Annotated in this window: 64 protein-coding genes, 1 pseudogene and 1 riboswitch (1 of these 66 running past the window's edge); of the genes and pseudogenes, 32 read left to right on the forward strand and 33 right to left on the reverse strand. The window is 63.9% G+C overall.

Annotation, left to right across the window (positions count from 1 at the left end):
- Nucleotides 1–243 precede the first annotated feature (243 nt).
- The 8 genes from LB552_RS22710 (at nt 244) to LB552_RS22745 (ending at nt 7,795) form a co-directional block, all read left to right on the forward strand.
- Nucleotides 244–1,242 carry a L,D-transpeptidase gene (locus LB552_RS22710; RefSeq protein WP_224610404.1) on the forward strand — a complete coding sequence of 333 codons (999 nt, stop codon included), beginning with the start codon at nt 244–246 and terminating at the stop codon, nt 1,240–1,242.
- A 144-nt stretch (nt 1,243–1,386) separates the two neighbouring features.
- A complete protein-coding gene (locus tag LB552_RS22715; RefSeq protein ID WP_224610408.1) occupies nt 1,387–3,825 on the forward strand; it encodes an FAD-dependent oxidoreductase in 2,439 nt (812 codons plus the stop codon).
- Nucleotides 3,826–3,878: 53 nt separating this feature from the next.
- Nucleotides 3,879–4,988, forward strand: coding sequence for a mandelate racemase/muconate lactonizing enzyme family protein (locus tag LB552_RS22720; RefSeq protein ID WP_224610410.1), 1,110 nt, complete (start codon nt 3,879–3,881; stop codon nt 4,986–4,988).
- A 406-nt stretch (nt 4,989–5,394) separates the two neighbouring features.
- On the forward strand, nt 5,395–5,727 hold the full coding sequence (locus LB552_RS22725) for a DUF2934 domain-containing protein (protein WP_095770208.1): 333 nt from the start codon (nt 5,395–5,397) through the stop codon (nt 5,725–5,727).
- A gap of 432 nt (nt 5,728–6,159) precedes the next feature.
- Nucleotides 6,160–6,477 (forward strand): ArsR/SmtB family transcription factor, encoded by a 318-nt coding sequence (locus LB552_RS22730; RefSeq protein WP_224610413.1) that lies wholly within the window; start codon nt 6,160–6,162, stop codon nt 6,475–6,477.
- A complete protein-coding gene (locus LB552_RS22735) occupies nt 6,474–6,959 on the forward strand; it encodes an SRPBCC family protein (protein WP_224610415.1) in 486 nt (161 codons plus the stop codon). Before LB552_RS22730 ends, LB552_RS22735 begins: the two co-directional genes overlap by 4 nt.
- Before the next feature lie 56 nt (nt 6,960–7,015).
- On the forward strand, nt 7,016–7,429 hold the full coding sequence (locus tag LB552_RS22740; RefSeq protein ID WP_224610416.1) for an MAPEG family protein: 414 nt from the start codon (nt 7,016–7,018) through the stop codon (nt 7,427–7,429).
- Nucleotides 7,430–7,510: 81 nt separating this feature from the next.
- Nucleotides 7,511–7,795: a photosystem reaction center subunit H gene (locus LB552_RS22745; RefSeq protein WP_095770076.1), complete on the forward strand. Its 285-nt coding sequence runs from the start codon at nt 7,511–7,513 to the stop codon at nt 7,793–7,795.
- 212 nt (nt 7,796–8,007) lie between these two features.
- Here LB552_RS22745 and LB552_RS22750 read toward each other — a convergent pair whose 3' ends face one another.
- Genes LB552_RS22750 through LB552_RS22765 form a run of 4 tightly spaced genes read right to left on the reverse strand, consistent with a single transcriptional unit; the run spans nt 8,008 to nt 10,698 of the window.
- Nucleotides 8,008–9,195, reverse strand: a complete 1,188-nt coding sequence (locus LB552_RS22750; RefSeq protein ID WP_224610417.1) for an MFS transporter — start codon at nt 9,193–9,195, stop codon at nt 8,008–8,010.
- The gene (gene arsC, locus LB552_RS22755) at nt 9,196–9,609 is read right to left on the reverse strand and encodes an arsenate reductase (glutaredoxin) (RefSeq protein WP_140544977.1); all 414 of its coding nucleotides are present in this window, start codon (nt 9,607–9,609) and stop codon (nt 9,196–9,198) included.
- On the reverse strand, nt 9,606–10,298 hold the full coding sequence (locus LB552_RS22760) for an aquaporin (RefSeq protein WP_224610418.1): 693 nt from the start codon (nt 10,296–10,298) through the stop codon (nt 9,606–9,608). Before LB552_RS22760 ends, arsC begins: the two co-directional genes overlap by 4 nt.
- A gap of 49 nt (nt 10,299–10,347) precedes the next feature.
- Entirely contained in the window at nt 10,348–10,698 is a 351-nt protein-coding gene (locus LB552_RS22765) for an ArsR/SmtB family transcription factor (protein ID WP_224610420.1), read from the reverse strand.
- A 42-nt stretch (nt 10,699–10,740) separates the two neighbouring features.
- Here LB552_RS22765 and LB552_RS22770 point away from each other — a divergent pair, with 42 nt between their 5' ends.
- Together LB552_RS22770 and LB552_RS22775 are read left to right on the forward strand one after the other, a co-directional pair.
- Nucleotides 10,741–11,256 carry a DUF6428 family protein gene (locus LB552_RS22770; protein ID WP_224610423.1) on the forward strand — a complete coding sequence of 172 codons (516 nt, stop codon included), beginning with the start codon at nt 10,741–10,743 and terminating at the stop codon, nt 11,254–11,256.
- 280 nt (nt 11,257–11,536) lie between these two features.
- Entirely contained in the window at nt 11,537–12,004 is a 468-nt protein-coding gene (locus LB552_RS22775; protein ID WP_224610425.1) for a methyltransferase family protein, read from the forward strand.
- 3 nt (nt 12,005–12,007) lie between these two features.
- Here the strand turns inward: LB552_RS22775 and LB552_RS22780 are convergent, their stop codons facing one another.
- Nucleotides 12,008–12,280, reverse strand: coding sequence for a PilZ domain-containing protein (locus tag LB552_RS22780; RefSeq protein WP_224610427.1), 273 nt, complete (start codon nt 12,278–12,280; stop codon nt 12,008–12,010).
- Between the two features lie 151 nt (nt 12,281–12,431).
- Nucleotides 12,432–13,004, reverse strand: coding sequence for a histidine phosphatase family protein (locus tag LB552_RS22785; protein WP_224610428.1), 573 nt, complete (start codon nt 13,002–13,004; stop codon nt 12,432–12,434).
- An 83-nt stretch (nt 13,005–13,087) separates the two neighbouring features.
- A riboswitch (adenosylcobalamin (AdoCbl) riboswitch) is annotated at nt 13,088–13,237 on the forward strand.
- Between LB552_RS22785 and LB552_RS22790 the strand changes: the two genes are divergently transcribed.
- From LB552_RS22790 to LB552_RS22800, 3 genes are all read left to right on the forward strand, one after another.
- Nucleotides 13,229–13,438 (forward strand): CbtB domain-containing protein, encoded by a 210-nt coding sequence (locus LB552_RS22790; protein WP_224610430.1) that lies wholly within the window; start codon nt 13,229–13,231, stop codon nt 13,436–13,438. Its footprint overlaps the riboswitch before it by 9 nt.
- Nucleotides 13,439–13,599: 161 nt before the next feature.
- Nucleotides 13,600–14,340 (forward strand): CbtA family protein, encoded by a 741-nt coding sequence (locus LB552_RS22795; protein WP_224610432.1) that lies wholly within the window; start codon nt 13,600–13,602, stop codon nt 14,338–14,340.
- Nucleotides 14,341–14,592: 252 nt separating this feature from the next.
- A complete protein-coding gene (locus LB552_RS22800; RefSeq protein ID WP_224610433.1) occupies nt 14,593–15,072 on the forward strand; it encodes a hypothetical protein in 480 nt (159 codons plus the stop codon).
- A 14-nt stretch (nt 15,073–15,086) separates the two neighbouring features.
- Here LB552_RS22800 and LB552_RS22805 read toward each other — a convergent pair whose 3' ends face one another.
- From LB552_RS22805 to LB552_RS22815, 3 genes are all read right to left on the reverse strand, one after another.
- Complete coding sequence (locus tag LB552_RS22805; protein ID WP_224610435.1) at nt 15,087–15,734, reverse strand: dienelactone hydrolase family protein; 648 nt, start codon at nt 15,732–15,734, stop codon at nt 15,087–15,089.
- 74 nt (nt 15,735–15,808) lie between these two features.
- On the reverse strand, nt 15,809–17,116 hold the full coding sequence (locus tag LB552_RS22810; protein WP_224610437.1) for a cation diffusion facilitator family transporter: 1,308 nt from the start codon (nt 17,114–17,116) through the stop codon (nt 15,809–15,811).
- Nucleotides 17,117–17,123: 7 nt separating this feature from the next.
- Nucleotides 17,124–17,381: a metal-sensing transcriptional repressor gene (locus LB552_RS22815; RefSeq protein WP_040973109.1), complete on the reverse strand. Its 258-nt coding sequence runs from the start codon at nt 17,379–17,381 to the stop codon at nt 17,124–17,126.
- Nucleotides 17,382–17,698: 317 nt separating this feature from the next.
- Between LB552_RS22815 and LB552_RS22820 the strand changes: the two genes are divergently transcribed.
- Nucleotides 17,699–18,034: a hypothetical protein gene (locus LB552_RS22820; RefSeq protein ID WP_224610439.1), complete on the forward strand. Its 336-nt coding sequence runs from the start codon at nt 17,699–17,701 to the stop codon at nt 18,032–18,034.
- Nucleotides 18,035–18,082: 48 nt separating this feature from the next.
- Here the strand turns inward: LB552_RS22820 and LB552_RS22825 are convergent, their stop codons facing one another.
- Entirely contained in the window at nt 18,083–18,232 is a 150-nt protein-coding gene (locus LB552_RS22825; RefSeq protein ID WP_095770090.1) for a hypothetical protein, read from the reverse strand.
- 248 nt (nt 18,233–18,480) lie between these two features.
- On the opposite strand from LB552_RS22825, the gene LB552_RS22830 reads away from it, so the two are divergent.
- The 6 genes from LB552_RS22830 (at nt 18,481) to LB552_RS22855 (ending at nt 22,841) form a co-directional block, all read left to right on the forward strand.
- On the forward strand, nt 18,481–18,663 hold the full coding sequence (locus LB552_RS22830) for a hypothetical protein (RefSeq protein ID WP_036258067.1): 183 nt from the start codon (nt 18,481–18,483) through the stop codon (nt 18,661–18,663).
- A gap of 59 nt (nt 18,664–18,722) precedes the next feature.
- The gene (locus tag LB552_RS22835) at nt 18,723–19,103 is read left to right on the forward strand and encodes a YkvA family protein (protein WP_224610441.1); all 381 of its coding nucleotides are present in this window, start codon (nt 18,723–18,725) and stop codon (nt 19,101–19,103) included.
- A 119-nt stretch (nt 19,104–19,222) separates the two neighbouring features.
- Nucleotides 19,223–19,414, forward strand: a complete 192-nt coding sequence (locus tag LB552_RS22840) for a hypothetical protein (protein WP_224610443.1) — start codon at nt 19,223–19,225, stop codon at nt 19,412–19,414.
- Between the two features lie 550 nt (nt 19,415–19,964).
- Entirely contained in the window at nt 19,965–20,261 is a 297-nt protein-coding gene (locus LB552_RS22845; RefSeq protein ID WP_224610444.1) for a hypothetical protein, read from the forward strand.
- Between the two features lie 541 nt (nt 20,262–20,802).
- On the forward strand, nt 20,803–22,200 hold the full coding sequence (locus tag LB552_RS22850) for a sensor histidine kinase (RefSeq protein ID WP_224610445.1): 1,398 nt from the start codon (nt 20,803–20,805) through the stop codon (nt 22,198–22,200).
- Entirely contained in the window at nt 22,197–22,841 is a 645-nt protein-coding gene (locus LB552_RS22855) for a response regulator (protein WP_095770095.1), read from the forward strand. Before LB552_RS22850 ends, LB552_RS22855 begins: the two co-directional genes overlap by 4 nt.
- 77 nt (nt 22,842–22,918) lie before the next feature.
- On the opposite strand, the gene LB552_RS22860 is transcribed toward LB552_RS22855, so the two are convergent.
- The 6 genes from LB552_RS22860 to minC all read right to left on the reverse strand — a co-directional run bounded on the left by LB552_RS22860 (nt 22,919) and on the right by minC (nt 28,082).
- Nucleotides 22,919–23,452, reverse strand: a complete 534-nt coding sequence (locus LB552_RS22860) for a hypothetical protein (protein WP_224610446.1) — start codon at nt 23,450–23,452, stop codon at nt 22,919–22,921.
- A 370-nt stretch (nt 23,453–23,822) separates the two neighbouring features.
- Nucleotides 23,823–24,335 carry a hypothetical protein gene (locus LB552_RS22865; RefSeq protein ID WP_224610447.1) on the reverse strand — a complete coding sequence of 171 codons (513 nt, stop codon included), beginning with the start codon at nt 24,333–24,335 and terminating at the stop codon, nt 23,823–23,825.
- 387 nt (nt 24,336–24,722) lie between these two features.
- Nucleotides 24,723–25,604, reverse strand: a complete 882-nt coding sequence (locus tag LB552_RS22870) for an EamA family transporter (RefSeq protein ID WP_224610448.1) — start codon at nt 25,602–25,604, stop codon at nt 24,723–24,725.
- Between the two features lie 340 nt (nt 25,605–25,944).
- Entirely contained in the window at nt 25,945–26,217 is a 273-nt protein-coding gene (gene minE / locus LB552_RS22875; protein ID WP_042638296.1) for a cell division topological specificity factor MinE, read from the reverse strand.
- On the reverse strand, nt 26,214–27,029 hold the full coding sequence (minD, locus tag LB552_RS22880; RefSeq protein WP_095770099.1) for a septum site-determining protein MinD: 816 nt from the start codon (nt 27,027–27,029) through the stop codon (nt 26,214–26,216). The genes minE and minD overlap by 4 nt, the downstream gene beginning before the upstream one ends.
- Nucleotides 27,030–27,191: 162 nt before the next feature.
- The gene (minC, locus tag LB552_RS22885) at nt 27,192–28,082 is read right to left on the reverse strand and encodes a septum site-determining protein MinC (protein WP_224610450.1); all 891 of its coding nucleotides are present in this window, start codon (nt 28,080–28,082) and stop codon (nt 27,192–27,194) included.
- Nucleotides 28,083–28,344: 262 nt separating this feature from the next.
- Here minC and LB552_RS22890 point away from each other — a divergent pair, with 262 nt between their 5' ends.
- Together LB552_RS22890 and LB552_RS22895 are read left to right on the forward strand one after the other, a co-directional pair.
- A complete protein-coding gene (locus LB552_RS22890; protein ID WP_224610452.1) occupies nt 28,345–28,785 on the forward strand; it encodes a hypothetical protein in 441 nt (146 codons plus the stop codon).
- A gap of 188 nt (nt 28,786–28,973) precedes the next feature.
- Nucleotides 28,974–29,375, forward strand: a complete 402-nt coding sequence (locus tag LB552_RS22895) for a DUF982 domain-containing protein (RefSeq protein ID WP_224610453.1) — start codon at nt 28,974–28,976, stop codon at nt 29,373–29,375.
- A gap of 203 nt (nt 29,376–29,578) precedes the next feature.
- On the opposite strand, the gene LB552_RS22900 is transcribed toward LB552_RS22895, so the two are convergent.
- The 8 genes from LB552_RS22900 to LB552_RS22935 form a co-directional block, all read right to left on the reverse strand.
- Nucleotides 29,579–29,728 (reverse strand): hypothetical protein, encoded by a 150-nt coding sequence (locus tag LB552_RS22900; RefSeq protein WP_181181241.1) that lies wholly within the window; start codon nt 29,726–29,728, stop codon nt 29,579–29,581.
- A 117-nt stretch (nt 29,729–29,845) separates the two neighbouring features.
- Complete coding sequence (locus LB552_RS22905; RefSeq protein WP_224524755.1) at nt 29,846–30,028, reverse strand: hypothetical protein; 183 nt, start codon at nt 30,026–30,028, stop codon at nt 29,846–29,848.
- A 79-nt stretch (nt 30,029–30,107) separates the two neighbouring features.
- A complete protein-coding gene (locus LB552_RS22910; protein ID WP_224610454.1) occupies nt 30,108–30,380 on the reverse strand; it encodes a DUF1488 domain-containing protein in 273 nt (90 codons plus the stop codon).
- Nucleotides 30,377–30,706, reverse strand: a complete 330-nt coding sequence (locus LB552_RS22915) for a hypothetical protein (protein WP_224610455.1) — start codon at nt 30,704–30,706, stop codon at nt 30,377–30,379. Before LB552_RS22915 ends, LB552_RS22910 begins: the two co-directional genes overlap by 4 nt.
- Entirely contained in the window at nt 30,703–30,939 is a 237-nt protein-coding gene (locus tag LB552_RS22920) for a hypothetical protein (protein WP_224610457.1), read from the reverse strand. Before LB552_RS22920 ends, LB552_RS22915 begins: the two co-directional genes overlap by 4 nt.
- A gap of 66 nt (nt 30,940–31,005) precedes the next feature.
- Nucleotides 31,006–31,362 carry a hypothetical protein gene (locus LB552_RS22925; protein WP_224610459.1) on the reverse strand — a complete coding sequence of 119 codons (357 nt, stop codon included), beginning with the start codon at nt 31,360–31,362 and terminating at the stop codon, nt 31,006–31,008.
- An 805-nt stretch (nt 31,363–32,167) separates the two neighbouring features.
- Nucleotides 32,168–33,739 carry an FAD-dependent oxidoreductase gene (locus LB552_RS22930; protein WP_224610461.1) on the reverse strand — a complete coding sequence of 524 codons (1,572 nt, stop codon included), beginning with the start codon at nt 33,737–33,739 and terminating at the stop codon, nt 32,168–32,170.
- A 91-nt stretch (nt 33,740–33,830) separates the two neighbouring features.
- Nucleotides 33,831–34,703: a ferritin-like domain-containing protein gene (locus tag LB552_RS22935; RefSeq protein ID WP_224513233.1), complete on the reverse strand. Its 873-nt coding sequence runs from the start codon at nt 34,701–34,703 to the stop codon at nt 33,831–33,833.
- Nucleotides 34,704–34,902: 199 nt separating this feature from the next.
- Between LB552_RS22935 and LB552_RS22940 the strand changes: the two genes are divergently transcribed.
- Complete coding sequence (locus LB552_RS22940) at nt 34,903–36,282, forward strand: FAD-binding oxidoreductase (RefSeq protein ID WP_224607367.1); 1,380 nt, start codon at nt 34,903–34,905, stop codon at nt 36,280–36,282.
- 101 nt (nt 36,283–36,383) lie between these two features.
- On the opposite strand, the gene LB552_RS22945 is transcribed toward LB552_RS22940, so the two are convergent.
- From LB552_RS22945 to LB552_RS22955, 3 genes are all read right to left on the reverse strand, one after another.
- Nucleotides 36,384–37,241 carry a BA14K family protein gene (locus LB552_RS22945; RefSeq protein ID WP_224607365.1) on the reverse strand — a complete coding sequence of 286 codons (858 nt, stop codon included), beginning with the start codon at nt 37,239–37,241 and terminating at the stop codon, nt 36,384–36,386.
- Between the two features lie 375 nt (nt 37,242–37,616).
- The gene (locus LB552_RS22950) at nt 37,617–38,720 is read right to left on the reverse strand and encodes a KamA family radical SAM protein (protein ID WP_224607363.1); all 1,104 of its coding nucleotides are present in this window, start codon (nt 38,718–38,720) and stop codon (nt 37,617–37,619) included.
- Nucleotides 38,721–38,962: 242 nt separating this feature from the next.
- A complete protein-coding gene (locus LB552_RS22955) occupies nt 38,963–39,352 on the reverse strand; it encodes a VOC family protein (RefSeq protein ID WP_095767204.1) in 390 nt (129 codons plus the stop codon).
- A gap of 134 nt (nt 39,353–39,486) precedes the next feature.
- Here LB552_RS22955 and LB552_RS22960 point away from each other — a divergent pair, with 134 nt between their 5' ends.
- The 3 genes and pseudogenes from LB552_RS22960 to LB552_RS22975 all read left to right on the forward strand — a co-directional run bounded on the left by LB552_RS22960 (nt 39,487) and on the right by LB552_RS22975 (nt 43,056).
- Nucleotides 39,487–40,293: a helix-turn-helix transcriptional regulator gene (locus tag LB552_RS22960; RefSeq protein ID WP_224610464.1), complete on the forward strand. Its 807-nt coding sequence runs from the start codon at nt 39,487–39,489 to the stop codon at nt 40,291–40,293.
- A gap of 118 nt (nt 40,294–40,411) precedes the next feature.
- Nucleotides 40,412–42,071 (forward strand): annotated as a pseudogene (locus LB552_RS22965) (acyl-CoA synthetase).
- Nucleotides 42,072–42,162: 91 nt separating this feature from the next.
- Nucleotides 42,163–43,056, forward strand: coding sequence for a hypothetical protein (locus LB552_RS22975; protein ID WP_224610466.1), 894 nt, complete (start codon nt 42,163–42,165; stop codon nt 43,054–43,056).
- A gap of 107 nt (nt 43,057–43,163) precedes the next feature.
- On the opposite strand, the gene LB552_RS22980 is transcribed toward LB552_RS22975, so the two are convergent.
- The 5 genes from LB552_RS22980 to LB552_RS23000 all read right to left on the reverse strand — a co-directional run bounded on the left by LB552_RS22980 (nt 43,164) and on the right by LB552_RS23000 (nt 46,982).
- Entirely contained in the window at nt 43,164–44,588 is a 1,425-nt protein-coding gene (locus tag LB552_RS22980; protein ID WP_224610468.1) for a hypothetical protein, read from the reverse strand.
- A gap of 443 nt (nt 44,589–45,031) precedes the next feature.
- Nucleotides 45,032–45,541, reverse strand: a complete 510-nt coding sequence (locus LB552_RS22985) for an Hsp20/alpha crystallin family protein (protein ID WP_140698408.1) — start codon at nt 45,539–45,541, stop codon at nt 45,032–45,034.
- Nucleotides 45,542–45,629: 88 nt separating this feature from the next.
- Nucleotides 45,630–46,106, reverse strand: a complete 477-nt coding sequence (locus tag LB552_RS22990; protein ID WP_140635669.1) for an Hsp20 family protein — start codon at nt 46,104–46,106, stop codon at nt 45,630–45,632.
- A gap of 242 nt (nt 46,107–46,348) precedes the next feature.
- On the reverse strand, nt 46,349–46,621 hold the full coding sequence (locus LB552_RS22995; protein WP_140546471.1) for an usg protein: 273 nt from the start codon (nt 46,619–46,621) through the stop codon (nt 46,349–46,351).
- Between the two features lie 13 nt (nt 46,622–46,634).
- Nucleotides 46,635–46,982 (reverse strand): hypothetical protein, encoded by a 348-nt coding sequence (locus LB552_RS23000; protein ID WP_224610470.1) that lies wholly within the window; start codon nt 46,980–46,982, stop codon nt 46,635–46,637.
- A gap of 330 nt (nt 46,983–47,312) precedes the next feature.
- Here LB552_RS23000 and groES point away from each other — a divergent pair, with 330 nt between their 5' ends.
- From groES to htpG, 6 genes are all read left to right on the forward strand, one after another.
- Nucleotides 47,313–47,627, forward strand: coding sequence for a co-chaperone GroES (gene groES / locus LB552_RS23005; RefSeq protein WP_140546472.1), 315 nt, complete (start codon nt 47,313–47,315; stop codon nt 47,625–47,627).
- Between the two features lie 61 nt (nt 47,628–47,688).
- Nucleotides 47,689–49,317 (forward strand): chaperonin GroEL, encoded by a 1,629-nt coding sequence (gene groL, locus LB552_RS23010; RefSeq protein WP_224610480.1) that lies wholly within the window; start codon nt 47,689–47,691, stop codon nt 49,315–49,317.
- Between the two features lie 75 nt (nt 49,318–49,392).
- Entirely contained in the window at nt 49,393–49,605 is a 213-nt protein-coding gene (locus tag LB552_RS23015; protein WP_224610482.1) for a hypothetical protein, read from the forward strand.
- A gap of 60 nt (nt 49,606–49,665) precedes the next feature.
- The gene (locus LB552_RS23020; protein WP_224610484.1) at nt 49,666–50,064 is read left to right on the forward strand and encodes a helix-turn-helix domain-containing protein; all 399 of its coding nucleotides are present in this window, start codon (nt 49,666–49,668) and stop codon (nt 50,062–50,064) included.
- Nucleotides 50,045–50,347: a DUF982 domain-containing protein gene (locus LB552_RS23025; RefSeq protein ID WP_224610486.1), complete on the forward strand. Its 303-nt coding sequence runs from the start codon at nt 50,045–50,047 to the stop codon at nt 50,345–50,347. The genes LB552_RS23020 and LB552_RS23025 overlap by 20 nt, the downstream gene beginning before the upstream one ends.
- Before the next feature lie 61 nt (nt 50,348–50,408).
- Nucleotides 50,409–52,319 (forward strand): molecular chaperone HtpG, encoded by a 1,911-nt coding sequence (gene htpG / locus LB552_RS23030; RefSeq protein WP_224610488.1) that lies wholly within the window; start codon nt 50,409–50,411, stop codon nt 52,317–52,319.
- A 28-nt stretch (nt 52,320–52,347) separates the two neighbouring features.
- Here htpG and LB552_RS23035 read toward each other — a convergent pair whose 3' ends face one another.
- A protein-coding gene (locus LB552_RS23035) for an ABC-F family ATP-binding cassette domain-containing protein (protein ID WP_224610490.1) crosses the window boundary here: on the reverse strand, nt 52,348–52,589 show its 3' portion. The gene runs 1,381 nt beyond the window's last position; the window shows 242 of its 1,623 coding nt (coding positions 1,382–1,623); its start codon lies beyond the right edge, outside the window; it ends in the stop codon at nt 52,348–52,350.

The following is a 52,589-nucleotide window of genomic DNA, read 5'->3' on the forward strand; positions in this document are numbered from 1 at the left end:
CCCCCCCGCCCATGCCGCCGGTTACCAGGACAAGGGGCCATGGGTTAAGAAAATGCGCAGGCCCTGAGACCATAATGCCAGTTCTCTGCATCCATGGGAACTGGTTTCCAGCTTAAAATTCAAACATATATGGGAGAAAGCGCACACTCGTGATGATCTTCGTGCGGCTCCTCGCGACAGGAACCACATCGATCGTGCCGCGTCATAGAGACAGGCTCTTGCCGCGATCCTGGAGTGACGTCGATGATCAGGCTGCTTGTTATCGCTGGATTGGCGTTGGCGCTCGCGTGCGGCGGGACGCTGGCAGCCAAGCTCGACCTCGCCGCTGTCAACCAGGCGCAATTCAGCGAGGGCGAGCCGAAGGGCGTCGATCCGATGGTGCTCAGAGCGCAGATCCTTCTCGATCGCGCCCGCTTCTCCCCCGGCCTGATCGACGGCCGCCTTTCCGACAATTTCTCCAAGGGCGTCGCAGCCTTCCAGGCGGCCAACGGACTCCCCTCCGACGGCAAGCTCACCCGCGAGACCTGGGACAAGCTCGCGGCGACTTTCGCCGGGCCGGTGCTGATAAACTACGAGGTCACGGCCAAGGATGTGCGCGGGCCGTTCACCAGGCGCATCCCCGCCCGCATGGAGCGGATGGCGCGTCTGAAGCGGCTCGGCTATCGCAATGCGCGGGAAAAACTGGCGGAGCGCTTCCATGTCAGCGAACAGTTGCTGAGGCTGCTCAATCCCAAAGCCGGTTTCAGGAAGGCCGACACCACGTTGGTGGTGCCCGATGTCGGCCGTGGCGATCCTCCCGCGGCCGTCGCCAGCGTCGAGGTCGACAAGGGCGCCCGCCAGGTGCGCGCGCTCGATGCTTCGGGCAAAGCGCTCGCGGTCTATCCTGCCTCGATCGGCAGCGAGGAAAAGCCGGCGCCGAGCGGCACGGCCGAGGTCAAGCGCGTGGTGCACAATCCGACCTATCGCTACAACCCGAAATTCGCCTTCAAGGGGGTGAAGAGCAAGCGGCCCTTCACCATCGCCAAGGGGCCCAACAATCCCGTCGGATCGGTGTGGATCGACCTCTCGATCGAAAGCTACGGCATCCACGGCACGCCTGACCCGGGCAAGATCGGCACCACCTTCTCGCATGGCTGCATCCGGCTGACCAACTGGGACGCCGAGGACCTCGCCGCCATGGTCAAGCCGGGCACCAAAGTCGACTTCAAGGACGAGACGGCGCAGGACGGGCAAGTGCAGTGAGATGCCGGGTCGCGATCCGCCAATCGCGATCGCTGCATAAGCTCAATTTATCGTCATCCTCAGTTTTTCAGAACGTTACACCGCCTTGCCTCGCCTGTAGCTTCGACGGCGCGGTTTGGAGAATGGTCCGGATTTGGTGGTTCGATGCAAGCACATGCGCGGGTGGTGATCGTCGGCGGCGGATGCGTTGGCGCGGGTATTCTTTATGGCCTGGCCAAGCGCGGCTGGACCGATGTCGCGCTCCTCGAGCGCACGCAGCTCACCGCCGGCTCGACCTGGCATGCGGCGGGGCTGATCCCGTCCTATTCCCGCAACATCAATGTCGGGCGGATGATCAACAAGACGATCGAAATCTATGAGGGTCTCGAAGCGGAGACCGGGCAGCCGGTCGGCTGGCACAAATGCGGGCAGCTACGCATCGCCAACTCGAGAGACCGACTCGATGAATTCAAGAGCTATATGAGTGTGGCCGAGGTGCAGGGGATGCGGGCGCAATTGCTCACGCCCGACGAGGCGCGCAAGCTCTGGCCGCTGCTCGACAACAAACAGATGCTGGGCGCGCTCTACCATCCCGATGACGGGCATATCGCGCCGGCCGACGTGACGCATGCCATGGCCAAGGGCGCGCGGGATCTCGGCGCAAAAGTCTATCTCAACACCGAGGTCACCGGCTTCAAGCGGACCGCTTCCGGCGAATGGCTGGTCGAGACCAACAAGGGCGACATCACCTGCGAGCATGTGATTTGCGCCACCGGCAATTACGCGCGCCAGACCGGCGCGCTGCTTGGCTTGGAGATCCCGGCGATCCCCATCCTGCACCAGTACTGGATCACCGAGGCGGTGCCGGAGGTGGTGGAGCGCAAGCGCGCCGGCCGGCCCGAAATGCCGATCCTGCGCGACGAGGGTTTCGAGGGCTATCTGCGCGAGGAAGGCGACGGGCTGATGTTCGGTCCCTATGAGCGCACCGAACACCTCAAGCTCTTCGCCGAGGATGGCGTGCCGTCCTGGTTCGGCGCCGATCTGCTGGAAGAGGATTTCGAGGCGGTGTCGTGGAACTGGGAGCAGGCGCTGCAGCTGGTGCCTGCGCTCGGGCGCGTCGGCATCAAGGCCAATGTGCGTGGCCCGTTCCAGATGACGGCGGACGAGCTGCCCTTGATGGGGCAGGCTTGGGGCCTGCCCAATGTCTGGCTGGCCGAAGGCGTGCCGGGCGGCATCCTGTGGGGCGGAGCGATCGGCTACTATTTGTCGGAGCGGATCGTCGAAGGCGGCAACAGTATCGATACATCCGATCTCGATCCGCGCCGCTTCGGCGACTACGCCAACAAGGAATGGACGCGCGAGAAGGTGCGCGAGGCGTGGGGCACGCATGCCGAGCAGAAGTATCCGGGCCAGGACATGCCCGCCGCGCGGTCGCAGAAGACCGCGCCTTCCTATGACAGGCTGACGGAACTGGGAGCGGTCTGGGGCGTGCTCAATGGCTGGGAAATGCCCAACTGGTTCGCGCGCGACGGCGTCGAGGCCAAGGACCAATATAGCTGGCGCTGGACGCCCAAGGGGAATCTTGTCGGCGAGGAAGTACAGGCGGTACGCAACGCCGTCGGCCTGGTCGAGATGACGCCGATGACCAAGTTCGAGGTGTCAGGTCCCAGCGCGGCCGCCTGGCTGGACCGGATCATCGCCAACCGCCTGCCGGCGGTCGGCAAGGTGACGCTGGCGCATCACCTCACCACCAGCGGTGGCGTGCAGGCGGAATATATGGTGGCGCGACTTGGTGAGGACCTGTTCTACCTGATCTCGACGCCGCGTGCCGAACGCTGGAACTTCGACGACCTTTCCAGACTGCTTCCCGCCGACGGCAGCGTATCCTTGAAGAACGTCACCAACGACCGCGGCTGCTTTACCGTCGTCGGACCCAAGGCGCGCGAGGTGCTGCAGCCGCTGACCGAGATCGACCTTTCCAACGAAAATTTTCCGTGGTTCGGCGTCAAGACCGGCAGCGTCGCCTTGGCAAGCGACGTGCGGCTGCTGCGGGTGAACTATGAAGGCGAGCTCGGTTGGGAACTCTATCACCCCCTGCCCTACCAGCGGCGATTGCTCGACGCGATCCTCAAGGAAGGCGAGAAGCACGGCATGCGGCTGGTCGGGCTGCACGCGCTGGAGTCGCTCAGGCTCGAGAAATCCTATCGCGCCATGTATCGCGACATGAACCCGGAGCTCAACGCGCTGGAGAGCGGGCTGGAGCGCTTCATCCGGCTCGACAAGGGCGACTTCGTCGGGCGCGACGCGGTTCTGAAATACAAGGAGCGTAACGACCAGCGGCGATCCGTGACGCTCAGGATCGAGACCGACGGCGCCAGCACGCTTGCCAATGAAGGGCTCTATAGCGACGGCGCGCTGGTTGGGCGCATCACGTCGGGCGGCTATGGCTACGCGCTCGGGCATGACGTGGCGCTGGCGCTGCTGCCTGAACCGTTTTCGAAACCCGGCACCAAGCTCGACGTCGCGATCCTGGGCGACTGGAAGGTCGCCGAGGTGATCGCGGATTCGCCTTACGATCCGACCTCGGCCAGGGCGCGGATGTAATAGGCGGGGCCTGCAAAGGCCCGTTGCCGACGTGTCCTTCGGAGGGAAGCCGTATGCGTATCGATCGGATCAACGTCTATTCGGCGCAATTGCCGGTCAAAGGCGGCGTCTACCGGATGGCCAGCGCCGATGTGGAGGCGCTGGATTCGACGCTGGTCGAGATCGTTACCGATGACGGTTTTGCCGGCTGGGGCGAGACCTGCCCGATCGGCCCGGTCTACCAGCCGCATCATGCGCTGGGCGCCCGCGCGGCGATCGCCGAAATCGCGCCGGGGCTGATCGGTTCGGAGATCGCCTCGATCCGGCTTCTGGCCAAGCAGATGGACGAGCGGCTCAACGGCCACAGCTACGCCAAGGCCGCCTTCGACATGGCGTTCCTCGACCTGCTCGGCCAAAAACTCGGCGTGCCGGTCTCGACGCTGCTGGGCGGCGCGCTGACCGACCGCGTGCCGGCCTATTATTCGCTGATCGTCGGCGCCCCGGACGAGACGGCGAGGATCGCCGCCGACAAGGTGAGCGCCGGTTACCGGCGCCTGCAGGTCAAGATCGGAGGCCGCAACCTGGAGGAAGACGTCGCCGTCATCCACAAGGTCTGGGAAGCGGTCGGTTACAAAGCGCGCATCGCGGTCGACGGCAACCGAGGCCTGACGGTGGCCGCAGCGATCCATCTCGACCGGGTCTGCCAGCAAATTCCCTTCGTCTTCGAGCAGCCCTGCAACACGATGGACGAGATCGCGACGCTGAAAGGCCGCATGACGCATCCGATCTATCTCGACGAGAGCACCGAGGATCAGAACGCGGTGCTGCGGGCGATCTCGCTGGGCATCGCCGACGGCTTCGGCTTCAAGGTGACGCGCCTGGGCGGATTGACGAAGATGACCACGGTGCGCGACCTTTGTGCCATCCGTTCGCTGCCGCACAGTTGCGACGACGCCTGGGGCGGCGACATCATCGCGGCGGCCTGCGTGCATCTGGCCGCCACCGTCGAGCCGCGCCGCATGGAAGGAGCCTGGATCGCCCAGGAATACATCAAGGGCCATTTCGACCAGAAGCAGCCGGTCGTCATCAAGCAAGGTCATATCGCCGTGCCGCAGCTCCCGGGGCTGGGCGTGAAGCCGGAGCCCGGCATGTTCGGCAAAGCGGTGGCGATATACGGGCCGTAAGGGGCAAGCGGCGGGCAGCCAGGCTTACTATTCGGATCGGAATAGCCGCGGACGTGGCCGATAATTTTCAGCGCCGTCCCCCACTCTGTCTCGGCTTCGCCGAGCCACCTCTCCCCCCTGCGGAGGGAGAGGAAATGCTAACCGGCAACGTCGCGACCTCGGCATTGCTATTTCCTCTCTACTTGGCGATTGCCATTGCTCGCCCCCGGCGATTGGCGTTTCCTCTCCCTCCGGAGGGGGGAGAGGTGGCTCGGCGCGCAGCGCCGAGACGGAGTGGGGGAACCACCTGCGCGATTGTCGCCACGCCCGGCATGTTGACCGGCAGCACAGCACCCGATCACCTTCGCGATGCCACGGATCGTTCCGCCCTGTCCTGCGTTCTTGTGACACGCAAGGAGGAACGGCGATGGACGACGACGATCGGACCGAGAAGATCAGGCAGCGTGCCTATGAGATCTTTCAGCGCGAGGGCGGCATCCTGGGCAATCATGAACGGCACTGGCATCAGGCGGAGTTGGAGATCGACCGCGAGGCCGCCCTGCCGATGACGGCGGACGATGCGCTGCCCGAAACGCGCGAGATCGACAGCGCGGATGTGCTGACGGTGGAGGCGCTTGCCATGCGCACCGGCATTTCGGGCGACGAGGCGCAAGAGCTGCTCGACAGGCTGGGCAACGACCGCGCTGCGATCGAGCAAGCGGCGCGCGATCTGCAAGCACGCAAGCGCGGTGTCGATTAGAGGCACTGCACTGAGATTTTGACCGGTCGGCTCTGTTTGCGTTGGCAGGTGGCACCCGTTGGAGATTGGCCGAAACGCCCATCGCGATCGTTTGCAGGGCAGAGCAGGAGCGAAGCTCCGTCGCGAAGACCCTGGAATCCAGCCGTTGCCTTCACCCAGGAATGCAACAGAGCAAAATTCTGCACCGTGGCGTCGCTTCCAAGTCACGGAATGGATTTCTATGGTCTGCGCCGCGTCGCTTCGCTCCTTGCTCCGCCATAGAATGACGAGGTTGGGGCGGCCTCCACCAATCCCCGGCGTTTGCGCTGATTTCACGGAAATGAACGGAAAATCTTGCACCAAGAGGCGGTTGGCCAGCCAATCGGACCGGCCACAGGTGGCACTCTCCATCCGGGTTGACAGGTCAGACGCACCGTCCTAATTTTCGCGTTAGTGGCTACTAACGCGAAATACTGGACTGCGCTCGGCGATCAGACGCGACGCACGATCTTCGAACTGCTGGTCGACCGACCCAGTTCGGTCAGCGGGCTCGCCAATGCGCTGCCCGTGACGCGGCCGGCCGTCTCCCAGCATCTGAAGGTGCTCAAGGATGCCGGGCTGGTGGCCGATACGCGCTCCGGCAAGGAGCGCATTTACCGGATCGATCCGGACGGGCTCGCGGCGTTTCGCGCGGGGATCGACCAGTTCTGGGTGAAGACGCTTGCGGCCTACAAGCTGGCCGTCGAGCAACCGACAAAGGACGAGACATGATCAAGCAACCGGCACCTGCTCCCGTTAGGCATTCCGTCGTCGTCGAGGCTCCGATCGCGCGCGCCTTCAAAGTGTTCACCGAGGATTTCGGCAACTTCAAGCCACGCGAGCACAATCTGCTTGCCGTCCCGATCGCGGAAACGATCTTCGAGCCGCGCGTCGGCGGCCACGTCTACGACCGCGGCGTCGATGGCTCAGAGTGCCGCTTCGCCCGCGTGCTGGCCTACGATCCGCCGAACCGACTGCTTCTGAGCTGGGACATCAGCCCGCGCTGGCAGATCGAAACCGACCTCGCCAGGACGAGCGAGTGGGAGGTCCGCTTCACGGCCGAGGCGGAAAACCGGACCCGGGTCGAGATCGAGCACCGCCATATCGAACGGCATGGCCAAGGCTGGGAAGGCGTACGCAGCGGGGTCGACGGCGATCAGGGTTGGCCGCTCTACCTGCAGCGGTTCCAGGCGCTTTTTTCCCGGGCGGCCTGACAGCACCTCCTTGGGGCATGGCCCCCACGGTGGCGATCGGAGGAGCACTGGAAACAATGGAAGCCTATTGGTTGAGCACCCTCGGCGTGCTTGCGCTCTGCCTCCTCTCGGTCGCGCTGGCGATCTACTCAGGCTCGTCCAAGGGTTTTGCAGGCAAGCTTTCAGGGCCGGTGATCCCGGCGGACGACGACAACTGTCTTTACCGCATCGATCGCGTCCACATGAACTCGGTCGAGGCGCTCGGGCCCTTCGTCGTGCCCGTGTTGCTGGCGATGATGGTTGGCGTCGAGCCGGTGACGCTCGCCGTGCTCGTCTGGGTTCACTTGGCGCTACGTCTCGTCCACATGATCATCTACCTGCGCGGCGGAAATGCCGCCAAGGGCGGCAGCGTCAGGACGATCCTCTATGTCTCCGGAGCGGTGGTCACGCTTGTCCTCGTCCTCGTGACGGGCTGGGCAGCGCTTCGCTGAGCAGCGCTCGCTTTTCGCTCCGTCGGCGGAACCCTCGCCCCGATCAGAGGTTCATCCCTGTACAACCACAGGAGATGCGCCATGGACCACACCAGCCACGTAAGACTGACCAGTGCCGAGCTGACGCCCGACATCCTCGAAGGCGCCACCATCTACGGCCCGGATGACGAGAAGATCGGCTCGGTCGACCACCTGCACGGCAGCCAGGTCGTCATCGATGTCGGCGGCTTTCTCGGCATCGGCGCCAAGCCGGTGGCTGTCACTGCCAGCCAACTCGATTTCATGCGCGACGAGGACGGCGACGTGCATGCCGTCACGAGTTGGACGAAGGACCAGCTGAAAGCAATGCCGGAGCATCGCGACTGAACAGGGACGCTTCGCGACTGTGAATCAATCAAGAGAATTCGGCCCGGCAATTGCCGGGCCGGTTTTTTTGCGCGGCGCGGTATTCGTTTATCGCCTGACGAGCGTCACGCGGATTGCTTCGCGTCACAAATGTGTGGCGGGTTCCCTCTGGAGCGGGCGAGAAAGCCCGGGACAGGTCGGCGATTTCGTGGAGCGATGAACCGCTTCAAGGATCAGCGGCGCATGCTCGCAAGCAGGCAAATACACAGCCCCGCGTTGAGCGTTGCCGCGAGCCCCAGCGTGGCCAGGACAAGATTGGCGCCGCCCGTGCCAAGAAGCACCGCTCCAACGGACGGAGCCGCCGCCTGGACGATGAGGCTGGGCGTCGCGAGCTTGCCCATCAGCACCGCGTATTGCTGCGGGTCGAACAGCACCAGCGGCAGCGCGCCGCGCGCGATCGTATGGATGCCGTTACCCGCGCCATAAAGGATCAAGGCGAGAGCAACAAAAGTCTGGCTCGTCAGGAGCAGCCAGATTCCGGCGGCAAGCAGCGTTACGGATGTCAGCATCGTCCAGATCGGATGTTGCCGGTTGCGGCCGATCAACAGCTCCGCCACTCTAGCGCCGACTTGTGAAGGGCCGACCAGCGCGCCAAGTCCGACGGCGGCTGCCAGGCTCGCGCCGCGCAATTGCAGCAGCGTCAGCAGATGGACGGAGAGCATGGACGCGACCAGTGCGGCCAAGGTCTGAATGGAGGCCAGCAGAATGAAGCGCGCCCGCGCTCTGCCGGTGGCCGATGCCTCTTTCGACCTGTCTTTGACCGGCACAGGCGCGGCGGCCGGAGGCGACGGTATTATCCACAGATGGAGCGGCAAGCAGATTGCCAAATGGATCGCGGCATAGGCAAGGCAGGCGGTGCGCCAGCCGCCATGCTCGACAAGGAAGGCGCTGATCGGCCAGCAAATGGTGCTGGCAAAGCCGCCGAAAAACGTCAGGTTGGTGATGGCGCCGCGCGCGCTCTGTCCATAGAGGCGGCCGAGTGTGGCGAAGCCGGCATCGTAGAGGCCGCTCGACATGCCCAAGCCCATGAGCAGCCATGCAGCCAGATAAAGAGGATAGTCGGTCGCCGTCGCCAACAGCAAATGCGCAGCAGCCAGCAGCAACGAGCTGGCGGCAAGCACCGGCCGCCCACCGTGGCGCTGGATCAGCCGCCCGGTGACGGGGGACACCAGCCCGGCAAGCAGGAGCCCGCAGGATAGCCCGGCAACGACCGAGGCGAACGACCAACCGGTATCTCTAGCAATCGGCGCGGCAAGCACCGCGGGCAGGTAGTAGGATGATCCCCAGGCGAGAATCTGCGTGATGCCAAGAGCCGTAACGAGGACGCGGCGGTTGTGTGCGATGGGCGCGGTGGCTTCCAATCAGGCTTGCCCTGGCGGATAGGCGACCTTCTCGCCATCCTCCTTGACGAACTCCCGCACCGGATTGTCGAGCAGCGGCAGCACCGCTTCCGACGGCCTGCACAGTTTTGTCCCTTTCGGCGTCTCGACGATGGGCCGGTTGATAAGGATCGGATGGGCGAGCATGAAATCGATCAGCTCATCGTCGCTCCATTTCGGATCGGCGAGGCCGAGTTCGGCGTAAGGCGTGCCCTTCTCCCGCAACAACTCGCGCGCAGAAATCCCCATCGCGGCGATCAGTTCGAGCAGCCTTTCGCGGCCCGGCGGCGTCTTGAGGTATTCGATCACGACAGGGTCTTCGCCGCTGGCGCGGATCATGGCGAGCGTGTTGCGGGAGGTGCCGCAGTCGGGGTTGTGATAGATCGTGACCGTCATGGCTCTGCTTTCAAGGGTTGTGGAATGGCCGCGGGCCGCAGCAGCCAGCCGATCAACGCGAGCGCGATCAGGGCACCGAGCAATTCGGCGACGACGAAGCCGGGCAGATCGAGCGGCCTGATGCCGGAAAAAGTGTTGGTGAGTGAGCGCGCCACGGCGACGGCGGGATTGGCGAAGGAAGTGGATGCCGTGAACCAATAGGCCGCTGTGATATAGAGCCCGACCAGCCACGGCACGGCCCGCCGCTCGAAGCGGAGGCCAGCGAGAATGACGGCGACAAGGCCGAATGTCGCGACCACTTCCGAGAACCATTGCGCCGGCCCGGCACGCAGTTTCGTCGCGACCTCCAGCGCCGGTAGGGCGAACATGAGATGCGCGGCGATCGTGCCGGCGATTCCGCCGACGACCTGCGCAATCAGATAGGCAAGGAGATCGCGAGCAGGCAGCGACCGGTTGAAACAAAACACCAGCGAAACGGCCGGATTGAGATGCGCGCCGGAGATCGGCCCGAGGATGGTGATCAGCACCACCAGCATGGCGCCGGTTGCTAGCGTGTTGCCAAGCAGCGCCAGCGCGGTGTCATGCGTCAGCGTCTCGGCCATGATGCCGGAGCCAACGACGGTCGCCACCAGCAGACCGGTGCCGAGGGCTTCAGCCGCGAACCGGCGCGGCAGATCGAAAGTGTTCATCGGTCGACCCTGGATTGGACAATGGGGAGTTGGGTAGCGGGCGTGACGGTCATTGCCGGCTCTTCTCGCCCGGCTGGCAGCAAGGTGCCGCAAGCGCCGACGCGCAGATTTCCGGCCGGCCCGAGCAGCAGTCCTCCATCAGGAAGCGGATCAATCCGGACAGCGCGTCGAACTCGGCGCTGTAGACGATCGAGCGGGCATCGCGCCGCGCCGTCACAAGACCGGCGCGCTCGAGTTCCTTGAGGTGGAAGCTGACATTGGACGGCGAGACCTCGACCTGCTCGGCGAGCGAGCCGGCGGCAATGCCTTCCGGGCCGGCAACGACCAGCAGCCGCAGCAGGCGCAGCCGTGTTTCCTGCGACAGCGCGCCAAAGGCGATCAGGGCTTGACGTTCATCCACGTTTCAACAATCCTTGAAATATTGAAATGAGGAATAGCCGACATGCTCTCTTCTGACAATCGGAAAAACATCGCTCCTATGGACCCCTCCGACCTGACCATCGGCGATCTGCTGGTGGCGCTGGCTGATTACAAGGACAAGCCGCTGGTTTTCCGCTACGGCGGGCGGCCGGTAAAGCCTGGCTACCATGTCACCGAGGTGAAGGCTGGACAGTTCGCGGCGCTGGATTGCGAAGCAAATCCGGAATCATGGTCGGAGATATTCGTCCAGCTGTGGGACGTGGACCAAGGCGGACCGGTCCATATGCCAGCCGGCAAGTTCGCCGCGATCATCCGCAAGGTTTCGGACCATGTCGCTCTCGATCAGGCGGCGAAGCTGACCTTCGAGGTCAGCGATGGCGTGCGCCCCATCGAACTGCACCGGGCAGCCCAGCCGAGCCTTGTTGGCGGGACGGTTGAGGTCGAGCTGTCGCCACGGCCGTCAAGCTGCAAGCCGCGCGACCGCTGGCTGGAAGAACAGAAGGCAGCGAGCGGGTGCGGAGGGAGTCGCTGCTGTTGAGCCCGCTAATGGTGACGCGCCGCCCTGATCAGAACCGGATCATGCCATTGGCCTGCAACAAATAGAGGCCAACGAGAACGATGGCGATCAGCGCCACCCAAACGGCTGTCTTGCTCATCCGCGCAATCCCTGTCGATCGGCGATAGTGAACGCGCGCGCCACGGTTGTGTTCCCGATATGTCGGGCTGCACATCGCCTAGGCAGGATCAAGTCACGAATTGCTGGACGATGCGCGTCCGTGCATAGTGGCGGCAATGGCGCCCGGTCGATGAAAATGGCTATGGATGACAAAGCGGACAATCCGGGCGTGGCGGTGTTTCCGCCGCTGCTCTTTCTCGTGGCGCTGATCGCGATGCTGGCGCTGCGCTATGTCTGGCCGCTGGCGATCGGCGGCCGCCCGCTGACCATCGTGCTCGGCATAGTGCTGGCAGCACTGGCGGTTGCGATCATCGCCTGGGGACGCTCGACGATGTTGCGCGGCGGCACCAATGTGAACCCGACGCTGCCGACCACCGCGATCATCACCGGCGGCCCGTTCGGCTTCACCCGCAACCCGCTCTATGTCGGCTTGATGGGACTGCTTCTCGGAATCGGGCTGCTCTTTGACAGCTGGTGGGCCGTCATCGCGACCATCGCGAGCTTCCCCGTCCTGCATTACGGCGTGGTGCTGCGCGAGGAGGCCTATCTGGAACGCAAGTTCGGCGAACCCTACCGCGCCTACAGGGCGAGCGTGCGCCGCTATTTTTGAGCATCAGTCCTTTGGCGCGTTGCTGTAGAGCGCCACGCCGACGCGGTCGTTGCGCCGCCACCGCACCAAAGCGCGATAGGCCGTATCGTCGGCCGGGACCTCGAGCAGAAAGCGGTCCGGAATCTCCACATCGGCACCGACGCGCAATTCCGCGCCCTGCTCGTGCTGATTTCTGACCGAGCAGCCGATCCTGACGCCGGCGGCGATGATCGTGGCTTCCTTGAGCACGAATTCGCGCGCATGAAGACGGCGTTCGATCTCGGGAAAATTGGCCATATCCGGCGGGCTCCTCAGGCAAGGTCCTCCTTGCCATGGGGCAGCACGATAGCAGCGAGGCGTTTCCGTTCCGTTAGCGATCACTGAAACAGTGGTGTGCCGGCTTGATATGCCGGCCGGGTTCACGGATGGAGCGTTCACGCCCGGGCGTTCAGCCGGCGACAGTGACGCCGCTCGCGCGCAGCACCCAGCGGCGGCCGTCGCTGCGGAACTCGGTGAGCGACAGCGGCTCGATGTCGATCTTCCAGACCGAGGAAAGCGGTGCGCCGAGCACATGAGTGATGGCGGCGCGGATCGGCACAGCATGCGTCACCGTGACGATGTGACCGCCCTCGCCGGCCAGCCGCTCCATCAGCGCAGCAGCCCGCCGGGCGACGTCGGCGAGCGATTCACCACCATGGGGCGCCGCGTCTGCGTCGGCGAACCAGGCCGCCATGCCTTCCGGATCCTCGGCCTGCACCTCCTCGAAACTTTTGCCGGCCCAGCGTGCGAAATCCTGCTCGGCAAGCAGCGGCTCGATCGCCGCGTCAAGGCCGAGCGCCTCGGCCGTCCGCCGCGCGGCCAGCGCCGGGCTTGTCCAGACACGGTCGGCCCGACGCAGCGAAGCGGCCAGCGCGTCCGCGCGATCGAGGGCGCGCGGCTCCGGCGGCTCGTCGTTCGGAAAGCGGCCCTTGCGCATCCCGGGCGTCGCTCCGCTTGCGATCATCGTCAGGCGGACAAGCATGAAAAACTCCGTGGCCCAGCGAAAAACAGGCCTCACGAAGCCGTGCCGCCATTACATGTCGTTGACAGGCGAACGAAGTACTGACAAGTGTCTTAATGCTATACGGGATTGGAAGCCGGTGCGAGTCCGGCACGGTCGCGCCACTGTGATCGGCACCAGCCGAAAGTCAGGCCTTATTCCGCAGCACTCGATCAACGGGACGCAGTATCCCAAGGGAGGTCAATATGTCCGACACCACCTTCGCCCCCAGCTACGGCCCGGTTGCGATTCCGGTCCGCGAGCTTCTGCCCTGGGCCATCCTCGGCGGGCTGCTTTTGATGCTGGCGATCTATTTCGTCGGCGCGGAAGAAGGCGCGACCTCGCTGATCCGCGGCACCTATTTGCACGAGTTCGTGCATGACGGCCGCCACCTGCTCGGCTTCCCCTGCCACTAAAGCGGTTCAGCATCGCTGAACCCCTTTCGATTCTGATCCAACGCAATTCCGGACGGAAAACCGCTGCGCACTTTTCCTGGAATTGCTAGGTTGGCTTAACGCAATTCCGGACGGAAAACCGCTACGCACTTTTCCTGGAATTGCTTGGAGGGATTAGTGACATGGTTGGAAAACTTTTGCTGCGCGGCATGCTTGTCGGGCTGGTCGCCGGGATTCTGGCGTTCGCCTTCGCCCGCGTCTATGGCGAGCCGCAGGTCGACAAGGCGATCGCCTTCGAGGAACAGCAGGCCCAGGCCGCCGGCGGGGCGCCGGAGCCCGAGATGGTCAGCCGCACCACGCAAGCCGGCATTGGCCTGGCAACCGGCGTGCTGATCTATGGCGCCGCGCTTGGCGGGCTGTTCTCGCTGGTCTTCGCCTACGCCTATGGCCGGCTGGGCTCGCTCGGACCGCGCGGCACCTCGGCGCTGATCGCGGCACTCGGCTTCCTGGCTGTGATCGTGGTCCCCGGCCTCAAATACCCGGCCAGCCCGCCGGCGGTGGGCAACGCCGAGACCATCGGCTACCGCACCGAGTTGTTCTTCATCATGATCGTCGTCTCGATCGCGGCTATGGTAGCGGCGGTCGGCCTGGCGCAGCGGCTGTGGAACCGACTCGGCGCCTGGAACGCCTCGATCGTAGCGGGTCTCGCCTTCCTCGTCGTCTTCGCTTTGGTGAAGGCGGCGCTGCCCGACATCAACGAGGTGCCGGAGAACTTCTCGGCGACCGTGCTGTGGCAATTCCGCGTCGCCTCGCTCGGCATCCAGCTGGTGCTGTGGACCGTCGTCGGGCTCGGCTTCGGCGCGGTTGCCGAACGCGTGGTCGCGGTGCGCGACCAGCGCAGCCCGGCACGCCGCTACGCCTGAAATCCGATGCGTTGGCCGCCACGGTTCTGCGCCCTGGCGGCCAAAGCGGCTCAACGGTCGGTACGACCGCAGAGCCACTTTGGTCTTTCGTTTTCTCGCAATTCCGGACGGAAAACCGCCGCACACTTTTCGTGGAATTGCTCGGTTGCGGCGCTGCTCGCATTTCTGGCCGCCACATCCGCGCAAGCGCATGGCGGATCCTCGGCCCCGCCCCCTCCCGGCATCCAGATCCCCAGCCTGACCCACGGCCAGATGGCCGTCATCGCGCGCTATCGCGGCGAGATCCTCGACCTCGCCCAGCGCCAGACCGCGACCGACCCGACCTTCCGGCGGCTCTACAATCACGGCAATCTGCAATTCACCTATTGCCTCTGGGGCTTGATGCCGGGCAGCCTCGGCGACGAGGAAAGCCCGTTCAACGAATGCAGCCACGCCTATCTCGCCGCCGCCAAGGCGCTGCTCGCCCATATGGCCACGATGCCCTCTACCGAACGCAACGCGAAGGCGCTGATCTCGGACATCGATGCCGAGATGGTGCGCAGCGGCGCGTCGTGGATCCTGTGCCAGTATAGCGGCGAGGCCTTCAGCACCGGCGCGGTCGTCGAGCCCAGATGGCGCGACATCTTCTTCCACTTGCCGAGCCTTGCGGTGATCCTCGCCACGGTGGCGGCGCTCGGCGCCGCTGCATGCTCGATTTTCCGTTCACGCGCTCCGCGAGCCGGCGCTGCTTAGAACGGGCCAGCGTTTCACGGAATCACCGAACCGCTCCCAGTCTTGCGTGCGATCGTTTTCAGGAAAGCCTGAACGCGCAACCATGTCAGCTCGGCTGCGGACGCATCGTAATCCGGCAACGCTTGATCGGTGTAGAAATGGCCGATCCCCGGATAGGTGAAAATTTCTGCCCTGACCTGGCAGCGCTTCGCCGACGCCGACCAGTCGGCAACTTGTTCTGGCTGAGCAAATGCATCTGGGTCGGCGACGTGGACCGCGACCGGGATGTGTCGGCGAACATTGCTGGGAATATCAGCAAGGCCATGCAGCAGCACAATGCCGGCGGCAGCGATTCTTTCTGACCAAACGGCACTGATCACGCCAGCTCCCATGGAATGGCCAGCGAGCACCGCGTCTGGAGAAGTCTGGAGGAGCGCCACCCTGGCGCGGTCGCAGATGGTTTCCCACCCAACATTGCTCATCAAGGCAAGCCCGTCGTCGACCGATGCCGCAGTCAGCCCTGCGTAGAGGTCCGGCATCACAACATCGTACCCCGCGCTTCGCATGCGCTCAGCAGCTTGATGCTCCACCGCCCGAAGGCCCAGCGCCGAGTGAAAGAGTACAATAGTAGCCATCCGCTTTCCCTCCGGCGTCGCCTGGCCGATCGCGTTGAGTTCGGGCAATGATCGTCTTTTATCCGGCTTATAGAATCCCCATCACCAGCCATGCCCTTTCCGAAGCCTTCGCCGTCACCGTATCATCCATGCGCGCGCTCGTGATGGTGACCTTTCGGTTCGGCCATGGCGAAGGGCAAATCCTCGGTGTCGGGACCGGCCGCCAGTTGCAGCCTGGCGCTGAATTCATGCGGTTCGGTCGGCGCGACCAGGCTCTGCAAATAATGATGGTCGCCGCCGACCGGAGACAGGGGCAGGCTTTCGACCGCACCGTCCGCCCTTTCAATGGCGATGTTCGCCCGCAGGCCCTCGGCGTGACGCGACAGGCGCAACCGCATGCGCTCGCCCTGCGGCGTGTCGACGATTTCGAGCAGCCCGCTGGCTAGCTTGCCCGAGACCAGGAATGGATCCGGCGCATGATGGTGGCCGGCTTCCGTCTCTGGCTCGGCAAAGTGCACCGTGGCGACGTCGAGTGCCGGGATGTGCGCGAAGAGCTCGGCCTTGAGCGATGCGGCGATGTTGTTCGCGGCGGCAAGCAGCAGGCCGTCATTGACGGCGATCGTAACATCGACATGCAGCTTGTGGCCGAGCCAACGGGCCTTGACGTCGGCCACCTTCTCGATCCCGGCGACATGGTCGGCAGCATGGTGAATCTGGTCAACGAGGCCGGGCTCGACGCCGTCCAGCATGCGGGTCAGCACCGAGCGCGCCGATTGCCAGACGATACCGAAGATGGCGACGGTGATGAGCAGGCCGATGATTGGATCGGCGAGCGGAAGACCGAGCCAGACGCCGGCCGCGCCGGCAACGACGGCAAGACTGGTGAGGCCGTCGGTGCGGGCGTGATAGCCGTCGGCAACCAGCGCCGCGCTGTTGATCTGGCGACCGACGCGGATGCGAAAAACCGCCACCGCTTCATTGCCGAGGAAACCGATGATGCCGGCGACGGCCAACCAGCCAAGGAAATGCACCGGCTGCGGGTTGAACAGGCGATTAATCGCCTCGTATCCGGCCACCAGCGCGCTGGCCAGGATGATGAGCACGATGATGATGCCAGCGAGATCTTCGACCCGGCCGAGGCCGTAGGTGAAGGCCTTTGTCGGTTTGCGGCGCACGAGCACAAAAGCGATCCAAAGCGGGATGGCGGTGGTCGAGTCGGCGACGTTGTGGATGGTGTCGGCAAGCAGGGCCACGCTGCCCGAGAGCATCACGACGACGATCTGCAGCGCGGCCGTGACCGCGAGAATCACGAACGACCACTTGATCGCCCAGATGCCGCGGTCTGTGGTGGCGATGGTCGCGTCGATCACGCCATGAGTATGGTCATGGCCGTGGCCGCCATGATGTCCGTGCGCACCGAAGCCGAACCAGTCGAGCGCTTTTTCCCACATCGCCGCCTCACAGATATTTGGTGAGCTGCTTCAGCTCTTTGAGCGTGTCCCTGGTCGGTTCGCCGCCTTCGACAAGGCAATGCTCCATATGGTCGTGGATCAGCTCGCGCTTGGCATTGCCGACCGCGCTTTCGACGGCGTGGAGCTGTTGCGCGAGGTCAAGACAGGACCGACCCTGCTCGAACATGGTGAGCACGGCGGCGAGATGGCCATGCGCTCGCTTGAGCCGGGCGATGATATCGGGATGGGAGCTGTGTATCGTCATGGCAATATCCTATCCCCCGGGGTAGGATATTGCCAACAGACAATCCGCCTCGAACTCTCGAGGCTAGCCCATGGCAGGGCTGGATTCGCCGCCCAGCCGAGCGTGACCGCTGGCAGATGCTCGCCGACGCAGCAGGTCCTTGGCCCGCGGGGCAGTCTCTGCCGCGAAATCCCGATTTCATGTGATCAACCGGCTGCGGCGAGCAGCAGCCCCGCGGCAACCAAATGCTTGGTTTGCCGTTTATTTTAGCGGCTGCCGCCACCTACCGTGGGGCCAGGCGGCTCTGGCGGCCAGAGACCGCGCGAAAGGAGGCCGCAATGACACGGCCCGCAGTGGAGATAGGCGACCGGGTGGCTGTCATCGCCACCGTGATCGAGCGCATCAAGGACCGCGTGATGCTGAAGCTCGACGGCGATGGTCATAATTATTCGATGGCCGAGCCCAATGCCAAGCCAGGCGACAAGCTCAGACTCGAAGGCGACGTCGTGCATGTCGACGAGGATCTCGGACGCACGACCGTGCAGGTGCTGGGACGCGTGACGGTCGACACCAACTCGGTCGAAATGGTGACGAGGCGTTGCGACCTCGACCATATCGGCTCGAACGTGCCCGGCCACCCTCGCCCGCGCACCCCGCCGACACCACACGGGTAAACCGGTAGCAGAGGCGCGATCCTCCTCGCCGTGAAGCGGTGGACTGCCTTAGTGACGCTTGAAATACTGCACCTCGCGTTCGTGCTTTTCTGCCGCTTCGCGGGACTTGAAGGTGCCCAGGTTGCGGCGCTTGCCGGTTCTGGGATCGACTTTGCGCGAATAGAGCCGGTATTCACCGGATTTCAGCTTGCGGATCATGGCGGTCTCCTTGTGAACCAGGACTCTAATCCGCCTGGGGCCCTCGCGGTTCCGAGCAGGGCCTTGCCGCCCAGTCACGGCCCGCCGGCAAAAAAAGCGCTGCTGTCGGTGAACCATTTCACGGACGCAAACGACCCAATGTCGGAAGCGACACCGTAACGACACGATTGAGTCGGATTATTTGTATTCAAATGACTTTCGCGACGTTATGCCGATGTCGCTGAAGTGCCGGATCTGAGGAGGGTGAGATGGTTACGGCGAAGCTTCACGGCGTTGAACTCGTCAGGGGCCAGAAATGGACGGTGCGCGTCACCGCCTACGGCACAACGCTCATCTTTCCATTCGAAGCCGAGCAATATGCGCGCTCCTATGCCGATGGCCAGGCCTTCCGCCTCGGCGTCGAGGTTGTCGAACTCAAGGATTGCGCCTGAGGGGCCGAGCCGGCCATCGCTGAATAGCCTCAAGACCCGCACAGCTATAGAATAGGCGCATGTCGGCTTTCGACTCGGCAAACCAATGGGCGCGAGGGATCAAGCGCGATGTGGTGGCGCTGTGGATTGCGGCCCGCGATCCGCGTGTCCCCTGGTATGCAAAAGCCACAGCGGGTGCGGTCGCGGCCTATGCGCTGAGCCCCGTCGACCTTATCCCGGACTTCATCCCCATCATCGGTTACTTGGACGACTTGGTGATCGTGCCTGTCGGCATCATGCTCGCGGTCAAGCTGGTCCCGGCCGATCTGATGCAGGAATTCCGCGAAGAGGCGGTGCGACGCGAGAAGCCGGTGAGCAAGGCCGGGCTCGCCTTCATGATCGCGCTCTGGGTGCTGGCGGCGCTGGCGCTCACTTGGCTGTTCTGGCCAAAGCCGGCCTGAATGCTTCGGGCCCGACCAGACGGCCTCGATTGCATCGGCCTGTCACGACCATCTTTAGATTAGCGACATCTTGTATTTATTGTAAATCAGGGTCATGCTTTTGGCGCGCGCGAAACCACATGCGCAGTGTGCAGGGTCAAAAAGGGTCAGGCGTGATGCAATTCGCAGTTTGCTACGACCACAGCGGGTTCGATCTGGCGCGGTCGATCCTCTTCGATGTCACGGCGTTCTTTGCGCTGATGGCGCCATTGGCGATCGCGCGACTGATCGAGATATCCCGACAGGACGCCGTCCGGCAACAGCCCGCCTGAAGCCTGAAAGGCACGGAATTCCTAATCGTCGCGGGCGACCTTTCGGATCGGCAAGTCGCCGAGCAATGCCGAACAGTCGATCACCTCCTGGAAGTGAGCCTGCGGATCGAGCACGAGCCATGAAGCGTGGGTGCGAAGATCCTTCAGCCTGGCATTCTTTTGCGCACGCGCCAGGCGCTCCGCCTCGGAAGCCTGAAAAGGCCTTTCGGCCTTGTGATGTGAGGAGTCCTCGACATCGCGGCGGAAAACGCGCCGACTCCGCTTTTCGTTCCGCGAAAGCGGATGACCCTCTGCGCATTGCATTGACCCGTGGGGCCAGGCTGGCGGCACCGCGCAACGCTGCTACCGTTGCGACAAACGAGCGGAAAGTGCCGGACCGGCGGTTGGGGTAGCCCGGCTTGCCTTGGCGGTAAAAGAGTACGGCTCTTTGACTGGCAAGCCGGGCTGAAGCGCCGACCTTTGGGTTTCCTTGGGGGGAGCCGGCGCAGGGATAGAGTGTCGGTTTCCCGCTGCGCCCGCAATTGTTGCTGAGGTCCTACGCGCCGGCGCAATGGTCCGACCGGTTGGAAGCCGCGGCGCCGCAATTCCAAGGCTGAAAACCGCGCAGACCTTCCTGGAATTGCTTCAGGCGCCCGAGCGCTCAAACTCGTGTAAGACGGCCGTCTTCTTGAAGCGCTCTTTTGACGAAAAGCTCGGCCTGTTGCGCCCATTCCGCTTCCGCGACGTCATTCTCCCGAACGGACTGCCTGAAAGCTTCCCGCAGCGCCTCGAGCTCAAAAATCGACAACCGCTGGTTTCTTTTTTGCTTTTTTTTGCCGACGTGCATACTGCGTTGCCAACAGCGTGATGAAGGCCATTGTATATGCGGCGGTTGTTCCACCCATCAACAGCTTGATCCTGACTTCTTTTGGGGGCAAATTTTTGCCGCGACGTCCGTGCGGTTCGTGTCGGGAAAGAGCGGCCCGCCCGCCGATATGGACGGGTTGCAAGCCGGGCCGCCCGCGAGAGGTCGCCGCTATGTGTCTAAATCCACAACGATCGATGAAGAGACCGCGCCAGGCCAAGGCATCAGCGGTGTGGCGCTATATCCCGCGGGGCATATGCCGTTGGTCTGGAGCCGGGGCTTGATTGGTGGTTGTGTCGGCATTGCAAAAGAATCTGTAATTTCAGGTTGCAGCCGGCCCGCGTCTTCTCCGTCAACAGGAATGGCGCTGGCTTTGCCGCCCGGGAGAGCAAGCAGCCTTCTTGCTTGCGAATCAAAACCCGCCCGCCGGCGTGCGCCCAAACCTGCTCTGCCATTAACCTTCCCCACGGGCACGGACCAAGGTCGGTGTCGCAATTGCCTCCCCTCACCTATACTGTCGCGGACGGGTGGGTGAATGGTGCCGATGTTTGGGAGGTATTTAACACGACCTGCACGAATCTGGAGCGGGCTCTCGCTGGCCTGGCAGTTCGTGATCGCGGGCGGTATCGGCCTTCTGGCGGTGATGCTCGTGGTCGGGCTGTGGGTGACATCGCAGATCCGTGACGGGGTCCTGCACAATTCCGCCGCCACCACCGCGCTCTATGTCGACAGCGTGATCGCACCCTTGTTGCCCGATATGCGCAAGAGCCAGGAACTCGACGACACCGTCAAGCGCGCGCTGGACGAGACGCTGGGCCAGGGCGCGCTCGGGAAAAGGCTGGTCTCGTTCAAGCTGTGGCGGCGCGACGGAACGATCCTCTACTCCAAGGATGCCAGTCTGATCGGCAAGCAGATCAGGCCCAACGCCAACCTCATCGCCGCTTTCGCCGGCAACGTCATGGTCAAATACAACAGGCTCGAGGACGAGGAAGACGACAAGGAGCGGTCGATGGGCGTTCCGCTGCTCGAAATCTACAACCCGGTGCGCGAGCCGTGGTCCGGCGAGGTCGTGGCTGTCAGCGAATTCTACGAATTATCCGGCGACTTCGAGGAATCGCTTCACTCAGCTCTGCTGTGGACATGGCTGGTGGTGGCGGCCGCCACCGCCGCGGCGCTTGCCCTGCTCTCCGGCATCGTTTTCCGCGGCAGCCGCACCATCGTCACGCAGCAGGCTGCGCTCGAGGCCAAGGTTTCCGAATTGCAGACGGCCCTGGCGCAGAACTCGTCGCTGCGCCAGCGCGTTCAACGCGCCTCGCGCCGCGCCACAGCGATCAACGAGCGGTATCTGAGGCGCATCGGCGCCGACCTGCATGACGGACCGGCGCAACTGGTGGCGCTTGCCGCGCTGAGGATGGACAGCCCGGCGCTGGTCGACCCGGCCACGTCGAGCACGCTGCGCGAAGCCGAGATCGCCGGCATACACAAGACACTCGGCGAAGCGATGCGCGAGATACGCGGCATCTGCAACGGGCTGGTGCTGCCGCAGATCGAGGCGCAGGCCATCGCCGACATTTTGCGGCTGGCGGTAGCCGAGCATGAGCGCCGCACCAGCACCAAAGTGTTGCTAACCCTGCCTGAGCGCTTGCCGGAACTCGGCACCTCGGAAAAGATAAGCGTCTATCGCTTCGTGCAGGAAGGCCTGAACAACGCCTTCCGGCATGGCAAGGGCAAGGGCCAGCAGGTCAGAGCCACGACGAAGGGCGGCAAGCTTTTGGTCGAGGTATTGGATTCCGGTCCCGGCTTCGACCCGGCCCGAAGCGAGGGCCTTGGGCTTGCGGGCCTCAGGGAACGCATCGAAAGCATAGGCGGGCAGTTCGAGACGCTGTCCGGCCCGGAAGGAACAAGACTGGTGATTGCCTTGTCTGTCGAGGAGCAACCGTGAGCACATCCATCCGCATCGCAATAGTGGACGACCACCCCCTGTTTCGCGAGGGCGTGGCGCGCAGCCTCGGCGAAATCGGCGGCTTCGAGCTTGTCGGCGAAGGCGCCAGCGCCGAGGACGCCGAAAGGCTGGCGCGCGCCAGCACGCCCGATATTCTCCTGCTCGACATCAGCATGCCAGGCGGCGGTCTCAACGCGCTCGCCAGTATCCTTTCAGCGATGCCCGAACAGAAGATCGTCATGCTCACAGTATCGGAGACCAATGCCGATGTCGCCCAGGCGCTGAAGGCCGGCGCGCGCGGCTATGTACTGAAAGGCGTCGGCTCCAAGGCGCTGGCCGAGATTCTGCGCGATGTCGCCAACGGCCAGAGCTACGTATCGCCGAGCCTTTCGGCCAGGCTGCTCTCCGACCTTTTGCAGCCCACCGGCAGCAAGCCCGATCCGCTCAGTCAGCTCACCGGCCGCGAGGCCGAGATCCTGAAACTGGTCGCCGAAGGGCTGAGCAACAAGGAGGTAGCCGCCCGGCTGTCGCTGCAGGAGAAGACGGTCAAGCATCACATGACCAGGGTGCTCGCCAAGCTCAACGTGCGCAACCGCACCGAGGCTGCGCTGCTGATGCATGAGGCGAGGGAAAGGCACTAAGGCACTGGGGAATTGGACAAGAGAGGACTCTTCAGTTCTTCAGTTCTTCAATTCCCCAGTTCTTCAATTCTCAACGCTCACAAGTTCAGCAGGCGCGACAGGTCCTCCTCCGTCGCCTGCCGTTCGATGATGGTGCGGCCTTGCGCATCCGTCATCTCGAAACGGCCGTTCTGGACCTGCTCCTTCATACCGTTGCGATGAATGACGGTGACCTTATCGCCGTCGATCGAAAGCGTGTCGCCGGTCGCGGCATTGGTGTAGCTATTCTTGCCGCCGGGATTGGTGTTGCCCTTGCCGCTGTTGTTGCCCGGCCCGGCATTGGGGTTGCTCGCGCCGGCATTGCTATTGCCGTTGTCGCCCTGGCCATTGCTGTTGCCGTTGTCGCCACTATTGCCGGAATTCGAACCGCCGGCCGATCCCGAATTACCGCTGCCGCCGCCTCCACCACCGCCGTTCCCCCCGTTGCCGCCATTGCCGTTACCGGCGGCGGTGGCTGCGGCAATCCTCGGCGCGCCGTCAAAGGTGATGTGCCAGGGCGCAAAGATCAGCGCCAGCGCGCTAAACACACGCAGCGCGAGCCAGGCGAGCCTGCTGAAGGGGCGGTTTCGCATATCTTCTCTTCGTTCCGGTCCCACTTCCGCATGGCTGAAGCTCGCTCACGGCACAGACGAGGCGGAACCGGTGTGTTGATCCGGCGAGAATTCACATTCCGGCGGGGCGACGAAAGCGGCCCACGACCCTTGCCCCCACCCGTCGGACCATTTCGGGCGCCATAGCTGACCAATGTCGCAACGGACAGGCTTTCCCGGGGCAAAAAATTACCCCCGCACGAAGGCGGGGGCAAGGTGAGTAGCCAAGTTCCATCGCAAGACGATCAGGACCGCAGAGACGAAGCAAAAGGTGGCAACCTGATTTTGCAGCGCTGACCTTCGGTCCCTTAAGATCTAATCCGGATAAAACCTCACTCCCACAAACTCTGTCTCACAAATTCTTCAGGCGATTGAGATCGGCCATGGTGGCCCTGCGGTCGACGATGGTGCGTCCGTACTTGTCTTCCATCCTGAACCGACCGTTCTCGATCGTCTCCTTCATTCCATTGCGGTGCGTGACCTGGATGCTGTTGCTGGTGGCCTCGACCTTGTCGCCGGTAACGGCGTTCACATGACTATCGACATCCGCGGTACCTGCCGCGCCGGCGCTGCTGCTCGCGCCGTTATTGCTCTTGCCGTTGTTGCTGCCGCTATTGCTGTTTCCGTTGTTGCCGCCGCTATTGCCGTTTCCACTATTGCCGCCGCTATTTCCGCCACCGTTCCCGCTGTTGCCGCCGCCGCTTCCGTTTCCACCACCGCTGCCACCATGACCACCGCCGCCTTTGTCGGCATAGGCCTTGGTCACGACGAGACCATCGACGGAGAGACTGACAGGCGCGACGACAAGCGCCAACGCAGCCAGCGCTGGCAAGACTAGCCTGCAGCCCCCGCGCGATGCGCGCATTCGGTTCTCCTCATGCCAGCCCTTCAGCCCGTCGGCCGAACTACCCCACCGGCAATATCGCGGCATAAGCATCCCCAATCAGCAGTGCATAAGGAAGTGGCCCACGACCCATGTCTTGTCCACTCGGACCTATTGCAATTTTGTTATAGGACTTAGGTCTTATTTCAACCACCGGATGCGGTCGGATGTTGCCGCCACGGGGGTGTTTTTCCAAAGCCAACCAATCCCTTAACGAGCTGCGGGTGCCGAAGCGGTTCACCGTTTCACGGAAACGGCAAACCATCGCACGTCCTTGTTTCGAGGCAGCTCAGGATGGATTACCGCAGCGAGGCGCCGAGCCTGCCGTTTCGCGCATTGTCCGGGATTGCCCCGGTCCGAAAGATGGATTCAGGCCGGCAAAGGCACCGGCCGCCGCGCCGCGACCGCCGTGCCGAAGGCGGCGGCAATGACGGCGGCGACGCCCGCGCATTGCAAAAGGTTGAGCTTCTCATGCAGAAACAGGAAGCCGGTCAGCGCGCCGCCCGCCGGCTCCAGGCAAACCAGCATGCCGTAGACCTTGGCCGGCATGCGCGCCAGCACCAGCATTTCCAGATAGAAGGGCAGCGCGCTGGAGAACAGGCCGACCACGGCCGCGCCCGCCATGATGTGCGGGTCGGCGAGATAGGGTTGAGCGGCGCTGAAGCCGAAAGGCAGCGCCAGCACAGCGGCGATCGCCATGCCATAGGCGGAGGTGCGCACGCCGAGCTCGGCGCCGGCCTTCTGCGCGAAGATGATGTAGAGCCCCCAGCAGGCGCCCGCTGCGAGCGCCAGCACCACCCCCAGCGGATCGAGCCCGCTTCTGGCATCGGCAAAGGGCGAGAGCAGCACGATGCCGGTTATCGCCAGCGCCACCCAGACGAGGTCGAGCAGGCGCCGGGAGCCGAGCATAGCGACGAACAGCGGCCCGGTGAATTCGAGCGCCACGCAGATGCCGAGCGGAATGCGCTGGAGCGCTGCGTAGAACAGCATGTTCATGGCACAGACCGTGATGCCGTAGGCGGCGAGCCAGGGCAGGGTTTTCCGCGAGGGCAGCACCTTCCAGGGCCTCAGCACCGCCGCCAGCATCAGCGCGCCGATGGCGAGCCTCAGCATGGTCGTGCCTTCCGAGCCCAGCACCGGGAACAGCCCCTTGGCAAAGGCGGCGCCGACCTGAACCGACAGGATGGCGCCGAGCAGCCCCAGAACCGGCATTGCGCCGACATGGGTTTCCGGCTTCGCGGTCTGCGTCAAGGTCAATCCTGGCTCCATCCCTGGTTCGGGAACGGAGATAGGGCGCGGGCACCGCGCTGTCGTGAGGCAGTGCGGGGCGGATGGTGGGACAAGGATTAATTAGGTGGAACGTCCGAGAGGCTGGCGGGACAGCACCCCCCTCTGCCCTGCCGGGCATCTCCCCCGCAAGGGGGGAGATCAGATGTCGCTATCGCTTTCGCCAATCACCAACGTTGCAGGAGAAGCGCAGCGATAAAACCGCCAATCTCCCGCCTTGCGGGGGAGATGTCCGGCAGGACAGAGGGGGGTGTGCGGGAACGAGGCGTTGCCAGATGCACGCCCCGCGCCTTCCCGAAATGCTTCACCCCGCCATGGCGAGCGGCGCGGCACTCTTGTTGGGGATCTGGATGTCGATCTCCAGCGTCGACATGGTCGCGCCGCGGTCCATCGAGACCTGGAGGTAGTCCTGGTCGATCTGCACATGCTTGGCGATGACCGCCATGATCTCCTCGCGCAGGATGGAGACGAGATCCGGCTGGCCGCGGCTCTGGCGCTCATAGGCGAGCAGCAGCTGCAGCCGCTCGCGCGCCACCGGCGCGCTGGTGCGCCGCTTGAAGAGATCGAGGATGCTCATGCGGCCCTCCTTCCGAGAAGCCGGTCGAGGAAGCCCTTGCGTTCGAAGGGGACGACCACCGGCAGGTCCTCGCCTTCCAGGCGTCTTGCCGCTTCGAGGTAAGCCTTTGCGGCACCATTGAGCGGTTCCGAGAGCGTGACGGGCGAGCCGAGATTGGAGGCCCGCAGCACATCCTGGCTTTCCGGGATGATGCCGAGCAGCGGCGTCGAGAGGATCTCCAGCACGTCGTCGATCGACAGCATCTCGCCGCGCGCGGCGCGCGCCGCGTCATAGCGCGTGACCAGCACGTGTTTTTGCACCAGCTCGCCTTGCTCGGCCTTCATGGTGCGGGCGTCGAGCAGGCCGATGATGCGGTCGGAGTCGCGCACCGACGAGACTTCCGGATTGGTGACGATGACCGCCTCGTCGGCGAAGCGCATGGCGAGCTGGGCGCCGCGCTCGATGCCGGCCGGGCTGTCGCAGAAGACATAGTCGAACACCGATCGCAGCCGGGCGATGACTTCCGCCACGCCCTCTTCGGTCAGCGCGTCCTTGTCGCGCGTCTGCGAGGCGGGCAGCAGGTAGAGAGTCTCCAGCCGCTTGTCGCGGATCAGCGCCTGCGAAAGCTTCGCCGTGCCCTGGATAACGTTGACGAGGTCGAACACCACGCGGCGCTCGGCGCCCATGATGAGGTCGAGGTTTCTCAGGCCGACGTCGAAATCGACCAGCGCCACCTTCTTGCCTGTCCTGGCCACGGCGGCGCCGAGCGCGGCCGTCGAGGTTGTCTTGCCGACACCCCCCTTGCCCGATGTGACCACGACTACCTTGCCCATATATCCAGCCTCCATTGGCGGTTTTTATTCTCTGGCCGTGCCAGGCACGGCGGGATCTTTCGCTTTTGGTGCACATCGTTCTCCCAAGACCGCTGCAACTGGGGGCGACATGCACTGATAACCTTCGCACGCGAAACCGGTCCGAAGCTTGCGGCCAAGAACTCAGCCGAGCGGCACCACGCACAACGCATCATTGTCGAGGAAGGCCTGCACGGCCTTGCCGCGCGACACCCCTTCCATCTCCTCGGCCGTGGTGTACCAGCCGTCGACGGCGAGCAGCTCGGCCTCGTTCTTGCGGCAGAAAATGCGCGCCGAAATATTGCCTTCCGAGCCGGCGATCGCCCGGCCGCGCAAGGTGCCATAGACATGGATCGAGCCGCCGGCGACGATTTCCGAGCCGGACGCGACCGAGCCCAGCACGATCACGTCGCCATGCGGGTGGAAGACCGACTGCCCGGAGCGGATCGGCGCCTTGATCATCAGCGTGCCGGCGGCAGGCGCCGGCACGGCGCCCTGCCCTGGCTTTTCCGGTTCGGTCTGGGCCGACTCGATCCTGACCGCTTCCAGCCTTGCCAGTTCGGGATCCACAGGCTCATCGCCGGTCGCCTGCAGAACCTCGGCAGGCGCCGCCGCCTGGATAGTTTCCCGGGTCACCTCGGCCTGCTCCCCGGCGACGGCCATTTCCAGCTCTTCCGCCCGCGCCTTGCGCGCGGCCCTGCCAAGCAGGCCCTCGGCGGTCGCCTCCTTGGCGCCGGCCAAGAGCGGCGGCAATTCAGACCCGAGCTCGGCGCCTTCGAGCTCGATGGCATAGACGCGGATGCCGCGCGAGCCGAGCACGCCGACAAGTGCTGCGATCTCCTCCGGCCCCGGTTGCAAGGTGTTCAAATCCAGCACCACCGGGCGGCCGTTGAAATAGCCGGGCGAATTGGCGATCCAGCGATCCAACCCCTCCAGCCAGTCGGCGATCGGCGCTTCCGGCGTCAGCGTGAAAGCGACGAAGGAACGGGCGCGAAAGCGGATCGATTTGTTGTGCAAAGGGGCGGCGAAGGTCACGTCCGGGCGAATCCTTACTCAATGGTTAAAGGGTGCCGGGCTAATGGTTAACAAAAGGTTAATTTCGCGGGTGTCGACCGTTAAGGATATGGCGCGGCTAAGTTTTGTGGCGGGGCGGTCACAGGCTCCGCGTGGGCGTCGCGAATGCTGGCAGCGCCATGCGCGGACCAGTCGGGCGTGTGAAGCGGCTAATATACGAAGCGACGCGCGCGGACCATCTTCTTGCCCGGAACTTTCCACTCTCTTCAGGGAGGAGACGGGCATGGGCATTGACCGGCTAGACAGCAAGCGAGCAGGCAAGACAGGTGCCGCAATGGCAGCCCTGATGGTGCTTGCAGGATGCATGACGCACCAGCCGAGCGGAATAGACGCATACCAAACGAGCAGCACAGACCAATGGCTGACGACCGCCGACGCGGACAAGGTCGTCAGCGCGATGAGCGCCAAGGGAATGATGCCGGCGACCATCGACTGCCGGTTCGACAACACCGCGCCAGGCCAGGTGGCCTACCGCTCGAAATTCACCTGGAAGCAGGCGTCTGCCAACACGCGCTACCACTGGGAAGTCGGCGACCCGACCTACCTCGCAAGCAAGGAGGTCGCATCCAACAGGGCGGGTCTGAGGCGGGTGTTCGCGAAGACCGCGCGGGACCCGGCGACGGGACAGAAAGTCGGCTGCTCGATCTGGGCGAGCAGCAGATAGAGAAGCGAATTGCTGATCGGCGATCGGACCTCTGCACAAGTCGCGGTCGGCAGCTCAACGGCTCTCATTTGCTGCGGTTTTGCTGGCCAGACAGTAAACAAAGGCGCACGATACGATCTCGCTGGTGCGGCGAGGACAGTCCGGCTTGATCTCTTGCTGAGTAGGTCGGGCTGTCCAGGAGCCTCTCCTTGGTCTTGCATGCGAGTGGGGCCTTTGCTTGCGGCTGGTTTCCCGCCGACTGCCTCGTGTCGTATCACTCAAGCCTATCTTTGCGTTCGCCCACCCGTTCGCCCACAACAAACAGTGCTTGCCATGTTGCGCGCCGCGGCCTAAGCGCAGTGATGGCAAATGAAAAATTCGACCAGTCGGTGACAATCATCGTTGATCCGGCCGGCGGACGGGAGGCAATCGGCGATGCCGCCGCCTGCCTGGACTTCCTGCTTCGAAGATGGCGCGGCAAGCGAAGCGACAAGCACCGCGCAGCCATTCAGGCCTGCACGGATGCAAACAGCGGGCGCCGACCGGCTTCATTCGCGCGCAAGGCGTTCATAGCAGCCGCCCGCGAGGCGGCCATTCTCGTGACGCCTTAAGGCTGCTCGCGCGGTCTGAAATTCTTACTTTCGATGTCGATGATCTCGCCGCAATTTTCACACTCCATCTGGGTGTGAGCGCGTATCCAGCCCACACGCGTTTTCGCCTGGTGATGGCACCGCGGGCACTCCACATCGATTTCGAAGTGATCGGACTCTCGTTGTGTCATTGCGGTTCCAAGGCCGGCCTGCCTAACGCGACATTATCGGTTGTCAGTGCTCCCCTCCCGCTCGTCTTCCGGATCCACCACTTTCTCTTTCGCCACCTTGGCCGCGAGCTTCGCCTCTTTCTTTGCCGCCTTCGCCTGATCGCGTTTGCTGCGCTCGTATCGGTAGTTGGGTTTCATCGCCATGGTGTTTTTTCCGGTTTAGGCAATTTGCGCCTTGGGATTTGGACATGCCCAGGAGCGGGAAGACAGTTCGCGAGACATAAGGCCCAAGCAAGAGGCACTTGTCAGGCGGCCATCATGTCAAATCAGGCGATTGCGTTCTGCGATCTGACGTGCCCGCCGCAAGGTGCCGTCAGTGTCGGCGAGCTTGCGCCTTGCTGCCTCGTCCTTCCTGACCGTCAGCCGCGCGGACATGATGCTTGAGGGACTGACGATCGGCTTGATCGCGGCGGGCGGCGCCTCGGGGGTTTTCATGGAACGCATCGGCATTATCCTTTCTTGTAGCAGCCAGGGCTAAGGCTATTCGCGGCTGCGGGTTTTCCCTGCGAGATCGGCTTCCTGCCTATCGGAAGCCGGAAGCCGTGAGCGTGTAGGAGTTTCGGCGCTCGCGCGCATATGCTTTGCTGGCGGCATCCTGGATGGAACTGCGCAAGGCGTCCAATGCCGAAAGATATGCCATCTCGGCCGTTTCCTTGCCCCCAGCATCGCCAAATGTCCCAAGGACCTCGACCTCGACGAAGAAGCGGACCTGGAACATACCATCATGGCCAATGAAGCAGACGGCGCGGCGCGTTTGATCGAAACTCCGGCTGGGATTTGGAAAGGCGAGCGTCATGGGTTGCCCACCCGTGTTTCAGGCTGTTCAGCTGCTGCCTGCCGGGTTCTATTCCATTCCTTTCGAGCCTCGACGTTGCGACGGTTGAGATTCAGCATGCTCGTCGTCGCATGCGCACGCGCCAGCCCGACCATCGGAGCGCCGTCGACATGCGCCGGAATTCCGGTGAAGACATGGCAGACGGTCCAGGAATGATCCGCTTCGACGCGGCGGCCGTATTGATGATCCCTGAAGGCGTGACCCGACAAGCCTCTGTTGTTTGGGGAACAGCCGGATACGGCCTTGTGGCCCGCCTCGGTCTCGCCGTTGGCAATGGACCTGTTCATACCTGTCTTTCCTCGCCTTCCTGCGCGGCGATAATCTCCGAATAAAGCGCCGCGCCGTCAGCTTCGGAGATCGTGACCGCATCCGGCCACTGCGGCATGTTCAGCGTCCTCGCCAAAAGCCGCGCGATCTCGATTGCATCGTCGAGATCGGTTGCCAGCACCGTCTCGCGGCCGATGACGGCATGTGCGTCATCGCTGACGCGCGTGCGATAGAATTCGATCACGACCTTCATCGAGACTCGCCGCGCGACGACATCGAGCCCTTCGCGCCGAGGCCGGCGCCTTGATTGAACGGGCGCTTAGGCCTGATCGGAATTCTTCCCTGCTTCGGCGTCCTCATTTCGCGATTGGAGCGTTGCCGTCCCTTGGCCATGTCCGAACGTCCTTTCGATCAGCATCAGGCCGGGATCCGAGGCCGGGGTTCCGGCCGATTCCAGCCTGTCCTCGGTCACCACGCGCTCATGCGGTTCGGTGTCGCTGCGGATGCGGTATTGCGGCGAGTTTTCTTTTGGCGGCAGCGTGCCGGTGACGTGGTAGACCTCCGAGGTCAATGTCCGGAAATCTCCCTTCAGACGGACCGCCTGTCCGATGTCGAACAAGCGCGGCGGGGCGCCGTGCCGTATCGGCCGTGTGTTGCGCTGCATAAGGCTTGTCATGGTTGTCTCCGGTCGTCTTCAGCGCCGCCTCGAGAGAGGCCGGTTGATCGATGCTTTTACCGTGCGAACCCCATTGTGCGGAGGATCGCCGGCAGGTGAATGAAAGAGGCCGCTTTGCGTCGCGGGAAAGACCCTTCCGGGCCTCCTCGTCGAGATCGGTAGATACTCTGCGGTCGCGGCGCGCCCGAAGCGCGGCAGCACCAAGGAGAGCCGAAGCAGACGACGGTGGACGCGATGCGAATGGCCACGGTTGCGGCTTTCCCATGAAAACTTGCTAGGATGGGCTTCCGCGTTATTTCAGTCGAACCGCTGGAACGATTTGCGGTGCTGCCAGTACATCCGTGGTCAGCGCCCTGCGTCGTTCCAGGGTTCAAACGAGCAAGCTGCCGCGCCGGACCGGCGCAACGCTTCGCTATCGAAAATTCGGAAAAGGATTGGCGCGGCTCCGACGGGGCGAAAGCCAAACTCAACCAAATCAACACTTTTTGTATGCGCCTCAATTGCGCTCAAAGCAAGACTTACGCGTCTATTATTTTTTTCCCGGGTAAATAGAAATCTCGGGTCCGGGCCTGAAAAGCGGCAAATCGATTTGCAGGCGCTTACCAAATTCCTGAAATCTTCGGATTATTTCGCCAAACATTTTTGAGCTTCCCTGGGATTATTTTTTCGGTCCCATCCGCCACAACCAAAGCCGTCTACACGACGACAGGCTTGGCCCAGAAAAAGGCCACCGAAAATCCGGGCACATAGCGCCTATATCGTCGTCCGGCCACCGCTTCCTCCGAGGCGTTTGCGTTAAAACAGGTCACTCCCCGGACGCCACCTTGGGCTCCGCGCGAGACCCGCGACCCTCCGACCGGGCCAAGCCGCGGATGGCCGGGCCGTTGAGCACCGTACCGTCCGGCGCGAACTGCGAGCCGTGGCAGGGGCAATCCCAGCATTGCTCGGTCGAATTCCAGTGCACGATGCAGCCGAGATGCGTACAACTGGCCGAATGCCGGTGCAGCTTGCCGTCGCGGTCGCGGCACACGGCGAACTTGCTCAAGCCGTCCTGCAGGATGCCGCCTTCGCCAGGCTTGAGGTCGCCGGCCGACTTGACCTCGCCGGGCAGCAAGTAGCCGGCGAGGTTCTTCACTGTTGTAAGGTTCTCATTGACGTAGTGCGCGAGCGCGGCGGGCGGCTTCCGGTCGGGAGCATAGACGGCTTCCCATGGGTTCGATCCGTCCACGATCAGATCGCGTATCAGCAGTCCGGCCAATGCACCATGCGTCATGCCCTGGCCGGAGTCGCCGGTGGCCATGAAGACGTTGCCGTTGCCGGGGCTTCGGCCGATGAAGCCGCAATAATCGATCGTTTCGAGAACCTGACCGGACCACCGCGCTCTTTCTCCGCCAAGATCGGGCACCAATGCCCTGATCCATGCTTCAAGCGCGGCAAAGCGCGCCTCGCCGTCATCCGCTTCGCCCGATTTGTGATCGCGGCCGCCGGCGATGAGACAGTCCGTCTTGCCGGGGCCGGGATTGAGGCGGACGTAATAATAAGGATCGTCCATGTCCCAGTAGAGGGCATCCGGGAGGGTTCCCCTGGCGATCTCGAAAGCCATGGCATAGGTGCGGTAAGGCGCCATCTTGCTATGGATCTTGACCCATGTGTTGATCGGGGAATTGGTGGCAAACACCGCGTTCGAAGCCGTGACGGTGTGGCCGCCGTCGCATTTCAGGCGAACCTGCTCCCCCTCCTCGATCTCGACCACGGCACTGTCGGCGAATGCCTTGCCGCCTCGCTTCTCGAAATCAGCCAGCAGGGCGCGCAAATATTTCAGCGGGTGGAAGGTGGCCTGTCCGGGATAGCGCAGGACGGGCGCCGATTCATGACCCTTGAGCGGCACGCCTTTGCCATGTTCAGCCTCGGCACCGATCTTTGCCGCAGCCGCATACTCCTTATTGCATTCTCTGGCGGCCTGCTTCTCGTCCATCCATGCGGCCGGGAAAAGGAAGCCGTCCAGCCGCCGGAAATCGCAGTCGATCTCCAGGCTGGCAACGTGCCGCTCGATGCGGTTGACGGCGGCTTGCTGGCTCTCCTGAAATCCGCGCGCCAGAGCCTCGCCGCGCATGTCGATCAGCGCGCTCAAGCCATCGTCGCAGATCGGCGCCAGATGGGCGGTCGTGCGCGATGTCATGCCTCCGAGCAACGGGCCGCGATCCACGAGCACCACCTTGCGCCCTGCCAGCGCCAGTTCATAGGCAATCGAAATCCCGGCGATGCCGGCTCCAACGACGGCCACGTCGCAATGCTCGTCTTGCTCGAGGCGGGGAGCGCCGGGCAAGCTGGCGTCGAGCATCCAAAACGATCTGGTCGCTTCGCTGCTGACGTTCATCGCGCGCCCCGTCGAGACGATATCGGATGGCCAGCGACCAATGCTGCGCAGCGCGGGTTGTAGGTCATCGTGACCGGCTCCATCCTCGCGGCTAGGTGCTCTTGAGCGTTCCGTTCATCCCGTTCGGGTAAAAGCCGCCCTTGCTGACACCCGATTGGTCGGTCAGATAAACAATGCGCAGCACCTCCTGCGGCGTCCTTGTGAAGGCAATCGCATCGGGCGTTGAAGGAACGAAGTTGGCCTTGCCGTCGACGCGAATGCCCTGGTCCTTGTCATCGGGCCCGTCGATCTTGTCGCGTGCGTCGGAAATCGCATTCGCCGCCTTCCAGGCCTTCTCGCCCATGCGATAGAGCGACGACCGCGCCATCCCCATGTGGTAGGCCTCGACCGCGAGAATTCCAGCCGCGGCTGCCAGGAATTCCTTGTTCTTCAGGACGGTTGCCGCACCGGCGTAGGCGGTGACGCCGACATCCTCGAACAGCATGCCGCCAAGCACGAAGTTCATCTGGTTGCCGAAGGGGTCGAAGTCGGCACCGAGCCCGGCCGCCTTGGCGACCGCGGCAAAGCCGGCATCAAAATCGATCGCCGGCCGGTCCACCGCATTCGACGCCAGGGTCTTGCGGTAGAACCTGACATGGGCAAGTTCATTTTCCGCGACTTCCCGCAAAAATTCAGCCAGTGCGGGTGTTTCGAAGGGAACCTTCTTGCCGCCGACGACGTCGCCGGGCTTGGAACCGGCATCTGAATCGTCGATGCCTTTTCCTGTGGTGCCCCGGAGGTAGTATTCGGCCTCCATATATTCCAGGTTCAGCGCGAACCGGAAAATGTCTTCGTCCTTTATGTCATCTTGTGCGAAAGCAGGCGAAACGGGGGCGACGCCGGTCGCTGAAGCGAGCGTCGCTCCAAGACCAATTTGCAATGCGCCGCGGCGAGAAACATGAAGTGAAGGGGTGGCATGGATCATAGCTTCCTCCCGAAGCCCGCCATGAACCGGTGTGGCCTCAAACGAGCGGGCCGTCCTGTCAACTCCGCCAAACGCGGAATGTTCCTGAACCGAGCCGGTATGGTTGTGGACCCGGGCGATTCGATGGGCGTGCCGGCGTGACTCCCGGGCTGCGGTTCCTCTATAGGACGAGCTTCACGTCCGACGCCGGATCCATTTCATGGCCCTCCTCCCCTCTCTCCGCGCCGCCCTCCCCAACGCCACCATCTGGGACGCCGCCGAGCTCGCCTCGCGCGATCCTGGCTTCGACACCCGCAATTTCGGCGCCTCGGCTCTGGTGCGTCCGCGCGATGTCGAAGAGGTCGCGGCGCTGGTGAAATTCTGTTCGGAGCGTGGCATCAGTCTTGTCGCGCAGGGCGGGCGCACCGGGCTGGCGGGCGGAGCAGCCACTTCCCAAGGGCAGGTGATCTGCGACCTTGGCGGGCTTAACAGAATAGAGGACATCGATCCGTTCACGCGCGTGGCGATCGTGCAGGCGGGCGTGACGCTGGGCGCGCTGCAGGAGGCGGCAGCCCAGCATGGGCTCGACCCGGGCATCGACCTTGCCGCGCGCGGCAGCGCCACGATCGGCGGCATGGTTTCCACCAACGCCGGCGGCATCATGGCCTTTCGCAACGGCACAATGCGCCACCGCGTGCTTGGCTTGGAGGCCGTGCTGCCGGACGGGCGGTTGTTTTGCGATCTCACCCGGGTGCTGAAAACCAGCGCAGGCTACGATCTGAAGCATCTCTTCATCGGCGCGGAAGGCACGCTCGGCATCGTCACCCGCGTGGCGCTGCGGCTCGATCCGGTGGCCGGGGCGAGTGCCACCGCGCTTGTCGGCGTGCCGAATGCGGCCAGCGCCCAGCACATCGTGCGGCATTTTTTGACCTCGACCAGCGCGAGGCTCACCGCCGCCGAGATCCTGTGGCGTAATTTTGCGTCCCTCATGCAGCGGTCGCTGAACTATGCCTCGGGCAGCCTGCCGCTCGATGCGCCCTGTCTGCTGGTGCTGGGCCTAGGCGCCGACTCGATCGAGGCGGCGAGAAGCGCGCTCGAGGGCGGGCTGGCGGCCATCTGGGAAGAGGTCGGCATCGTCGACGGGCTGGTCGCGAGCTCCGAGGGCCAAGCCGCAGCGATGTGGCGGCTGCGCGAGGAGACTGTTGAGATCGAGCGCGCGCACCCTATGGCGCCCTCGTTCGACGTCTCCGTGCCGGCCGGCGCGCTGGACGCCTATGTGGCGCGCATCGAGGCGGGGCTGAAGAAGCTCGACGCCTCATATGCGCCCTATGTCTACGGCCATCTCGCCGACGGCAATCTGCACATCTCCCTCAATTGCGAAGGGCCGGTTCCATATGAGCGGCATGAGGCGATCGAGGACGTGCTCTATGAGGGGCTGCGCGAGGCCGGCGGTTCGTTCTCAGCTGAGCATGGGGTGGGGCTGGAGAAACGCGAGGCCTATGAGCGGCATGCTGATCCGGTTAAGCGGGATTTGGCGAAGGCGATCAAAGAGTTGATCGATCCGGGCAATGTGATGAATCCGGGGAAGGTCGTGGGCTGAGTTTGGCGGGGGCGCGCGAGAGGCTAGAGCGAACCTGCCTGTGTCGCAGCCCCTCTCCGGTCGCTTCGCGATCACCTCTTCGCTGTCGCGGGCCAGAAACACTACTCGCACTGGCGGCGCGGGCCGCCGTCGAAGGGCTGGTAGGTGTTGTCCTGCGGATCGTAGGAGCGGTAGCGGCTGAAGCAATCGTCGATATGGGCGGCCGAGATCTGCCGGCCCTGTGCCCGCACGGCCCCGGCCTCGGGCGAGATCTCTTCCGGCGGGCCGCCATAGGTGGTGACGTAGCCGTCGCCCGACGGGGCGTAACCTTCCATCTCGGCCTGGTCGTCGCTCGTCTGATCATCGGCCGCGGCGGGTTGCCGATCATCCGCTACCGCTTGACCACCCTGGCCTTGCCGATCGTTTGAGCCGGTCGAGGCGGTGCGGTCGCCCATCGGGTCGTAATAGGGTGAGATGCAAGGGCGCAGCTCGCCGCTGTAGGCGCGGTAGCTGTTTTCCGCCGGACGGTAGCTGCGATAGCGGGCCGAGCACCATTGCAGATGGGCCACGGGCAATTGCTGCTCGGCCTGCCGATCGGCCGGAGCCGGCTGGGAAGGCTGGGTCGCGTCAGGCTCGGCCGCGGGCTGGTTCGGCTGAGCGGTCGTGGGCTGCAACTGCTGCGGCTGCGCGGGTGCGGTCGGCGCCGCGAGCGTCGCCGTCTGCACTGCGCTGTCGGTCTTGGCCGGCTCGCCCCCTGGGGCGGGCGCGACGGCAGCCTGCTGGGCGGGAATGCGCTGAAGATTCTGCTTTTGCGGATCGACCGGCTGAGCGTCCTTGGTCCAGAGCTCGGAAACGCCGATCGCCGGGGTCGCCTGGCGCACTGGCTTGGCGGCGAGCAGCCAGGTGGCGAAGGCGAGCCCGCTGGCGAACACGGCAAGGGTCAGCACGAAGCCGCCGACAATTCCCAACAAAGCCTTCATGCCGAACTCCTTTAGTCCCCGCTGATAGAATGCGAGGCGCGGAATCCGGTTCCCACAGCAAGAGGGCGATGTTGCGACCCGGCGGTAACAAACGAAGGCCCCGCGTGCTCCGGGGAGGAGCACGCGGGGCTTCGAGAGGATCGCTAGGTGAACCCAGCTGGGGACTAGGCAGCTAAGGGACTTTACGATGATCCAAACGGATCGATGACAGTGTCGCGCCTTTGCTACGACGCCGCATCGTGCAAACAGAGGAATAAAAGCAGGTCGTTCACATGGCAGTCCCACGCCTCGGACTCGCAGCCGGCGGCGGCCGGTCAGGCCCGGCAGAATGCCCCAACGAGGCGGCCGGGCCGCGCCCGAGCGGCATGCGGGCACTCAGCAGTCCGCCACCACCTCGCTGTAGCTCCTCGCCTTCCCGTCCTGGCCGCGAATGCGCCACGTTTCGCCGTCCCGCCCCTCGATATGGCTCGCCGCCAGCGGCACCTTGCCGCCGCCATCCGGCAGATCGATGACATAGGTCGGATTGCAGATTCCGGATAAGCGCCGGCGCAGTTCCGCGACCAGCGCCTGGCCGTGGGCAATCGTCGTGCGGCGATGCGCCATGCCGCGCGCGAGGTCGCCGTGGTGCAGGTAATAGGGTTTTACGCCGAGACGGTACATCAGCTCGCGGCAGAGCTCCTCCAGCACCTCGACCTTGTCGTTGACGCCTTTGAGGAGAACGCTTTGGTTGAGCAGCACGAAACCTGCCTGGCGCATCGTGCGGCAGGCCGCCTCGGCTTCGGCGGTGAGCTCGCGCGGATGGTTGAAGTGCGTGACAACCGTCACCATCAGCCGGCCCTGCAGCGCCTCGACCAAGCCGGAGGTTATGCGCGACGGCAGCGCCACGGGCACGCGGGTGTGGATGCGCAGAAGCCTGAGATGCGGGATCGCCTCCAGCCGGGCGCGGATCTCGGCCAGCGCCTTGTCCGGCAGCGACAGCGGATCGCCACCGGTCAGGATCGCCTCGCGGATTTCCGGGTGCCCGGCGATGTAGGCCAATGCCGGCTCCAGCGCTTCGCTTGTGTAGCCGCGGCCGATCGAGGTCAGCGATTCCTTGCGGAAGCAGAAGCGGCAATAGACCGCGCATTGATAGGTCGGGAACAAAAGCACGCGGTCGGCGTGGCGGTGCGTCAGGCGCGGCACCGGGCTGAAGGCATGATCGCCGATCGGGTCGTCGAGCTCGCCTTCGGTGGCGACGAGCTCGCCCGGCGACGGGATCGCCTGGGCGCGGATCGGATCGTTGGGGTCGCTCCAGTCGATCAGATCGAGATAGGGTTTGGGCACGCGCACCTTGTGCGCGGCGGCGGCTTGCTGCGCGGCTTCGCGCTCGGCGGGCGAGAGTGGCAGTGATGCAAGGTCGCGGACTTGGCGCACGCCGGCGCGGATGTCGTCCTGCCAGGCGGCGTCGGGCGCGGCCGGCAGTTTGAGATTAGTGGTCATTGCGGTTCTCTGGTTCGCCGTCCCTATCGGCCGGATGGTCGATGTGGTCAACCGCATACCGCCTTACGCCGTGTTGGGAACTTGGAACTCTCACCGCTTGAGCTTCGCAATCGCCTCCGCCGTCACCGGCGTGAAGCAAGCAGCTCGGCGAAATCCTCGGTGTAGACCGTGAGCTTGATGCCCGTGACTGTCTCGTAGAAGTCGACGAGCCGCTTGCCGCAAGGCATTCAACTGCCGCAAGGCTAGATATCGGCGTAGATCTCCAGCACATTGCCGTCGGGATCGCGAAAGAAAAGCGTGCGGTGACCCCAGGGCCGGTCGGTCGGCCCACTTTCGATCGCCACGCCCTTCTCACGCAACGTCTCGGCGCATTGGTCAACCTGGCTGGGCGTCACCCGGAAGGCGAGCTGCATGGAGAGCGCGCCCGCCGGGGTCGGCAAGTCGTTGAACATCACGCCGCGCTCAGTGAGCGCCAGCAGGCACGAGCCGACCTGGTAGGCGATCCAGCTCTCGCCCAGGCTGGAGTGGACGCGAAAGCCCATCACGTCCTCGTAGAAACGCCGCATCTCCTTCATGTCGCGGGCGAAGAGGACGGTGTAGTCGATATTCCTGATGTTTTTCAGCGCATTCATTTGCGGAATCCTTGTCTGGCGCCGCGTTCCGACGCGGCGTGAATGTCGATGCGCTGCCTTATTATACTGGTAGCAAGGTGGTACAAGACGAGCGGCGCTGCTAGTAGCGTCGCCACCCCCTTCGAGGCACGAGCATGCTGGAACAGACCACCGAGATGGACAGGCGTAAGGAACTCGGCCGCTTCCTGCGCGCCATGCGCGAACGCGTCGAGCCGTCACGGCATGGCATCCGCACCGGCACGCGACGGCGCGCAAGCGGGCTGCTGCGTGAGGAAGTCGCGCTGCTCGCAGGGATCAGCGCCACCTGGTACACATGGCTAGAACAGGGCCGCGAGGCCAATCCTTCCGCGCAGGTGCTCAATGCGCTCGCCGACGTGCTGGACCTCGTGCCTGTGGAACACCAGCACCTGTTCAAGCTCGCAAAGCCGGAATGGCGGCCTGAGGCGACGCCGCTCGAAGGCCCCTCGCCCGATCCGCGCATTGTCGGATTGCTCGCCACGCTCTCGCCCAACCCGGCCTATGCGCTCAACCGCGCCTGGGACTTCATTGCCTGGAACGACGAGGCGGCGGATTTGTTCGGCGGCTTCGATCAGGACGATCCCGCAAGGCGCAACCTGCTGGCGCGGTTCTTCCTCGATCCCGCCTGGCGCGGCCTGTTCGCCGACTGGGAAGTGGTAGCTCGCTCGGCGATCGCGCAATTCCGCGCCGCGACCGTCGAATACGCGTCTGCTGCCGACATCCGCGCCGTGCTCGATCCACTCAAGGCGCTGAGCCCCGACTTCGCGCGCCAATGGGCCGAGATGCGGGTCGAGGAAGCGCCGATCTGGTCGAAGCGGATGGTCGGTCCGAGCGGCGAAATCAGGCTCTATGATTATTTTATGCTGACGCCCGTGGGCGTGGGCAAGGAGATAACGCTGAGCCTTTATCGGAAGCGTGGATAAGGAGCTCCCCGTAAGACGGGGAGAAAGACGCTGCCGCAATCGACCAGCGCCCTCCTTTCATGCAATCTCCTCCGGCGGCGATCATGGGGAAATGATCCGCCGCCGAGGGAGGATTGCCATGACCGACACGCCAGCGGCGCTGCCGCGCTATGAGGATGCCGTTGCGCAATTCCGCATCGAGGACGAGATCGCACGCCTCCACGGCGATCCGGCGACCGGCATCAACGCCTATGTCGAATGTTGCGGCCGCTATACCGGCGAAAACCGGCTGGCGCTGCGCGCGATCTCGGCTGCCGGTGAATTGCGTGAATACTCCTTCGACGATCTGGCCGACATGGCGGGCCGCGTCGGCACCCTGCTCAAAGGTCTCGGCGTCGGTCCCGGCGACGTTGTCGCCGGCATGCTGCCGCGCATTCCCGAATTGGTGGCGCTGATCCTCGGTACGTGGCGGGTCGGCGCTGTGTACCAGCCGCTGTTCACCGCTTTCGGGCCGAAGGCCATCGAGCATCGCCTGAACTACAGCAAGGCGAAGCTGGTGGTGACCAACCCCGCAAACCGCGCCAAGCTCGACGAGGTGGAAAACCGTCCGCGCATCGCCACCATCGTTGGGCCCGGCGACGCCCTTGCAGCAGGCGACGTCGATTTCCGCGCGGCGCTCGCGGCTGCCTTCCTCGATAGCGAGCCGGTCATGCGCAAGGGCACCGACCTGTTCATGATGATGTCGACCTCCGGCACGACCGGGCACCCAAAGGGCGTGCCGGTGCCGCTCAACGCGCTGCTTGCCTTCGGCGCCTATATGCGTGACGCGATCGGGCTTCGGCCCGACGACATCTTCTGGAACATCGCCGATCCCGGCTGGGCCTATGGGCTCTACTACGCCATCACCGGGCCTTTGCAGCTCGGCATCGCCACCACCTTCTACGAAGGCGCGTTCAACGCCAAATCGACCTACGACATCATCGAGCGTCTGGGCGTCACCAGCCTGGCCGGCTCGCCGACAGCCTATCGCCTGCTAATGGCGGAAGGGCCCGAGGCCGCGGCCCGTCAAGGGCAGGCTGCGCGTGGTGAGCAGCGCCGGCGAGCCGCTCAATCCGGAGGTGATCCGCTGGTTCGACGCGCATCTTGCAGCGCCGATCCACGATCATTACGGCCAGACCGAGAACGGCATGATGGTCAACAACCATCATGGTCTGGCGCATACGGTTCGCGCCGGCTCGGCCGGCTTTGCCATGCCCGGCTACCGCATGGTGGTGCTGGACGAGGCAGGCAACGAACTCGGCCCCAACCAACCCGGCGTGCTGGCGGTCGATATCGCCAACTCGCCGCTGCGCTGGTTCGACGGCTACCACCAGGCGGAAACGCCGGCGATCGCGGGCGGCTACTACCGCACCGGCGACACGGTGGAATATGAGACGGACGGCTCCGTCTCCTTCATCGGGCGGGCCGACGATGTCATCACCTCGTCCGGCTACCGCATCGGACCGTTCGATGTCGAAAGCGCGCTGATCGAGCATCCGGCGGTCAACGAGGCGGCCGTCGTCGGCGTGCCCGATCCGCAGCGCACGGAGATCGTCAAGGCGTTCGTAGTGCTGGCGCCCGCCTTCAAGGGCAGCGGGGCGCTAGCCGAGGAACTCGCCCAGCATGTGAAGAAGCGGCTGTCTGCGCATTCCTATCCGCGCGAGGTCGAGTTCGTCAGCGAACTGCCGAAGACACCGAGCGGCAAGATCCAGCGGTTCTTGCTGAGGAAGGCCGAGGTGGAGAAACGCAAGCCGGAATAAAGATTTGGCTCTCCATGATTTCCGCCACGCAAAAGCCGCCAAGTCGGGCGATGGCTCCCAAGGGCTTTGATCGCTGATTTGGGGTTGCAGCATGCGGTTGGTCTTGACGCTTCTCATTGCGCTGGCGGGCAACGCGGCATATGCCGCTTCGCCGGAAGATGATTATATCGCCGCGCGCGACAAGGCGATCGCCGATATCACCGCGCAGGAAAGCGCCAATACGGCGATCGAAACTATCGATGCCCAGAACGAGAAGGCGCTGGCCGACCTCCAGCAGCGCCTCGCCGCCATCCTCGGTCCGCTCTCCGTCAAAGGCTTTCCGGCGACCGGGACCATCAATGTTCAAAGCCTCAACGCTTCCGATATCGGCTACGGCATGCTGGACGGGCTGCGATATGCGCAGAGCGACGACGGCCCAAGCATCGTCGCCTCGACGCGCGGGTTGACCGAGCGCTGGCTCAAGTCCAAATCGTCCGAAGCGGAAGCGGATTTCAAGCTGCCCGCCGACATCGGCGCGGCGTTGAAGCTCGACAGTTTCTACACCCAGGCCATCGGCAGCGACGCGGCATTCTCGGGCACGCTCGACTTTTCGTTGAAGAAGCCCGACGGCGCCGATGCGGTGGTCGCGCGGCTCGGCGGCTGGACCCAGGATGTCGGACCGATCTACGATCAGCACGTCGTCGTGGCGGTCGTCAAAGGCGACCGCGTGCTGATTGCCGAGGCACCCGCCTCGCCCGCCGTGCCGAAGATCGCGGCCTGCGATTCAATCTGGGCAGCCGCCGACGCCGCCGCGCAGAAAGCCCAGCAGGCCGACCAGGGTTCGGACCAGGACGATCCGCAGGTCTCCGATCCCGCCAACGCCGCCTGGGAAAAGGGCGACGCCGACTACCGCGCCTGCATGGCCCAGCGCCTGCCTGGCGACCCGTCCTTCCCGGCGCTGTTCAAGCAGGCGCAGGACCTTGCCGACGACATGGCTGGGAAATAGTCCGCCAGGGCAATTCCAGGAAAGCGCAGCGGCTCTCGAAGTGGAGCGGTTTCAAACCATAGAGATAGAGCGGGCCGGCGCTGTCGAAGCCGAGCCGCTCGAAACCCTCAGCCTCCGTTCGCCCGCATGTTGCGCCGAGAAACGCGCCGCGCGACGGGGCGCGCCGCTTCCGCGATGATCCCGTTGGTTTGAGGCGCGGCATCCATGCGCGACCTTGCGTCGGTCACCCGATGCAGGCGCTCGTAAGGCAGCAATTCCCGGATGCGGGCGTTGAGCGCTTCGACTTCGGCGCGCAAATCCTCGCATTCCTGCTTCTGGATATCGAGCTGGATCTGCTCCGACGCCTGCTGCAGCGAAAGCCGTGAGAAATTGGTGCTGACCTCGGACAGGTTCTTCTTGTCGGCTTCGCTCTCGTCCTTGAGAACGGCGAGCCTTTTCTCCGCAATCTGGCGTTCGGTGACGGCGTCGTTCAGCTGCGCCTTTAGCCTGGTGATCTCGTCCGTGGCTTCGCCATTGTCGGTCGAGACCTTATCCAGACGCGACTGCAGTTCCTGGATCTCGGCACGCAAACCGCGCATTTCCGCGTGGCTGCGTGCCAATTCGGCGGTGCTGTCGCTCTCGGCGATCCGCGCCGCCTCGATTGTTTCGGCAAGCCTGGCCTGCGCTGCCTCGAGCGCTTTCTGCAGCCGGGTTTCTTCCTTTTCGTGGTTGCCGATTTGAGCCATCAGTTCGGCGATGTGGGCGGTTTCGCTGGCGTGGGTTGCCGCGAACTCGTCGAACTTGTGCCGGGCCTCCGCCTCGCGCTTTTGCGCCTGCTCCAGATCGACCGAAAGGCCAACCTGCTTTTCGCGCAGCAGCTTGTTCTCGGCGCCGCGCCTGTCGACTTCGACGGTCTTGGCCGTCAGGGCTTTGACGATCTCGCCGAACTCCGTCTCGCGCCTGGCGGTCTCATTGCCCATCTCCACCAGCTCCAGGCGCACCGCCGCAAGCGCCGAGCGCAGCTGCTCCCGGTCCTGGACGAGGCTCGCCTCGCGCTGCTGCCACGCTTCGGCCGCGCCGTCGCGTTCGCGCTGCCGGCGGGCGGCGTCAAGCAATTGTTCCGACAATGTCTTGTGTTCGGCGGTGAGAGCGAGGTTTGCCAGCTCCAGCTCGTTGGAGCGCAACACGTCGCGATGGAAGACGTTGAGGACTTCGCGCGTCATATGATGCGCAGTGGCGATCTCCGCCAGCTTTGCCTCGATCTCCTGCAGATGGGCCTGCCCGTCCCGGAAAAGCCCGGTGACTGCCTCCAGGGCGGCCAGCCGCGTCTGGGTATGCGGTGTCAGCCGCGATGCCGTTGCGTCGGACGGCTCTTCGGCCGGCGGATTCTCGTCGCTTGCCACCAGTTCCCGGCCGGCGACGGCGTCGTCTTCCGACGGCGGCTGTTCGTCATCTTTCAGAACGTCCTCGAACGCCTCCGCCAGATCCGATTGGAGTTCCTGAAATTCCTTATCGACGTCCTCGGCCCGCTTGATCAGAGACTTGAAATTCATCACGGCACATCCCTTACGCTCGACGACACATCTTTTTACGCTCGCCCCCGGGCGTACTTAACGAATTACTAATCTATCGCGTTACCTTCCGTTCGGGAAGCCTGTGCAAAGGAAACCAAAATTAAGGTTATCGCCGGTCCCAATCTGATGCGGATCCGCGCTAGGTGAGCCCCTCGTCCGTTCCTAACATATGTTAGCTTTCTCTCCGGGTAGGTGCTGAAAGCATGCGCAGCAGAAGGGAAAGACAGCGAGCTGCTTGTCATCATTCAGATGAGCGATGCGAAGACTTCTGGACGGAAAAAAGAAGCTCCCGCCGTATAAATTTTCTCTTCCTCGGCCGCCCATGATCGATCGAGTGGAGTTGCTTGCGCGAGCATCCGGTTGCCGTGGCTCTATGGGAGTCGACGCGGGAGGCGGATGGGCCGACCTCCCGCGTCGGTGCATCAACTCTTGATGTCGATGCGCTTGACCTGCGACTGCGCCTTCTCGCTCTTCGGCAAGGTGACGGTCAGCACGCCGTTCTTGAAGCGGGCATCCACCTCGTCTTCCTTGACCTCGTAGCCGACCGGGATGCGGCGCTCGAAGCGGCCGTAATAGCGCTCGGAGAACTGCCTATCCTTGTCCTCCGTCTCGGAGCGCTTCTCACCTCTCAGCGTCAGCACGCCGTCGTCGAGCAGGACCTCGATGTCTTTCTGTTCGAGGCCAGGCACCTCGGCCATCACCTTGATCTCCTTCTCGCCGTTGGAGATCTCGACGCTCGGCCAACCGGCGCCGAGGGCGGAGACACCGCCAAAAGACGGCAACCGGCTGTCGAAGCCGCGGAAAACGTCGTCAAACAGGCGGTTCACCTCGCGATGCAGCGACAGGAACGGATCGCGCTCACCGTCGCGGAATATGCTTGGAAGCTGGTTGCCGTTGCTCCGGCCCCAGGGGATCAGATCACGGACACTCATGGTTTGCTCCTTTCTGTTCATCGGCTCGAAAAGCTCCTACGCGCCGGGCAGCGCCCGGCGCATAGCGCGGATGCGCTCACAGAAGCCCTCAGGCGGCGTGCTTCTCGGCTTCGATCTTCTTTGTCGTGCCTTTGAGCGTTGCCTTGTCGGCTGCGATTTCGATCCGCCGCGGTTTCATCTCTTCTGGAATTTCGCGCTTCAGATCGATCGTCAGCAGCCCATTGACCAAGCTGGCGCCAACGACCTTGACGTGGTCGGCAAGCTCGAAGCGGCGCTGGAATGCACGGCCGGCGATGCCACGATGCAGGTACTCGCCCTTGTCCTCGCCGGCTTTCTGGCCAGAGACCATGAGCATGTTCTGCTCCTGGGTAATGGCCAGTTCGTCCTGCGAGAACCCAGCCACCGCCATACTGATGCGGTAGTCGTCTTCTGCGGTCTTGGCGATGTCATAGGGTGGCCAATTGTCGACGGTCTCGATCCGGCTCGCCGTCTCGAGCGCGTTCAGCATTCGATCGAAGCCGATGCTCGACCGGAACAGGGGGCTGAAGTCAAACGTGGTTCTCATAGCTACATCCTCCATTGAGCAACATAGATACGAGGGGCGCCAAGGAAGCGGCGCCCCTTGACCTTGCCGGTCTCTCTCAAGCACCGGCGTAATCGATCTGGGAATTCAACACGGGCACGTCAAGGCCCCGCTCCGAAGCCGCCTTCAAGGTCGTGAAAGTCAGCCCCTTCGTCTGCATGCAGGCAGGCAAATCATGAATTGGAGGCGGCCGCACAACCACGACCGCCTTGCGGAGCTGATCTTCAATGGATCGCGATGATCCCGTCGACGGCCCGCCATTCCGATGCCCTGATGAGCCTATGATGGGCGACACGGACAGAATGCAAGGCGCCAGCCAACTCGCGCTCCCAAAAGCCCAGAAAGCCCCTCAGCGCCGGGAAATCCGGGGCAAGATCATAGTCCTGCCAGACGTAGAGCTGGAGCAGGCTGGGATGGTCGGGCAGATGATAATGGATCTCGGCAGTGGTCAAGCCATAGCCATTCATCTGCAAGCGGAATTCCCTGCTGACCGCCATCGCCTTCGGGCCCTCACGTGCTCAGCCGGTCGACCACCTGCCGGTGGTCGTCATCGGCAGGGCCGCTGGGCGGCGGAGCCAGCGCATCAAGCCGGCGCAGCGCATCCATGATGTCGTCGAAGGAGACCGGCCGCTCGGTGCCCGGCGGCTGGCGCAGCGCCGGCATCGATTCCACGGCGCAAGCATCGGACGCCCAGGACGAAAGGATCGCCCGCTTTTCCCATATGTCGAGCGAGCCGTCCTCCAGCACATCCCGCGGGTGCTGAAAATGCCTGGCCGGCGACAGCAGCCGGTCGAGCGAAAGGTCTGATAGTTCGGGAGCTAGGGAAGGAATGATCGGCGAAAGCGTCTGTCGGTCCATTTCTGTCCTCCGTCTCCAAAAACTCCTTGCTTCGGGTTCCAATTTCTCAGCGGTCCCGGCGCTGCCGGGCGCCGATAATCTTGTTCAACTCAATCGCGAATTCAAGCCTCTCCGTTATCGGAGCGGGCCAATTTACCGCATGTTTTCAGCGCGCTAGCACTCAACGGTCGAGAGTGCCAAAAAATTTGCGGTACCCCCTTGAAAGTAGATGAAGGCAAAATTAGCTCGACATGCGCGCGATGCCGAAAGGGTCGCGCTAGCCCCGCTCCGGTCCTGCCGGTCCGGAGCGGAGGAACTGCTCGCAATCTGTTTGTCCTGAAGGAGAACGATATGACGTTCCGTCCATTGCATGACCGCGTGCTCGTGCGCCGCATCGAGGCCGAAGAGAAGACGGCCGGCGGCATCATCATCCCCGACACTGCCAAGGAAAAGCCGCAGGAAGGCGAAGTCATCGCCGTCGGGCCAGGCGCCCGCGACGATAGCGGCAAGCTCGCGCCCCTCGACGTGAAGGTCGGCGACCGCATCCTGTTCGGCAAGTGGTCCGGCACCGAGATCAAGCTCAACGGTGAGGACCTGCTCATCATGAAGGAAAGCGACGTGATGGGTGTGATCGAGCAGGCCGAGACGCTGAAGAAAGCCGCCTGACCGGGGCTTCGACCGAACCGCAACCCAGTCAATGAAAGCTGCCTAAACAAGGAGTGATCCAATGGCTGCCAAGGAAGTCAAATTCCATTCCGACGCCCGTGAGCGCATGCTGCGCGGCGTCAATATCCTCGCCGACGCGGTGAAGGTGACGCTCGGTCCGAAGGGCCGCAACGTCGTCATCGACAAGTCGTTCGGCGCTCCGCGCATCACCAAGGACGGCGTCACCGTCGCCAAGGAGATCGAGCTCGAGGACAAGTTCGAGAACATGGGCGCCCAGATGGTTCGCGAAGTCGCTTCGAAGACCAGCGACCTCGCCGGCGACGGCACCACGACGGCCACCGTGCTTGCCCAGGCGATCGTTCGCGAGGGGGCCAAGGCCGTTGCCTCGGGCATGAACCCGATGGATCTGAAACGCGGCATCGACAAGGCCGTGGATGCCGTCGTCGCCGAACTCAAGGTCAACGCCCGCAAGATCACCAGCAACGACGAGATCGCACAGGTCGGCACGATCTCGGCCAATGGCGATGCCGAGATCGGCCGCTTCCTGGCCGAGGCCATGGAAAAAGTCGGCAACGAAGGCGTCATCACCGTCGAGGAGGCCAAGACCGCCGAGACCGAGCTGGAAGTCGTGGAAGGCATGCAGTTCGACCGCGGCTATCTCTCACCCTACTTCATCACCAACCAGGACAAGATGCGCGTCGAGCTCGAAGAGCCCTATGTGCTGATCCACGAGAAGAAGCTGGGCAATCTTCAGGCGTTGCTTCCGGTGCTGGAGGCCGTGGTGCAGTCCGGCAAGCCGATGCTGATCATCGCCGAGGATGTCGAAGGCGAGGCTCTGGCCACGCTGGTGGTCAACAAGCTGCGCGGCGGGCTTAAGGTCGCCGCCGTCAAGGCTCCGGGCTTCGGCGACCGCCGCAAGGCCATGCTGGAGGACATCGCCATCCTCACCGGCGGCACGGCCATCAGTGAGGATCTCGGCATCAAGCTGGAGAACGTCACGCTGGAGATGCTCGGCCGCGCCAAGAAGGTCGCGATCGAGAAGGAGAACACCACCATCGTCGATGGTGCCGGCAAGAAGGAGGAGATCCAGGGCCGCATCACGCAAATCAAGGCGCAGATCGAGGAGACCACCTCCGACTATGATCGCGAGAAGCTGCAGGAGCGGCTGGCCAAGCTCGCCGGCGGCGTTGCCGTGATCCGCGTCGGCGGCGCGACGGAAGTCGAGGTCAAGGAGAAGAAGGACCGCGTCGACGACGCGCTGCACGCCACGCGCGCGGCGGTCGAGGAAGGTATCCTGCCCGGCGGCGGCGTTGCCCTGCTCAGGGCGGCCAAGGCGCTCGACGCGGTCGCCGTCGACAATCCGGACCAGAGATACGGCGTCGACATCGTGCGGCGCGCGATCGAGGCTCCAGCGCGCCAGATCGCCGAGAACAGCGGGTCGGAAGGTTCGATCATCGTCGGCAAGCTGCGCGAGAAGACCGAATTCGCCTATGGCTGGAACGCCCAGACCGGCGAATATGGCGACCTCTACAAACAGGGCGTCATCGATCCCGCCAAGGTCGTGCGCACCGCGCTGCAGGATGCGGCCTCGGTTGCCGGACTGCTCGTCACCACCGAGGCCATGGTGGCCGAGAAACCGAAGAAGGAGGCCGCTCCGGCCATGCCGGCCGGCGCCGGCATGGACTTCTGAGACGCCGACGGGAGCCCGCTTCCGCAACGGGAGCGGGCGTTTCGAAACGCACGATGGGAGGCCCTTATGGATATGATGAGCGGCAATGGCTCGGTTCCGGCGCCGACGCGCCCGGCAAGCGAATTCCTCGCTTATGAAGCCGAATGCCGAAGCGCATTGAAGCCGTTGCTGGCAGGCTTGCTCGACACGGCCGAATCCGCCGGATGGAACCGGCGGACCGTCGCCTCAACGCTGATGTTTCTTGCCGCACAGCACGTGTCGGCCACCGAAACATCCGGGGGCGGCTAGCAAAATCGGGCCCCGCCTCCAAGGCGGGGCCCATGTGACTGCGAACGGACGAGGATTGCCATGATTGCAGGACGATTGCGCGAATGCCTGAGAATCTTGCGATGGGAAGCTGCCGACGTCGCCGAGGAACTTGGCTGGCCCAGAAACGACGTGACACGCTGGCTCGAGGGGCGCGCGCCGGTGCCGCTGGCGGTCGCCGCCTGGATCGAGGCCCTCGCCAAGGCACACAAGGCGCTGCCCCCGCCGCGCCTTAACCGGCAGAATTCAGCGACGCACACGCCGGCGGGCCCGGTGGTTGTGCAGGCGTTCAACGGCATCGGCCAGCCGCGGCCGCACGGCGTCGTCCTGCAACCACCCTACCCGCGCCGACATGTGCTGGCCGGGACGACCGGCCTTCGCCCGGGCGCCATGAGCATCCACTCGAATGAGGGTTCTGACCATGAACCACGACCGCTTTGAAGAGCCTGTCACCATCCTTGTCGGAATGGGTTTGCCGGTCCGGCTCGAGACCGTGATGGAAGCCTATGCCCTGCTGCAGGATTGGCCGGCTACGAGCAGGAGCAGCGCGCATGCGATCGCGCTCAATTCCTGCAAAGCCGGCATTGCCGGCGAGATCGACGCGGAAACGGTGCGGGCAACCCTTGTTGCTTTCGCCCGCCGCCACGATATCCTGGCGCCGGACCTGGTTTCTCTGGCGCCTGCGGCGCTGGCAGGGAGCGCATCCACAAGCAACAATGGCTGAAAATTTGAAACCCGGCGCGTGCTGGCGCGGCGGCGAAAATAACCGAACCCAGGAATTCTGAATGACGACGGACACCAAGGCGAAGGAAACCAGGACATTCGAGGCGGACGTCTCGCGGCTGCTGCACATGATGGTGCACTCGGTCTATTCGGACCGGGACGTTTTCCTGCGCGAGCTGATCTCCAATGCGGCGGATGCCTGCGAGAGGCTGCGCTTCGAGGCGGTGAGCCGGCCAGAGCTTCTGGGCGACGATGCCAAGCCGCGCATCACGATTGCCGCCAATCCGGACAACAAGGAGCTTTCGGTCGAGGACAACGGCATCGGCATGAGCCGCGACGAGATGGCGGAGGCGCTGGGCACGATCGCGCGCTCCGGCACCCGCGCCTTCATGGAGCGCGTCGAAGCCGGCAAGGCGGCGGAAGACACGCAGCTCATCGGCCAGTTCGGCGTCGGGTTTTATTCGGCCTTCATGGTCGCAGACCGTGTCGACGTCATCAGCCGCCAGGCCGGCAGCGACGAGGCCTTCCGCTGGTCGTCCGACGGCAAGGGCACCTACGAGATCGCGCCGGTGCCGCTCGAGGCAGCACCCAAGCGCGGCACGCGCGTGGTGCTGCATCTGATGGAGGACGCCTCTTCCTACACCACGCCTTACCGGCTCGAGGGGCTGGCGAAGTCGCAGTCGGGCCATGTGCCGGTGCCGATCACGCTCGTCGAGAAACCAGGCGCCGAACCGCGCGAAATCGCCGACGGCACGGCGCTTTGGGTGCGGCAAAAGAGCGAGATCAAGCCGGAGGAATATACCGACTTCTACCGCAGCATCGCCGGCCAGTATGACGAGCCCGCCTCGACCATCCATTTCCGCGCCGAGGGCCGGCAGGAATACAGCGTGCTCGCCTTCGTGCCGGGATCGCGGCCGTTCGACCTGTTTGACCAGGACCGCAAGGGCCGCATGAAGCTCTATGTGCGGCGCGTCTTCATCACCGACGAAGCCGATCTGCTGCCGCGCTACCTGCGCTTCGTGCGCGGCCTGGTCGATTCCGCCGACCTGCCGCTCAATGTTTCGCGCGAGATGATCCAGGAAAGCCCGTTGCTCGCAGCGATCCGCAAGGGCGTGACCAACCGCGTTCTCGGCGACCTCGCCAAGACGGCCGAAAACGATGCCGAAGCCTACGCCAAAATCTGGGAAAATTTCGGCGTCGTCCTCAAGGAAGGTCTCTATGAGGATTACGAGCGACGCGAGCAGCTGCTGAAGCTTGCCCGCTTCCGTTCGACGACCTCAGGCGAAGGCTGGCGCAGCCTTGCCGACTATGTCGCCGCGATGAAGGAAGGACAGAAAGCGATCTTCTTCATGGCCGGTGACGATCGCGCCCGGCTCGAAGCCTCGCCCCAGCTCGAAGGTTTTCGCGCACGCGGCATCGAGGTGCTGCTCCTCACCGATCCCGTCGACAGCTTCTGGGTGACGATGGCGCCGGAATTCGACGGCAAGCCGTTCAAGTCGGTGACGCAGGGCGCGGCCGAGCTAGCCGATATCGCGCTGCCCGAAGATGCGGCGAAGCCCGACGCGGAGACGTCGTCGGATATCGCCGCCTTCCTGGCTTTCGTGAAGACGACGCTTGGCGAGGAGGTCTCGGATGTGAAAGCCTCCGACCGGCTGACCGAAAGCGCCGTGTGCCTCGTCGCGCCGGAGCATGGCCCGGATCGCCAGTTCGAGCGCCTGCTCAACGCCGCCGGCCGGCTCGATAAGGCGGCCAAGCCAATCCTCGAGATCAACCCGCGCCACGAGCGCGTGGCGGCGCTGGCAAAGCTCGGCGACGACGAGAAGGCGTTCAAGGAAGACGCCGCGCATCTGCTTTACGACGAGGCACGTGTGCTCGACGGCGACAAGCCGGCCGACGCCAAGGCGTTCTCGGCGCGGCTTTCGCGGCTGATCGATCGCGGGCTGGCAAAGGGGCAAGCGCCGGCGCTCACCTGATAGGGAACGCGCCGCCGCATATTGCCCCCTACCCCCTCAGCCCCGGCGCTTCCTGGCCGGTGCGGGCGACATATTCCGTATAGCCACCGCCATAGGTGTGGATGCCTTCGGGCGTCAGCTCCAGCACGCGGTTCGACAGCGCGGCCAGGAAATGGCGGTCATGCGAGACGAAGAGCATGGTGCCTTCATATTGCGACAGCGCCTCGATCAGCATCTGCTTGGTGGTGATGTCGAGGTGGTTGGTCGGTTCGTCGAGCACCAGCAGATTGG

It is taken from the genome of Mesorhizobium sp. CA7, from assembly GCF_020165015.1.
In the GTDB taxonomy this organism is placed as follows: domain Bacteria; phylum Pseudomonadota; class Alphaproteobacteria; order Rhizobiales; family Rhizobiaceae; genus Mesorhizobium.

What these genes read in the sequence shown, in the direction of transcription:
- LB552_RS22710 (WP_224610404.1), top strand. Translation starts at nt 244, where the DNA reads ATGATCAGGCTGCTTGTTATCGCTGGATTGGCGTTGGCGCTCGCGTGC.
- LB552_RS22715 (WP_224610408.1), top strand. Translation starts at nt 1,387, where the DNA reads ATGCAAGCACATGCGCGGGTGGTGATCGTCGGCGGCGGATGCGTTGGC.
- LB552_RS22720 (WP_224610410.1), top strand. Translation starts at nt 3,879, where the DNA reads ATGCGTATCGATCGGATCAACGTCTATTCGGCGCAATTGCCGGTCAAA.
- LB552_RS22725 (WP_095770208.1), top strand. Translation starts at nt 5,395, where the DNA reads ATGGACGACGACGATCGGACCGAGAAGATCAGGCAGCGTGCCTATGAG.
- LB552_RS22735 (WP_224610415.1), top strand. Translation starts at nt 6,474, where the DNA reads ATGATCAAGCAACCGGCACCTGCTCCCGTTAGGCATTCCGTCGTCGTC.
- LB552_RS22740 (WP_224610416.1), top strand. Translation starts at nt 7,016, where the DNA reads ATGGAAGCCTATTGGTTGAGCACCCTCGGCGTGCTTGCGCTCTGCCTC.
- LB552_RS22745 (WP_095770076.1), top strand. Translation starts at nt 7,511, where the DNA reads ATGGACCACACCAGCCACGTAAGACTGACCAGTGCCGAGCTGACGCCC.
- arsC (WP_140544977.1), bottom strand. Translation starts at nt 9,609, where the DNA reads ATGACGGTCACGATCTATCACAACCCCGACTGCGGCACCTCCCGCAAC.
- LB552_RS22760 (WP_224610418.1), bottom strand. Translation starts at nt 10,298, where the DNA reads ATGAACACTTTCGATCTGCCGCGCCGGTTCGCGGCTGAAGCCCTCGGC.
- LB552_RS22770 (WP_224610423.1), top strand. Translation starts at nt 10,741, where the DNA reads ATGCTCTCTTCTGACAATCGGAAAAACATCGCTCCTATGGACCCCTCC.
- LB552_RS22775 (WP_224610425.1), top strand. Translation starts at nt 11,537, where the DNA reads ATGGATGACAAAGCGGACAATCCGGGCGTGGCGGTGTTTCCGCCGCTG.
- LB552_RS22780 (WP_224610427.1), bottom strand. Translation starts at nt 12,280, where the DNA reads ATGGCCAATTTTCCCGAGATCGAACGCCGTCTTCATGCGCGCGAATTC.
- LB552_RS22785 (WP_224610428.1), bottom strand. Translation starts at nt 13,004, where the DNA reads ATGCTTGTCCGCCTGACGATGATCGCAAGCGGAGCGACGCCCGGGATG.
- LB552_RS22790 (WP_224610430.1), top strand. Translation starts at nt 13,229, where the DNA reads ATGTCCGACACCACCTTCGCCCCCAGCTACGGCCCGGTTGCGATTCCG.
- LB552_RS22795 (WP_224610432.1), top strand. Translation starts at nt 13,600, where the DNA reads ATGGTTGGAAAACTTTTGCTGCGCGGCATGCTTGTCGGGCTGGTCGCC.
- LB552_RS22800 (WP_224610433.1), top strand. Translation starts at nt 14,593, where the DNA reads ATGGCCGTCATCGCGCGCTATCGCGGCGAGATCCTCGACCTCGCCCAG.
- LB552_RS22810 (WP_224610437.1), bottom strand. Translation starts at nt 17,116, where the DNA reads ATGTGGGAAAAAGCGCTCGACTGGTTCGGCTTCGGTGCGCACGGACAT.
- LB552_RS22815 (WP_040973109.1), bottom strand. Translation starts at nt 17,381, where the DNA reads ATGACGATACACAGCTCCCATCCCGATATCATCGCCCGGCTCAAGCGA.
- LB552_RS22820 (WP_224610439.1), top strand. Translation starts at nt 17,699, where the DNA reads ATGACACGGCCCGCAGTGGAGATAGGCGACCGGGTGGCTGTCATCGCC.
- LB552_RS22825 (WP_095770090.1), bottom strand. Translation starts at nt 18,232, where the DNA reads ATGATCCGCAAGCTGAAATCCGGTGAATACCGGCTCTATTCGCGCAAA.
- LB552_RS22830 (WP_036258067.1), top strand. Translation starts at nt 18,481, where the DNA reads ATGGTTACGGCGAAGCTTCACGGCGTTGAACTCGTCAGGGGCCAGAAA.
- LB552_RS22835 (WP_224610441.1), top strand. Translation starts at nt 18,723, where the DNA reads ATGTCGGCTTTCGACTCGGCAAACCAATGGGCGCGAGGGATCAAGCGC.
- LB552_RS22840 (WP_224610443.1), top strand. Translation starts at nt 19,223, where the DNA reads ATGCGCAGTGTGCAGGGTCAAAAAGGGTCAGGCGTGATGCAATTCGCA.
- LB552_RS22845 (WP_224610444.1), top strand. Translation starts at nt 19,965, where the DNA reads ATGGTCCGACCGGTTGGAAGCCGCGGCGCCGCAATTCCAAGGCTGAAA.
- LB552_RS22850 (WP_224610445.1), top strand. Translation starts at nt 20,803, where the DNA reads ATGTTTGGGAGGTATTTAACACGACCTGCACGAATCTGGAGCGGGCTC.
- LB552_RS22860 (WP_224610446.1), bottom strand. Translation starts at nt 23,452, where the DNA reads ATGCGAAACCGCCCCTTCAGCAGGCTCGCCTGGCTCGCGCTGCGTGTG.
- LB552_RS22865 (WP_224610447.1), bottom strand. Translation starts at nt 24,335, where the DNA reads ATGCGCGCATCGCGCGGGGGCTGCAGGCTAGTCTTGCCAGCGCTGGCT.
- minE (WP_042638296.1), bottom strand. Translation starts at nt 26,217, where the DNA reads ATGAGCATCCTCGATCTCTTCAAGCGGCGCACCAGCGCGCCGGTGGCG.
- minD (WP_095770099.1), bottom strand. Translation starts at nt 27,029, where the DNA reads ATGGGCAAGGTAGTCGTGGTCACATCGGGCAAGGGGGGTGTCGGCAAG.
- LB552_RS22890 (WP_224610452.1), top strand. Translation starts at nt 28,345, where the DNA reads ATGGGCATTGACCGGCTAGACAGCAAGCGAGCAGGCAAGACAGGTGCC.
- LB552_RS22900 (WP_181181241.1), bottom strand. Translation starts at nt 29,728, where the DNA reads ATGGCGATGAAACCCAACTACCGATACGAGCGCAGCAAACGCGATCAG.
- LB552_RS22905 (WP_224524755.1), bottom strand. Translation starts at nt 30,028, where the DNA reads ATGCGTTCCATGAAAACCCCCGAGGCGCCGCCCGCCGCGATCAAGCCG.
- LB552_RS22910 (WP_224610454.1), bottom strand. Translation starts at nt 30,380, where the DNA reads ATGACGCTCGCCTTTCCAAATCCCAGCCGGAGTTTCGATCAAACGCGC.
- LB552_RS22915 (WP_224610455.1), bottom strand. Translation starts at nt 30,706, where the DNA reads ATGAACAGGTCCATTGCCAACGGCGAGACCGAGGCGGGCCACAAGGCC.
- LB552_RS22920 (WP_224610457.1), bottom strand. Translation starts at nt 30,939, where the DNA reads ATGAAGGTCGTGATCGAATTCTATCGCACGCGCGTCAGCGATGACGCA.
- LB552_RS22925 (WP_224610459.1), bottom strand. Translation starts at nt 31,362, where the DNA reads ATGACAAGCCTTATGCAGCGCAACACACGGCCGATACGGCACGGCGCC.
- LB552_RS22930 (WP_224610461.1), bottom strand. Translation starts at nt 33,739, where the DNA reads ATGAACGTCAGCAGCGAAGCGACCAGATCGTTTTGGATGCTCGACGCC.
- LB552_RS22935 (WP_224513233.1), bottom strand. Translation starts at nt 34,703, where the DNA reads ATGATCCATGCCACCCCTTCACTTCATGTTTCTCGCCGCGGCGCATTG.
- LB552_RS22940 (WP_224607367.1), top strand. Translation starts at nt 34,903, where the DNA reads ATGGCCCTCCTCCCCTCTCTCCGCGCCGCCCTCCCCAACGCCACCATC.
- LB552_RS22945 (WP_224607365.1), bottom strand. Translation starts at nt 37,241, where the DNA reads ATGAAGGCTTTGTTGGGAATTGTCGGCGGCTTCGTGCTGACCCTTGCC.
- LB552_RS22950 (WP_224607363.1), bottom strand. Translation starts at nt 38,720, where the DNA reads ATGACCACTAATCTCAAACTGCCGGCCGCGCCCGACGCCGCCTGGCAG.
- LB552_RS22955 (WP_095767204.1), bottom strand. Translation starts at nt 39,352, where the DNA reads ATGAATGCGCTGAAAAACATCAGGAATATCGACTACACCGTCCTCTTC.
- LB552_RS22960 (WP_224610464.1), top strand. Translation starts at nt 39,487, where the DNA reads ATGCTGGAACAGACCACCGAGATGGACAGGCGTAAGGAACTCGGCCGC.
- LB552_RS22975 (WP_224610466.1), top strand. Translation starts at nt 42,163, where the DNA reads ATGCGGTTGGTCTTGACGCTTCTCATTGCGCTGGCGGGCAACGCGGCA.
- LB552_RS22980 (WP_224610468.1), bottom strand. Translation starts at nt 44,588, where the DNA reads ATGAATTTCAAGTCTCTGATCAAGCGGGCCGAGGACGTCGATAAGGAA.
- LB552_RS22985 (WP_140698408.1), bottom strand. Translation starts at nt 45,541, where the DNA reads ATGAGTGTCCGTGATCTGATCCCCTGGGGCCGGAGCAACGGCAACCAG.
- LB552_RS22990 (WP_140635669.1), bottom strand. Translation starts at nt 46,106, where the DNA reads ATGAGAACCACGTTTGACTTCAGCCCCCTGTTCCGGTCGAGCATCGGC.
- LB552_RS22995 (WP_140546471.1), bottom strand. Translation starts at nt 46,621, where the DNA reads ATGGCGGTCAGCAGGGAATTCCGCTTGCAGATGAATGGCTATGGCTTG.
- LB552_RS23000 (WP_224610470.1), bottom strand. Translation starts at nt 46,982, where the DNA reads ATGGACCGACAGACGCTTTCGCCGATCATTCCTTCCCTAGCTCCCGAA.
- groES (WP_140546472.1), top strand. Translation starts at nt 47,313, where the DNA reads ATGACGTTCCGTCCATTGCATGACCGCGTGCTCGTGCGCCGCATCGAG.
- groL (WP_224610480.1), top strand. Translation starts at nt 47,689, where the DNA reads ATGGCTGCCAAGGAAGTCAAATTCCATTCCGACGCCCGTGAGCGCATG.
- LB552_RS23015 (WP_224610482.1), top strand. Translation starts at nt 49,393, where the DNA reads ATGAGCGGCAATGGCTCGGTTCCGGCGCCGACGCGCCCGGCAAGCGAA.
- LB552_RS23020 (WP_224610484.1), top strand. Translation starts at nt 49,666, where the DNA reads ATGATTGCAGGACGATTGCGCGAATGCCTGAGAATCTTGCGATGGGAA.
- LB552_RS23025 (WP_224610486.1), top strand. Translation starts at nt 50,045, where the DNA reads ATGAACCACGACCGCTTTGAAGAGCCTGTCACCATCCTTGTCGGAATG.
- htpG (WP_224610488.1), top strand. Translation starts at nt 50,409, where the DNA reads ATGACGACGGACACCAAGGCGAAGGAAACCAGGACATTCGAGGCGGAC.